Origin of the sequence: Herbaspirillum sp. BH-1 (genome assembly GCF_002870055.1) — a bacterium.
Classification (GTDB): domain Bacteria; phylum Pseudomonadota; class Gammaproteobacteria; order Burkholderiales; family Burkholderiaceae_D; genus Herbaspirillum; species Herbaspirillum frisingense.
In genome coordinates this window covers 1-57,671 of sequence record NZ_PKOI01000020.1, presented here as the reverse complement: position 1 = coordinate 57,671, position 57,671 = coordinate 1, and the positions used below count along the sequence as shown (strand labels likewise).

49 protein-coding genes and 1 tRNA gene (1 of these 50 running past the window's edge) are annotated in these 57,671 nt (G+C 63.0%); 25 read left to right on the top strand and 25 right to left on the bottom strand.

The window, feature by feature from the left end; genetic code table 11:
- From HBH1_RS20910 to HBH1_RS20895, 4 genes are all read right to left on the bottom strand, one after another.
- Positions 1 to 796: the 5' portion of an ABC transporter permease gene (locus HBH1_RS20910; RefSeq protein ID WP_039874955.1), read on the bottom strand. 59 nt of this gene lie to the left of the window's left edge; the window shows 796 of its 855 coding nt (coding positions 1–796); its start codon is at positions 794 to 796; the stop codon falls past the left edge of the window.
- 87 nt (positions 797 to 883) lie between these two features.
- Positions 884 to 1,711, bottom strand: a complete 828-nt coding sequence (locus tag HBH1_RS20905; protein WP_102664219.1) for an ABC transporter ATP-binding protein — start codon at positions 1,709 to 1,711, stop codon at positions 884 to 886.
- A 125-nt stretch (positions 1,712 to 1,836) separates the two neighbouring features.
- A complete protein-coding gene (locus HBH1_RS20900; RefSeq protein ID WP_102664218.1) occupies positions 1,837 to 2,850 on the bottom strand; it encodes an ABC transporter substrate-binding protein in 1,014 nt (337 codons plus the stop codon).
- 79 nt (positions 2,851 to 2,929) lie between these two features.
- Positions 2,930 to 3,985 (bottom strand): ABC transporter substrate-binding protein, encoded by a 1,056-nt coding sequence (locus tag HBH1_RS20895; protein WP_102664217.1) that lies wholly within the window; start codon positions 3,983 to 3,985, stop codon positions 2,930 to 2,932.
- Between the two features lie 166 nt (positions 3,986 to 4,151).
- Between HBH1_RS20895 and HBH1_RS20890 the strand changes: the two genes are divergently transcribed.
- From HBH1_RS20890 to HBH1_RS20845, 10 genes are all read left to right on the top strand, one after another.
- Complete coding sequence (locus tag HBH1_RS20890) at positions 4,152 to 4,823, top strand: response regulator (protein WP_006462850.1); 672 nt, start codon at positions 4,152 to 4,154, stop codon at positions 4,821 to 4,823.
- A complete protein-coding gene (locus tag HBH1_RS20885) occupies positions 4,816 to 6,210 on the top strand; it encodes a sensor histidine kinase (RefSeq protein ID WP_102664216.1) in 1,395 nt (464 codons plus the stop codon). Before HBH1_RS20890 ends, HBH1_RS20885 begins: the two co-directional genes overlap by 8 nt.
- A gap of 235 nt (positions 6,211 to 6,445) precedes the next feature.
- Positions 6,446 to 7,717, top strand: coding sequence for an ABC transporter substrate-binding protein (locus HBH1_RS20880; RefSeq protein WP_102664215.1), 1,272 nt, complete (start codon positions 6,446 to 6,448; stop codon positions 7,715 to 7,717).
- A gap of 82 nt (positions 7,718 to 7,799) precedes the next feature.
- Entirely contained in the window at positions 7,800 to 8,678 is an 879-nt protein-coding gene (locus HBH1_RS20875) for a carbohydrate ABC transporter permease (protein ID WP_102664214.1), read from the top strand.
- A complete protein-coding gene (locus tag HBH1_RS20870; RefSeq protein WP_006462854.1) occupies positions 8,666 to 9,478 on the top strand; it encodes a carbohydrate ABC transporter permease in 813 nt (270 codons plus the stop codon). Before HBH1_RS20875 ends, HBH1_RS20870 begins: the two co-directional genes overlap by 13 nt.
- A gap of 8 nt (positions 9,479 to 9,486) precedes the next feature.
- Positions 9,487 to 10,524, top strand: a complete 1,038-nt coding sequence (locus HBH1_RS20865) for an NAD(P)-dependent alcohol dehydrogenase (protein WP_102664213.1) — start codon at positions 9,487 to 9,489, stop codon at positions 10,522 to 10,524.
- A 2-nt stretch (positions 10,525 to 10,526) separates the two neighbouring features.
- The gene (locus HBH1_RS20860) at positions 10,527 to 11,747 is read left to right on the top strand and encodes an ABC transporter ATP-binding protein (RefSeq protein ID WP_102664212.1); all 1,221 of its coding nucleotides are present in this window, start codon (positions 10,527 to 10,529) and stop codon (positions 11,745 to 11,747) included.
- On the top strand, positions 11,683 to 12,564 hold the full coding sequence (locus tag HBH1_RS20855) for an AraC family transcriptional regulator (protein WP_102664211.1): 882 nt from the start codon (positions 11,683 to 11,685) through the stop codon (positions 12,562 to 12,564). The genes HBH1_RS20860 and HBH1_RS20855 overlap by 65 nt, the downstream gene beginning before the upstream one ends.
- Before the next feature lie 29 nt (positions 12,565 to 12,593).
- Positions 12,594 to 14,090 carry a xylulokinase gene (xylB, locus tag HBH1_RS20850; RefSeq protein WP_102664210.1) on the top strand — a complete coding sequence of 499 codons (1,497 nt, stop codon included), beginning with the start codon at positions 12,594 to 12,596 and terminating at the stop codon, positions 14,088 to 14,090.
- Between the two features lie 126 nt (positions 14,091 to 14,216).
- Positions 14,217 to 15,086, top strand: a complete 870-nt coding sequence (locus HBH1_RS20845; protein WP_102664209.1) for an AraC family transcriptional regulator — start codon at positions 14,217 to 14,219, stop codon at positions 15,084 to 15,086.
- 132 nt (positions 15,087 to 15,218) lie between these two features.
- Here HBH1_RS20845 and HBH1_RS20840 read toward each other — a convergent pair whose 3' ends face one another.
- From HBH1_RS20840 to HBH1_RS20830, 3 genes are all read right to left on the bottom strand, one after another.
- Positions 15,219 to 15,530, bottom strand: coding sequence for a hypothetical protein (locus tag HBH1_RS20840; RefSeq protein ID WP_102664208.1), 312 nt, complete (start codon positions 15,528 to 15,530; stop codon positions 15,219 to 15,221).
- Positions 15,511 to 16,242, bottom strand: a complete 732-nt coding sequence (locus tag HBH1_RS20835) for an AzlC family ABC transporter permease (protein ID WP_102664234.1) — start codon at positions 16,240 to 16,242, stop codon at positions 15,511 to 15,513. The genes HBH1_RS20840 and HBH1_RS20835 overlap by 20 nt, the downstream gene beginning before the upstream one ends.
- 560 nt (positions 16,243 to 16,802) lie before the next feature.
- Entirely contained in the window at positions 16,803 to 18,209 is a 1,407-nt protein-coding gene (locus tag HBH1_RS20830; protein ID WP_102664207.1) for a DUF2130 domain-containing protein, read from the bottom strand.
- Between the two features lie 413 nt (positions 18,210 to 18,622).
- On the opposite strand from HBH1_RS20830, the gene HBH1_RS20825 reads away from it, so the two are divergent.
- Complete coding sequence (locus tag HBH1_RS20825; RefSeq protein WP_158243314.1) at positions 18,623 to 19,144, top strand: DUF2059 domain-containing protein; 522 nt, start codon at positions 18,623 to 18,625, stop codon at positions 19,142 to 19,144.
- A 255-nt stretch (positions 19,145 to 19,399) separates the two neighbouring features.
- On the opposite strand, the gene HBH1_RS20820 is transcribed toward HBH1_RS20825, so the two are convergent.
- The 4 genes from HBH1_RS20820 to HBH1_RS20805 form a co-directional block, all read right to left on the bottom strand.
- Positions 19,400 to 19,474, bottom strand: a tRNA-Val gene (locus tag HBH1_RS20820).
- A gap of 157 nt (positions 19,475 to 19,631) precedes the next feature.
- A complete protein-coding gene (gene dnaQ, locus HBH1_RS20815) occupies positions 19,632 to 20,366 on the bottom strand; it encodes a DNA polymerase III subunit epsilon (RefSeq protein WP_102664205.1) in 735 nt (244 codons plus the stop codon).
- Between the two features lie 71 nt (positions 20,367 to 20,437).
- Positions 20,438 to 20,872, bottom strand: coding sequence for a ribonuclease HI (gene rnhA, locus HBH1_RS20810; RefSeq protein ID WP_077238367.1), 435 nt, complete (start codon positions 20,870 to 20,872; stop codon positions 20,438 to 20,440).
- Positions 20,873 to 20,948: 76 nt separating this feature from the next.
- Positions 20,949 to 21,743: a class I SAM-dependent methyltransferase gene (locus tag HBH1_RS20805; protein ID WP_102664204.1), complete on the bottom strand. Its 795-nt coding sequence runs from the start codon at positions 21,741 to 21,743 to the stop codon at positions 20,949 to 20,951.
- A gap of 62 nt (positions 21,744 to 21,805) precedes the next feature.
- Here HBH1_RS20805 and gloB point away from each other — a divergent pair, with 62 nt between their 5' ends.
- Positions 21,806 to 22,600 (top strand): hydroxyacylglutathione hydrolase, encoded by a 795-nt coding sequence (gene gloB, locus HBH1_RS20800; RefSeq protein WP_102664203.1) that lies wholly within the window; start codon positions 21,806 to 21,808, stop codon positions 22,598 to 22,600.
- Between the two features lie 342 nt (positions 22,601 to 22,942).
- A complete protein-coding gene (locus HBH1_RS20795) occupies positions 22,943 to 24,475 on the top strand; it encodes a transglycosylase SLT domain-containing protein (protein ID WP_102664202.1) in 1,533 nt (510 codons plus the stop codon).
- A gap of 155 nt (positions 24,476 to 24,630) precedes the next feature.
- On the opposite strand, the gene HBH1_RS20790 is transcribed toward HBH1_RS20795, so the two are convergent.
- Genes HBH1_RS20790 through HBH1_RS20775 form a run of 4 tightly spaced genes read right to left on the bottom strand, consistent with a single transcriptional unit; the run spans position 24,631 to position 30,215 of the window.
- Positions 24,631 to 26,220 carry an ABC transporter ATP-binding protein gene (locus HBH1_RS20790; RefSeq protein WP_102664201.1) on the bottom strand — a complete coding sequence of 530 codons (1,590 nt, stop codon included), beginning with the start codon at positions 26,218 to 26,220 and terminating at the stop codon, positions 24,631 to 24,633.
- Positions 26,217 to 27,263 (bottom strand): ABC transporter permease, encoded by a 1,047-nt coding sequence (locus HBH1_RS20785; RefSeq protein WP_039875999.1) that lies wholly within the window; start codon positions 27,261 to 27,263, stop codon positions 26,217 to 26,219. Before HBH1_RS20785 ends, HBH1_RS20790 begins: the two co-directional genes overlap by 4 nt.
- Positions 27,260 to 28,330, bottom strand: coding sequence for a microcin C ABC transporter permease YejB (locus HBH1_RS20780; protein ID WP_102664200.1), 1,071 nt, complete (start codon positions 28,328 to 28,330; stop codon positions 27,260 to 27,262). Before HBH1_RS20780 ends, HBH1_RS20785 begins: the two co-directional genes overlap by 4 nt.
- A 58-nt stretch (positions 28,331 to 28,388) precedes the next feature.
- Positions 28,389 to 30,215: an extracellular solute-binding protein gene (locus HBH1_RS20775; RefSeq protein WP_102664199.1), complete on the bottom strand. Its 1,827-nt coding sequence runs from the start codon at positions 30,213 to 30,215 to the stop codon at positions 28,389 to 28,391.
- Between the two features lie 325 nt (positions 30,216 to 30,540).
- On the opposite strand from HBH1_RS20775, the gene fabI reads away from it, so the two are divergent.
- A complete protein-coding gene (gene fabI, locus HBH1_RS20770; protein WP_102664198.1) occupies positions 30,541 to 31,323 on the top strand; it encodes an enoyl-ACP reductase FabI in 783 nt (260 codons plus the stop codon).
- Between the two features lie 389 nt (positions 31,324 to 31,712).
- Positions 31,713 to 33,257: a DEAD/DEAH box helicase gene (locus tag HBH1_RS20765; protein WP_102664197.1), complete on the top strand. Its 1,545-nt coding sequence runs from the start codon at positions 31,713 to 31,715 to the stop codon at positions 33,255 to 33,257.
- Between the two features lie 88 nt (positions 33,258 to 33,345).
- On the opposite strand, the gene HBH1_RS20760 is transcribed toward HBH1_RS20765, so the two are convergent.
- The 6 genes from HBH1_RS20760 to HBH1_RS20735 form a co-directional block, all read right to left on the bottom strand.
- Positions 33,346 to 33,600, bottom strand: coding sequence for a DUF2442 domain-containing protein (locus HBH1_RS20760; RefSeq protein ID WP_102664196.1), 255 nt, complete (start codon positions 33,598 to 33,600; stop codon positions 33,346 to 33,348).
- 4 nt (positions 33,601 to 33,604) lie between these two features.
- Positions 33,605 to 33,865: a DUF4160 domain-containing protein gene (locus HBH1_RS20755; RefSeq protein WP_102664195.1), complete on the bottom strand. Its 261-nt coding sequence runs from the start codon at positions 33,863 to 33,865 to the stop codon at positions 33,605 to 33,607.
- 156 nt (positions 33,866 to 34,021) lie between these two features.
- Complete coding sequence (locus HBH1_RS20750; RefSeq protein ID WP_102664194.1) at positions 34,022 to 34,660, bottom strand: PqiC family protein; 639 nt, start codon at positions 34,658 to 34,660, stop codon at positions 34,022 to 34,024.
- The gene (locus tag HBH1_RS20745) at positions 34,657 to 36,285 is read right to left on the bottom strand and encodes a PqiB family protein (protein WP_102664193.1); all 1,629 of its coding nucleotides are present in this window, start codon (positions 36,283 to 36,285) and stop codon (positions 34,657 to 34,659) included. The genes HBH1_RS20750 and HBH1_RS20745 overlap by 4 nt, the downstream gene beginning before the upstream one ends.
- The gene (locus HBH1_RS20740; protein ID WP_102664192.1) at positions 36,282 to 36,977 is read right to left on the bottom strand and encodes a paraquat-inducible protein A; all 696 of its coding nucleotides are present in this window, start codon (positions 36,975 to 36,977) and stop codon (positions 36,282 to 36,284) included. The genes HBH1_RS20745 and HBH1_RS20740 overlap by 4 nt, the downstream gene beginning before the upstream one ends.
- A complete protein-coding gene (locus HBH1_RS20735) occupies positions 36,974 to 37,615 on the bottom strand; it encodes a paraquat-inducible protein A (protein ID WP_102664191.1) in 642 nt (213 codons plus the stop codon). Before HBH1_RS20735 ends, HBH1_RS20740 begins: the two co-directional genes overlap by 4 nt.
- 722 nt (positions 37,616 to 38,337) lie before the next feature.
- Between HBH1_RS20735 and leuA the strand changes: the two genes are divergently transcribed.
- The 3 genes from leuA (at position 38,338) to HBH1_RS20720 (ending at position 43,484) form a co-directional block, all read left to right on the top strand.
- Positions 38,338 to 40,041: a 2-isopropylmalate synthase gene (gene leuA / locus HBH1_RS20730; RefSeq protein WP_102664190.1), complete on the top strand. Its 1,704-nt coding sequence runs from the start codon at positions 38,338 to 38,340 to the stop codon at positions 40,039 to 40,041.
- Positions 40,042 to 40,307: 266 nt separating this feature from the next.
- Positions 40,308 to 41,516: an NnrS family protein gene (locus HBH1_RS20725; RefSeq protein WP_102664189.1), complete on the top strand. Its 1,209-nt coding sequence runs from the start codon at positions 40,308 to 40,310 to the stop codon at positions 41,514 to 41,516.
- A gap of 222 nt (positions 41,517 to 41,738) precedes the next feature.
- The gene (locus tag HBH1_RS20720; protein WP_102664188.1) at positions 41,739 to 43,484 is read left to right on the top strand and encodes a methyl-accepting chemotaxis protein; all 1,746 of its coding nucleotides are present in this window, start codon (positions 41,739 to 41,741) and stop codon (positions 43,482 to 43,484) included.
- Between the two features lie 20 nt (positions 43,485 to 43,504).
- Here the strand turns inward: HBH1_RS20720 and egtB are convergent, their stop codons facing one another.
- Complete coding sequence (egtB, locus tag HBH1_RS20715; RefSeq protein ID WP_369878636.1) at positions 43,505 to 44,863, bottom strand: ergothioneine biosynthesis protein EgtB; 1,359 nt, start codon at positions 44,861 to 44,863, stop codon at positions 43,505 to 43,507.
- A 52-nt stretch (positions 44,864 to 44,915) separates the two neighbouring features.
- The gene (gene egtD / locus HBH1_RS20710) at positions 44,916 to 45,935 is read right to left on the bottom strand and encodes an L-histidine N(alpha)-methyltransferase (protein ID WP_102664186.1); all 1,020 of its coding nucleotides are present in this window, start codon (positions 45,933 to 45,935) and stop codon (positions 44,916 to 44,918) included.
- A gap of 340 nt (positions 45,936 to 46,275) precedes the next feature.
- On the opposite strand from egtD, the gene HBH1_RS20705 reads away from it, so the two are divergent.
- Positions 46,276 to 48,159: an ABC transporter transmembrane domain-containing protein gene (locus tag HBH1_RS20705; RefSeq protein WP_369878635.1), complete on the top strand. Its 1,884-nt coding sequence runs from the start codon at positions 46,276 to 46,278 to the stop codon at positions 48,157 to 48,159.
- 82 nt (positions 48,160 to 48,241) lie between these two features.
- A complete protein-coding gene (locus HBH1_RS20700) occupies positions 48,242 to 49,360 on the top strand; it encodes an NADH:flavin oxidoreductase/NADH oxidase (protein WP_102664184.1) in 1,119 nt (372 codons plus the stop codon).
- 96 nt (positions 49,361 to 49,456) lie between these two features.
- On the opposite strand, the gene HBH1_RS20695 is transcribed toward HBH1_RS20700, so the two are convergent.
- Entirely contained in the window at positions 49,457 to 50,098 is a 642-nt protein-coding gene (locus HBH1_RS20695) for a DedA family protein (RefSeq protein ID WP_039876006.1), read from the bottom strand.
- Positions 50,099 to 50,220: 122 nt separating this feature from the next.
- Complete coding sequence (locus HBH1_RS20690) at positions 50,221 to 50,925, bottom strand: GntR family transcriptional regulator (protein ID WP_102664183.1); 705 nt, start codon at positions 50,923 to 50,925, stop codon at positions 50,221 to 50,223.
- Positions 50,926 to 51,556: 631 nt separating this feature from the next.
- Here HBH1_RS20690 and HBH1_RS20685 point away from each other — a divergent pair.
- The 5 genes from HBH1_RS20685 to HBH1_RS20665 form a co-directional block, all read left to right on the top strand.
- Positions 51,557 to 52,888: an ABC transporter substrate-binding protein gene (locus HBH1_RS20685; RefSeq protein WP_102664182.1), complete on the top strand. Its 1,332-nt coding sequence runs from the start codon at positions 51,557 to 51,559 to the stop codon at positions 52,886 to 52,888.
- Between the two features lie 95 nt (positions 52,889 to 52,983).
- On the top strand, positions 52,984 to 53,859 hold the full coding sequence (locus tag HBH1_RS20680) for a branched-chain amino acid ABC transporter permease (RefSeq protein WP_102664181.1): 876 nt from the start codon (positions 52,984 to 52,986) through the stop codon (positions 53,857 to 53,859).
- A gap of 28 nt (positions 53,860 to 53,887) precedes the next feature.
- Positions 53,888 to 56,410: a branched-chain amino acid ABC transporter ATP-binding protein/permease gene (locus HBH1_RS20675; protein WP_102664180.1), complete on the top strand. Its 2,523-nt coding sequence runs from the start codon at positions 53,888 to 53,890 to the stop codon at positions 56,408 to 56,410.
- A gap of 37 nt (positions 56,411 to 56,447) precedes the next feature.
- Positions 56,448 to 57,233, top strand: a complete 786-nt coding sequence (locus HBH1_RS20670) for an SDR family oxidoreductase (protein ID WP_102664179.1) — start codon at positions 56,448 to 56,450, stop codon at positions 57,231 to 57,233.
- A gap of 9 nt (positions 57,234 to 57,242) precedes the next feature.
- The coding region (locus tag HBH1_RS20665; protein WP_158243313.1) for a 3-hydroxyacyl-CoA dehydrogenase NAD-binding domain-containing protein at positions 57,243 to 57,671 on the top strand (429 nt) is incomplete at its 3' end.

The window sequence follows — 57,671 nt, the reverse complement described above, 5'->3', positions numbered from 1 at the left end:
CCGCCGCCAGCGCCACTACCGCCAGCACGATCATGGCTGCGAACACGCCGCTGGCATTGAAGGCACCCTGGGCGGTGGAAATCAGCAGGCCGATACCCTGCTTGGAACCCAGGAACTCCCCCACCACCGCACCCACCAGCGCAAAGCCGAAGCTCACATGCAGGCTGGCCAGGATCCACGACAGCGCCGAGGGGATCACCACCGCCATGGTCACCTGACGGCGCGAGGCGCCCAGGATCTGGGCGTTGGCGATCATGTAGCGGTCCGCCTCGCGCACGCCCTGGAAGGCGTTGGCAAACACCACGAAGAACACCATCACCACCGCCAACGCCACCTTGGAGGCCATGCCCAGGCCGAAGGCGATGACGAAGATGGAACCCAGCACCACGCGCGGAATCGAGTTGGCGATCTGGATGTAGAGGCTGAACACATCCGAGAGCAGCTTGTTGCGACCGAGCACGATGCCGGCAATGACACCGGCCACCGAGCCGATCAGGAAGCCCAGCACGGTTTCTTCCAGCGTGACCAGCACCTGGGTCCAGAGCGAACCCTGGGACGTGCCTTCCACCATCCAGTCATAGATCTGGATCACGATCAGCGAAGGTTGGGAAAAGAAGAAGGGATCGATCCAGCCGATGCGGGCGCAGACTTCCCAGCCGCCCAGCACGATCACCAGGATGGCGATGCGCAGGCCGATGACCAGGTTGCGGCGGCCGCGAATCTTGCGCTGCGCCTCGGCTTCGACGGCGGCGATATCCATCGTCGCGGCGGAGTGGCTTGCTTGTGCTTGTGTCATGTTGCTCACCTGTTGTCGGATTTCGTTATTCAGATTCGTTGTCGGGAAAGGTCGCTGGTGGCTACCTGGTGCCAGATGCCTGATGCCTCAGGCGATATGGACTTCCTCGCGCAGATCGGCCCAGATGCGGCGCGAGATGTCGATGAAGCGCTGCTCGTAACGCACCTCTTCCATCACGCGCGGACGCGGCAGGTCGATGGGATAGACGCTCTTCAGGGTCGCCGGGCGGGCCGTCAGCACATAGACCTTGTCGGCCAGGGCGATGGCTTCCTCCAGGTCGTGGGTGACGAACACCACCGAGCCGGAATGGGCCGACCACAGGCGCAGCAATTCGTCCTGCATCAGGGTGCGGGTCTGCATGTCCAGGGCCGAGAAGGGTTCGTCCATCAGCAGGATTTCGGGGCTGTTGATGAAGGTCTGGGCCAGCGCCACGCGCTTGCGCATGCCGCCGGAGAGCTGGTGCGGATAGTGGTCGCCGAACTTGTCCAGGCCCACGCGACGTATCCATTCATCGGCCAGCGCATGCGCCTGGGCCTTGGACTGGCCACGGAACATGGGGCCGGCGGCGACGTTGTCGCGCACGCTGCGCCAGGGAAAGACGGCATCGTTCTGGAACACGAAGCCGATGCGCGGATCAATGCCGTTGACCGGCTGCCCCATCACGCGTACCTCGCCCATGGTGGGCTTCAGCAGACCCGTGATCAGCGACAGTGTGGTCGACTTGCCGCAGCCGGTAGGGCCGACCACGGCTACGAATTCACCACGGGCCACGCTCATGGAAAAGTCGCGCAGGGCCACGGTGGCCTTGCCGTCGGCAGTGATGAAGCGGCAGGTCACGTTGCGCAATTCGATGGCTGGCGTTTCCTTGGCGGCGTTGCCGGCGGGGGTGAAGGCGTGCTGGTTGATCGCATTCATCGGATGGCTCTTTCGGGGCTGGAGGTTGAGTACCGCCCTGACGCGATATTTCGCATCATGGCGTCAAGCATGGTTCGGAAAGCGGGACCGGCGACAACGCCGTCCCGGGGCTATCGGACGGGGTCCTATTTCACGGCGTCGACGAATTCATCCGTATAGGTCTTGGACAGGTCCACATGCTTGCCCTTGACGTTGGGATTGAATCCCGAGAGCACCGCCAGCACGGTTTCCGGCCCGCCCTTGGGCATCTTGCCGTCCTGCGAATACATGGGCAGCGAGTTGCTCAAGGCCTGCACGTACAGCGGCTTGTTGTTGCCGTAGTAGTCCTTGGGCATCTTGTCGGCGATCTGTTCGGCGCTGTGGGTGTTGATGAACTTGAGCGTCTTGACGAAGGCACGCGCCAGTTTCTGCGCATCGTCCTTGTGGCTGTTGAGCCAGCTGCGCTGCACATAGACGCTGGACGCCGGATACAGACCGCCCAGCGCCTTGACCGTGCCTTCCACGGTACGCATGTCGATCAGCACCTGGGCGTCACCCGTCTTCAGCAATTGCGAGGCGGTCGGCTCGGTGGTCATGCCGGCATCGATGCGGCCCTGCTTCATGGCGGCGATGAAGGTATTGTCCGCGCCCACCGGCAGCACCGAGAACTGCTTGGAAGTGATGCCATGGCGCGAGGCCAGGTACTGGGTCAGGAAGTTGGTGGAGGAGCCCAGCCCGGTCACGCCCAGGGTCTTGCCCTTGGCATCGGCCATGCTCTGGAAGTGCGGCGCGGCCTTGGTGGAGACCAGCTCCACCTCACCTGGCACCTGGCCCAGGATGGTGATGGCGGTGATTTCCTTGCCCTTGGTCTGCAGGTCGATGGAGTGGTCGTAGAAACCGACCACGGCCTGCACGGCACCGGCCAGCAATTCGTTCTCGGCGTCCACCCCGGCCGGCTGCGACTGCAGCTCGACGTCCAGGCCCTCGTCCTTGAAGTAGCCCAGTTGCTCGGCCAGCTTGGCCGGCAGATAGACCATCTTGTTGATGCCGCCCACCATGATGGTGATCTTGGCGGCAGCCGAGGCCTGGCCGGGGAAAGCGGCCAGGCTTGCGCCGGCCACGGCCAGCGACAGCAAGGTTTGGCGAATGTTCTTGTTCACGATGTCTCCTGTTGGTCGAATCGGGATGCTGCGGATGCAGCGGATTCTAGGGGGTTCGGCGCGTGCGTGCAGGGAGGCCTTACTTCACCTGATCGACGAACTCGTTGGTATAGGTCTTGGACAGGTCGATGTTCTTGCCCTTGATGTTGGGGTTGAAGCCGGCCATCACCTTCAACACCTGCTCGGGGCCACCGGCGGGCATCTTGCCGTCGGGTGAGTACATGGGCAGCGACGCCTTCAGGGCCTGCACGTAGATGGCCTTGTTGCCGCCGTAGTAATCCTTGGGCATCTTGTCGGCGATCTCTTCGGCCGAGTGGGTCTGGATGTACTTGAGGGTCTTGACGAAGGCGGTGGCCAGCTTCTGCGACTCGGCCTTGTGGCTGTTCATCCAGGAGCGATGCACGTAGACGCTGGAGGCCGGATAGAGCCCGCCCAGTGCGGCGCGGGTGCCATCGACGCTGCTCATGTCCACCAGCACCTTGGCCGCGCCCGTGGACAGCAGGATGGAGGTGGTCGGCTCGGTGGTCCAGGCCACGTCCACGCGCTTTTGCTTCATGGCGGCGATGAGCGTGTTGCCGGCGCCGACCGGCAGCATCGAGTAGTCACCCGACTTCAGGCCGGCGCGGCTGGCCAGGTACTGGGCCAGGAAGCTGGAAGACGAGCCCAGCCCGGTCACGCCCAGGGTCTTGCCCTTGAGGTCGGCCATGCTGCGTACGCTGTCGGCCAGGTCGGCGCGCACCATTTCCATGCCGCCCGGTACCAGCAGCAGCTGGGTGATGGAGGTGACTTCCTTGCCCTTGCTTTGCAGGTCGATGGAGTGGTCGTAGTAGCCGACCACGGCCTGCACGGCGCCGGCCAGCAGCTCGTTCTCGGCATCGACCCCGGCCGGCTGCGACTGCAGTTCCACGTCCAGGCCGGCTTCCTTGAAGTAACCCAGGCTTTCGGCCAGCTTGGGCGGCAGGTAGATGAGCTTGTTGATGCCGCCGACCATGATGATGATCTTGTCGGCGGCATGGGCCTGTGGCGCGGCCAATGCCAGGGCGCAGGCGGTGATGGCGGTGGCGCCGGCGGCGATGAGGGTACGGCGTAAAGGGGTGGCGCGGGCTGACGAAAACACACGAACGGCGTGACGCATTATGATTGCCTCCTGATTATGGGTGGGATGGTCTGTCGCCATCTTCACTTTTTATTGATCTGCGGGCCTATTCTAAGAAGCCGAAACCTTCATCCAGCTTTCCAAAAAACGGCTTTTTTATTTGCAGCGCAACAAAAAAGATGCCAAAGAAACACGAGACTACCGCATGAAATTGCTCCTGATCGAAGACAATCCCCAGCTTGCCCACTGGCTGGAGCAGATTCTCAAGGAACACAAGTTCAAGGTCGATATCGCCGCCGATGGCGAGATCGCCGACCAGGTGCTGCGCGACGAGAACTACGATGTCGTGCTGCTGGACCTGATGCTGCCCAAGATGCATGGCAAGAATGTGCTGCGCCGCCTGCGCGAGCGTCACAACGGCGTGCCGGTGATGATCCTCACCGCCAGCGGCTCCATCGACGAAAAGGTGGAATGCCTGGGCGCCGGCGCCGACGACTATCTGGTCAAACCCTTCGAGATCCGTGAACTGGTGGCCCGCATCAAGGTGCTGGTGCGCCGCCAGACCCCCGACAAGGCCGCCGAAATCCACTGTGGCGACCTGGTCTACGACAGCAACACGCGCCAGTTCGCGGTGGCCGGCACCACCCTGGCACTGCCGGCGCGCGAGCACGACGTGCTGGAAGTGCTGATGCTCAAGCAGGGCAAGACGGTCTCCAAGACGGCCCTGATGAAGGGCGTCTTCAGCCTCTCCGAAGAACCCAGCGCGGATGCCATCGAAATCTACATCTCGCGCCTGCGCAAGAAGCTGGAACATTCCTCGGCCGCCATCATGACCCTGCGCGGGCTGGGCTACCTGTTGCGCCAGAAAGATGATTGACAGCCTGCGCCTGCGGCTTCTGTGGTGGCTGCTGATCCCGATGGCGGTCTATGTGGGCCTGTCCACCAGCGACGCCTACGACAACGCCGTCTCCAGCGCTACCCTGGTGCAGGATCGCGCCCTGCTGGCCTCGGCCCGCATGATGGCCGGCCAGGTCGGCTGGAACGACGGCGCGCCGGTGGTCTCGGTGCCACCGGCGGCGCTGGAACTGTTCGCCTCGCCAGCCCAGGATGCCGTCTATTACCAGGTGCTGATGGATGACGACACGCTCCTGGCCGGCCGCCCCGACTTCCCCGCCCAGCCCGACTTTGCGGCGCTCTACCCGGTCTATACGACCACCAGCTTCGAAGGCCGGCCGCTGCGCGTGGTGAGCTATATCCGCGCCCTGTTCGACGAAGGGACGCTGCGCATGGTGGCGGTCTCGGTGGGCCAGACCATGCAGGGGCGCCAGCAGATGATCGACGACCAGTGGCACGCCTCGCTGCGACGCCAGATCGTATTGCTGCTGTTGGCCATCAGCCTGGTGGTGTTGGGCCTGACCATGGAATTGCGGCCCATCCTGGCGCTCAAGGACGCGCTGGCCACGCGCCAGCCCGATTCGCTCACGCCCCTGCAGGCCGGCGGCCTGCAGCAGGAACTGCGGCCCATCGTGGAGGCGATCAACCAGTACATCTTCCGCCTCAATGCCCAGGTCACGGTGCAGAAGCGCTTTGTGGCCGATGCCGCGCACCAGTTGCGTACGCCCCTGGCGGTGATCGACTCGCAGATCCAGTTCGCCCGCCAGCTCGACGATCCGCAGCGGGTGGCCCAGGTGCTGGCCTCGCTGCAGGAGGGCAGCCGCAGCATGACCGACCTGACCAACAAGCTGCTGTTGCTGTCCCAGGCAGAAGCCTCCAACGGCAGCGCCTTCCCGCGCGGCCCGGTGGACCTGCTCTCGGTGGCGGCAATGGTGCTGGAAGAGCTGGCCGGGCTGGCGCTGAAAAAGAACATCGACCTCGGCCTGGAGACCACCCTGGAGCGTGCCATGGTCACCGCCAACGAAGCCCAGCTGGGCGGCATGCTGATGAATCTGATCGACAATGCCCTGCGCTACACCCCGGAGGGCGGCAAGGTCACCGTAGGGCTGGAGCACAGGCGCAAGGAGGTCATCGTCACGGTGACCGACAATGGTCCGGGCATCCCGGCTGAAGTACGCGAGCGCGTGTTCGAACGCTTCTATCGCAATGCCCGCCCGGACCAGCCGGGCTCCGGCCTGGGCCTGGCCATCGTGCGCGAGATCGTGCAGGCCTCGCAGGGCGCGATACGGCTGGAAGTACCGGCCACCGGCACCGGTCTGGTGGTGGTAGTCAGCCTGCCGGCCATGGCTGCACCGCCCACTGCGTCCTAGGCGCGCCAGCGGCAATACAAAATCCTGCAGCGCACATAAAACCTGAGCAAAAAGTATCACCGCCCCTCACGCTTTTGGCGTGGAGCGCCGCGCCATGGGCTCGTACTCTTGGCCTGGCCGTCAGACAGGCTGTGTTCGCACTCCGCTATGTTCCCCCGAAGCGGTTGCGCGCAATACGTGACACTTCAACGTGACACGTGACAGGTGATCGATAAAAAATATCAGGAGACAAATCGTGAACAGGTTCTACTTGGGCGCTGCGTGCGCCGTCCTGGGTGCTGCGTTGCCGCTGTCGGTATCGGCGCAGTCCTGCAACGTCCCCGTGCTGAAGGTGCTGGCCCAGAAAAGCCTGGGCCTGACCGTGATGGAAAAATCGCTGGCCGATTACCAGAAGCGCAGCGGTACCCGCGTCGAGATCAGCTACTTCGGCGAGAACGACCGTCGCGCGAAGTCGCGCCTGGATGCCTCCACCAAGGCCGGCTCGTATCAGGTCTACTACGTCGATGAGGCCAACGTGGCCGAATTCGCCTCGGCCGGGTGGATCGTGCCGTTGCTGAAGTATTTCCCCAAGGAAGCCGACTATGACGACTTCCTGCCCGGCCGCCGTGCCGTGGCCAGCTACAAGGATGTAGCCTACTTCGCGCCGCTGATCGGCGGCTCGGACTTCCTCTTCTATCGCCGCGATCTGCTGGAGAAGGCTGGCCTGCCGGTACCGCGCACGCTGGACGAACTGGTGGCCGACATCAAGAAGCTGCATTCCCCGCCCAATATCTATGGCTGGGTGGCACGCGGCCAGCGCGGCTCGGGCATGAACGTGTGGCGCTGGGCACCATTCATGCTGGCCCAGGGCGGTAGCTGGACCGACAAGAACAACCAGCCGGCCTTCAATTCGCCGGCGGCAGTGAAGGCCACACAGCTCTATGCCGAACTCTTCAAGTACGCGCCGCCGGGAGCTGCGACCTACGACTGGAGCAACGCGCTGGAAGCCTTCCGCTCCGGCAAGGTGGCCTTCATGATCGAGTCCACGCCCTTTGCCGACTGGATGGAAGACAGCAGCAAGTCCAGCGTGGCCGACAAGGTCGGCTATGCCCGTCCGCCTGCTCCCCTGCCCTCGGCCGCCTATGGCCACGGCCTGGCCATCTCGGCCGTCGGCGCCAAGGATGAATGCACGCGCCAGGCAGCCGGCAAGTTCATCGCCTTCGCCACCGGCAAGGAACAGGAACAGGCCCGTCTGCGCGAAAAGGTCTTCAGCGACTACAACCGCAACAGCACCGTCCAGAGCGACTACTTCCAGAAGAACGTCAAGCCGCAGATCCTGGCCGGCCTGAAGGACACCACTCCGGTCTCCAAGCTGACCATCTGGCCCAGCCCGCAATGGCCGGACATCGGCGACAACCTGGGCGTGGCGCTGGAGGAAGTGTTCACCGGCACGCAGAAGGACATTCCTCGGGCGCTCAACGATGCTGCGCAATATGCGCAGGATGCGATGGAACACGCACGCAAGTAAGCCGGCCCCACAGCGGCTTCACAACGACCTTTGACGATGTCGCCGCCGTGGCCTTGCGCTGCGGCGGCTTCCGGAGTCCTGCATGTTCAATCGTGGAAAGAACTCGCTACCCTACCTGTTCCTGGGGCCCTCGCTGCTAGTGATGCTGGTGCTGGGCCTGGTGCCGACGGTGGCGGCCATCAACCTGGCCCTGAAGAACCGCGTACTGCGCTATCCCGACAGCGACTATGTCTGGCTGCGCAACGTGGAAAGACTGCTGTCGGACCGGCGCTTCCTCAACGCCATCGAAGTCTCGGCGATCTGGGAAGTGGTGACCGTGCTCGGCGCCGTGGTGGCGGGCATCCTCATCGCCATCTATCTCTTCGAAAACGTCCACGGCAAGTGGCGGCACGCCATGTGCGTGCTGCTGATCACGCCGGTACTGCTGCCCCGGGTGTCGGCCGCCTTTATCTGGAAGTTCATGTATTCGCCGCTGACCGGCATCCTGGGCTGGCTGCTGGGGCTGGTGGGCATCCATGACACGGCCTTCCTGTCCGACCCGGTGATGGCGCTGTACGCCGTGGCGCTGGTCGATATCTGGCAATGGGGCCTGTTCTTCGCCGTGATCGTGTTGAAGCTGCTGGAAACGCTCCCCCCAGAACCACTGGAAGCGGCCAGGTTGGACTATGCCCGCACCTGGCAGGTGTATGCCTACATTGCCCTGCCGATGCTGAAGGCCCCACTGATGAGCCTGGTCTTCATCAAGATGGTGGAGTCGCTGCGTTCCTTCGACCTGATCTACGTGATGACCAAGGGCGGCCCCGGCGTCACCACCGAGACGCTGGACATGTATGCCTATGCGCAAGGGATTGGACTGTCCGGCAAGGTCTCGTATGCCTCCACCATGGCGGTACTGATGATGGTGGCGACCACGCTGATCTTTACCCTGATCTGGAAGCGGGTGAGCAAATGGGAAGACTGATCGCACGCTGCGCCGTCTGGGGCGTGGGTATCCTGCTGGTGCTGGTGGCGCTGTTCCCGCTGCTGTGGGCGCTGCTCAATTCGCTCAAGACGCTGCTGGACATCGTCACGCCCACGCCGCGCTTCTTCTTTACGCCCACGCTGGAGAATTACCGGCAGGTCATCGGCAGCCCGGAAGTGTTGACCGGTCTCACCAACAGCGCCGTCATCGTCGGCAGCGCGGTGCTGCTGGGCACGCTCATGGGCGTACCGGCAGCCTATGTGATTGCCCGCTATCACGTCCCGGGCAAGCGCGATATCCAGTTCTTCCTGCTGTCGCTGCGCTTCCTGCCGCCAGTGGCGGTGGCCATCCCGCTCATTGCGATCTGGGTCGACCTGGGCCTGTACGACACGCGCTTCTCGATGGTCGTGACCTATCTGCTGACCACGCTCTCGACCATCACCTGGCTATCGATCCCGGTGTTCCAGCGCATGCCGCGCGAGATCGAGGAAGCCGCCACCCTCGACGGCTACGGCCCCTATGCGGTGTTCTGGAAGATCGCCCTGCCCAACTGCGCCGGCACCCTGCTGGGCGGAATCATCTTCAGTTTCGTGCTGGTCTGGAACGAGCTGATGATCGCCCTGGCGCTGACCTCGTCGGCCAGCGCCACCTTGCCGGTGGTGGCCTCGGCCTTTACCTCGATGGGCCAGGAAGTGCCGTGGGGCGTGATCAATGCCTCCACCGTGCTGCTGGCGCTACCGCCCCTGATCTTCGTCGGCGTATTGAGCCGGCTGTTGAATTCCATGCTCAAAGCAAAATAGGAGACCCCATGCAAGCCCTCGTACTCGAAGCCACCCGCGAACTGAAGCTGCGCGAGATCGACCTGCCGCAACAGGTGGGACCGCAGGATGTACGCATCCGCATCCATACCGTGGGCATCTGCGGCAGCGACCTGCATTACTACACCCACGGCAGCATCGGCCCCTTCAAGGTGGAAGCGCCGATGGTGCTGGGCCATGAAGCCTCCGGCACGGTGGCCGAGGTCGGGGCCGAGGTCACCCATTTGAAGGTGGGCGACCGCGTCTGCATGGAACCGGGCATCCCGCGCCTGGATTCGCCGGCCACGCTGCGCGGCCTGTACAACCTCGACCCGTCGGTGCGCTTCTGGGCCACGCCGCCGATCCACGGCTGCCTGACCGGCAGCGTGGTGCATCCGGCGGCCTTCACCTATCGCCTGCCGGACAATGTCAGTTTTGCCGAAGGTGCCATCGTCGAGCCGCTGTCCATCGGCCTGCAGGCCGCCACCAAGGCGCGCATGAAACCGGGCGACACGGCCGTGGTGATCGGCGCCGGCACCATCGGTGCGATGACGGCCCTGGCCGCCCTGGCCGGTGGCGCGGCACGGGTCATCCTGGCCGATGTGGTGGCGGAGAAACTGGCGCACTTCGCCGGCAACCGCGCCGTCACCACGGTCGATGTGTCGCAGCATTCGCTGGTGGACGTAGTGCGCCAGCTTACCGGCGACTGGGGCGCCGATGTGGTGTTCGAAGCCTCCGGCCATGGCGGCGTCTATCAGAGCCTGATGGACCTGGTCTGCCCGGGCGGCTGCGCGGTGCTGGTGGGCATGCCGCCGGAACCGGTGGCGCTGGACGTGGTGGCCATGCAGACCAAGGAAGTGCGGCTGGAATCGGTCTTCCGCTATGCCAATATCTTCCCCAGGGCGCTGGCATTGATCAGCTCGGGCATGATCGATGTGAAGCCTTTCATTTCACGCAAATTCCCCTTCTCGCAAAGCATCCGCGCCTTCGAGGAAGCCGCCAGCGGACGTCCGCAGGACGTCAAGATCCAGATCGAGATGGAAGGCTGACCATGGCTGACATCCACTGCCAGGGACTGGCCAAGCACTATGCCGGTGGCCCGCCGGTGCTACATCCACTGGACCTGCACATCGGCGACGGTGAATTCGTGGTCCTGCTGGGCCCTTCCGGCTGCGGCAAATCCACCATGCTGCGCATGATCGCCGGCCTGGAAGACATCTCCGGCGGCACCCTCGCCATCGGCGGCCAGGTGGTCAACGCGCTGCCGGCGCGGGATCGCAACGTGGCCATGGTGTTCCAGAACTATGCGCTCTACCCGCACATGAATGTCTATGACAACATCGCCTTCGGCCTGCGGCGGCTCAAGCGACCGGCCGCCGAGATCGACCGCCGGGTGCGCGAGGTGGCCGCCATGCTGAACCTGGACACCCTGCTGGAGCGCAAGCCGCGCGCCATGTCCGGCGGCCAGCAGCAACGCGCCGCGATTGCCCGCGCCATCATCAAGACGCCCTCGGTGTTCCTGTTCGACGAGCCGCTCTCCAACCTGGACGCCAAGCTGCGTGCCCAGTTGCGCGGCGACATCAAGCGCCTGCACCAGCGCCTGCGCACCACTACCGTCTACGTCACCCACGACCAGCTGGAGGCGATGACCCTGGCCGATCGCGTGGTCCTGATGCAGGATGGCCGCATCGTCCAGGCCGGCAGCCCGACCGAGCTCTACCGCTACCCGTGCAACCTGTTTGCGGCCGGCTTCATCGGCACTCCGGCCATGAATTTCCTCTCGGGCGTGGTGCAGCGGCAAGAACAGGACGTGGTCATCGACACGGCCCGTCAGCGCTGGACACTCAAAGGTGAAAGGTTTTCACGCCTGCGCCATGGAATGGCGGTAAAGTTGGCGATACGTCCCGACTACGTCCGCATTGCCGGCCAGCGGGACACAGCCGCCAGCCTGACCTGCCCGGTCAGCGTGGAACTGGTCGAGATTCTCGGTGCCGACGCACTGCTGACCACGCGCTGCGGCGAAGAGACGCTGACCGCACTGGTCCCTGCCGAGCGCCTGCCGCAAACGGGCGCGCCGCTGACACTGGCCTTCGATCAGCATGACCTGCATGTGTTCGATGTAGCAAGCGGAGAGAACCTGTCGCTGCCCGAGGGCGCCTTGCCGGCCCCCTGGCATGACGACGGCCCGCATGGCAAGGAGACCAAGCATGAGTCCGGATCTGGAACTGGTGCATACCCGCCAGGACGAATCGTTCAGGGCCTGGGTGCATGACTACCCGCACACGGTGGCCAAATGGCACTTCCATCCCGAATATGAAGTCCACGTCATCACCGCCTCCAGCGGCAAGTTCTTCGTGGGTGACTGCATCGACGATTTCGGCCCCGGCAACCTGGTGCTGACCGGCCCCAACCTGCCGCACAACTGGGTCAGCAACCTGGGGCAGGATCAGCACCTGGCCGGGCGCGACCTGGTACTGCAGTTCTCGCGCCCCTTCGTGGAGCGCATGGTGGGCGCCATTCCCGAACTGGCCCCCTTGCAGGAACTGCTGGATGGCGCGGCGCGTGGTCTGCAGTTTCCCGATGCATTGGGGACATCGATCACGCCGCTGATGCAGGAACTGGCGCAGGCCGGTGGTGCGCGGCGCGTGGTGCTGATGATGTCGGTGCTGGAACAACTGGCGTCCTGCCCCGAGCGCAGGCCGCTTGCCGGTCCGGGTTACGACCTCAACGCGCAGCGCCACATGTCGTCCACCATCAACCAGGTGTTGTCCTATATCCGCCAGAACCTGGGCGGCAACCTGCGCGAGACCGACGTGGCCGAACTGGCCGGCATGAGCGTGAGCAGTTTTACCCGCTTCTTCAAGCGCCATACCGGCTGCACCTTCATCCAGTACCAGAACGGCCTGCGCCTGAACGAAGCCTGCGAACTGCTGATGTGTACCGAACTGAGCGTGACCGAGGTGTGCTACCGGGTGGGCTTCAACAATCTTTCCAATTTCAACCGCCAGTTCCTGGCCGGCAAGGGCATGCCGCCCTCGCGTTTCCGCTCGCTGCACCGGCTCAATGACGACGTCCGGGCAGTGGCCTGACCCCTACTCCGTAAGCAAAGGAAATTGATTTGAGCTATCTGGGCATCGACCTCGGCACTTCCGAAGTGAAGCTCGTCCTCACCGACGACGACTCCCGCGTCATCGCCACCACCGGTGCCAGGCTGCGCGTGGACAACCCGCATCCGCTGTGGTCCGAACAGGCGCCGCAATCGTGGTGGAACGCCACGCAGGACGCCATCGCCGCGCTGCGCGCCGAGGCTCCGCGAGCGTTCTCGGCGCTGCGCGGCATCGGCATCTCGGGCCAGATGCATGGCGCCACCCTGCTGGACCGCAACGGCAACGTCCTGCGCCCGGCCATCCTGTGGAACGACATGCGCGCCCACGCCGAGTGCGTGGAGCTGGAAGCACTGGTGCCGGACGCCGCCCTCATCACCGGCAATCGCGCCATGCCCGGCTTTACCGCGCCCAAGCTGCTGTGGCTGTCGAAGTACGAACCGGCGGTCTACCGTGCCATCGACAAGGTCTTGCTGCCCAAGGATTACCTGGGCTGGAAGCTGACCGGCGAATTCGTCTCCGAGATGTCGGACGCGGCCGGCACGCTCTGGCTGGACGTGGCGCGACGCGACTGGTCCGAGCGCATGCTCGCGGCGACCGGACTGGACCGCAGCCACATGCCGCGCCTGGTGGAAGGCAGCGCCGTGGCCGGCCCGCTACGCGAGGAATTGCGCCGCGAATGGGGCATCGACGGCCCGGTGGTGGTGGCCGGCGGCGCCGGTGACAATGCCGCCAGCGCCGTGGGCATCGGCGTGATCCAGGCGGGCGACGCCTTCCTCTCGCTGGGTAGTTCGGGTGTCCTGTTTGCCGCCACCGCACGGCACGCCCCCAACCCGCAACAGGGCGTGCATGCCTTCTGCCACTGCCTGCCCGGGCAATGGCATCAGATGAGCGTGATCCTGTCAGCCGCTGCCAGCCTGCATTGGCTGTCCGGCATGGTCGGTCGCGAGGTGGCCGAACTGGTGGCCGGTGCCGAACACCTGAGCGCGACGCAACAGGCACAGGCGCCGATCTTCCTGCCCTATCTGAACGGCGAACGCACCCCGCACAACGATGCCAGCGCCAAGGGAGTGCTGTTCGGCATGACACCGGCGCACGACGCCGCCCACCTGGCCTATGCCGTGATGGAAGGTGTGGCCTTTGCCATGGCGGATGGATATGCAGCGCTGCAGTCGGCGGGTACCGTGCTGCAGAGTGCTGCCCTCGTCGGCGGCGGATCGCGCAGTGCATTCTGGGGTGAGTTGTGTGCCACGGCGCTGGGGATTCCCTTGCGGCGACATGCGGGGGCGGAAGTCGGCGCAGCGCTGGGGGCAGCGCGCTTGGGGCGCCTGGCTAGCACCGGCGAATGTGCAGGACAAGTCTGCGTTGCGCCACCGGTGCTAGAAAGCTTTGTACCACAGGCGGTTTATGCCGAACGCATCATGCAGAGAAAGCACCAATATCGGCGTCTATATTCGGCACTGGCTCCTGAATTTTCGGCATTCACCACGTTACACGTCACAAGGGGCTGAAATGAATTTATGTCCGCCAGAAATCGACAAAACTTAGGAAGAATGCTATTCACAGCACTGAAGGGATAAAGAAAGATAGGGGTTCGAAGTTGGATTGGGCTTGCCCGTCTTAACGGTCACAATAAAATGTCCTCTCTTTTTTCAAAAAAACAACAAATAAAGAATGGCGGTTGCGTTGGCAACTTCCCCACTCAAGACCGTATCGTTCGTTCAGGTGAAATTGGTGCCCTGGAACGAATAGAGGCATTCTTTCATGGCTGTGCTTATGGACCACATCGCCACGATATGTATGCAATTGGCATCACATTATCCGGAGTTCAAACATTCAACTATCGGAAGGAGACCCGGTTCAGCCTACCTGGCAAAACCATGGTGATCCATCCAGATGAATTGCACGACGGCGAGGCAGGCACTTCGGATGGTTTTCACTACCGCATAGCCTATATCGCTCCAGCCCTTTTTCAATCAGTGATCGAGAATGCGGCATTGCCATTTATAAAAGATGGCGTGAGCAGTGATCCATGCCTCTTCCGTGCGGTACAACGGCTACTATTTGATATCTCGCTGCCGCATTCCGCATTGGAGTCTGATGGTCATCTTTTGGAGTTGGCCGAAGCGCTTCAGCCCCTCGCTGGTATTGTGCGAAATCCGCATCGTGGCGACTTTCGAGCCGCTCAGATTGCTCGAGAGTATATTCACGACAATCTCACCGGTGTCATCACGCTGGATGAGCTCGCCAACATAAGTGGCAGAGACCGCTGGAATTTGTCTCGGGACTTTCGATTCTTCTTCGCAACGAGTCCCTACCGGTATCTGACGATGAGACGTCTTGATCTCGTCAGACGGCTGACTTTGGCAGGCGTTCCCCTTGCGAAAAGTGCAGCCCACGCGGGCTTCTCAGATCAAAGCCATATGACGCGACAATTCGTGAAAACCTATGGAATATCGCCTGCCAAATGGTTAAGAATTGAATCCTTTGGCAACAAACCGAGCTAGTATTGACCTAAAGCGTTGGGTACAAACACGATGGAAAGTCGCTACGCTGCTAGACGGGTTTGTTTTATTGTTGAGAAAATGATCAGTACCATTTGATAATCGGATCGAACTCAGCTCTCGTCGACTTTGCAGCTAAAGAAGGTGCAGAAAAAAAACATAGAGCACAGTTGATCCAGCTGCGATCAAAATTAATCCAAGGTGAGTAGCCAGCGAGAAGACAGCCGCAGTTGTGATCGCAGCTATTGCTGGAATCGGTTCGACTTGAATTTCGGTCCACGCGATATACATGGAAAAGTTAATGAACACAGCAAGTGGTAATTCCCGTTGCAGCATGTCATGAGCGGTCTTATTGAGGCGATTCGGTAGCAAGGCCGGAAGCACCCGCACCAGTACGCTCGCCATTGACAAGGCAAGGATCGCGATTTCATGAGACGTGAAATTCATCGGCCAGCTCCTTCATTCTCCATGTGCAAAATGCGATGCCCGGCAACCAAAACCAGATTTTTCCCAGCAGCGCGAGTAGACATATCGCTACCAATACGCACAACGTAATTTCGACGAAGCACCGCCTACCCCAAATCGAAACTTGAGGTAAGCGCGACTTGATCTGCCTGAGAGAAAGTACAAACAAGACCAATCCTGCCGGAAAACTGAGATTGATCCCTGCATCCATCCATTCTGACGGAATGAAACCAAACAGCAGGGCACCTGAAACACTGGCGAGCACCCAAACAACATAGATCGTTAGCCGAATCACCATGACTGATAGCATGGTGTCATTTTCTTTTTCTACCACGTAGGCTTCATCGCCCAAAATATGGGCCATAAGCGCTCGGGAAATTTTCCCCGACGGCAAGCGATGCGCGGTAGCAAACGCGATCGGAATATAGCGACTGTTAATCGACGCAGCCATCAACAGCATCGTAAGAAAGCCAATTCCCTGCTCAGCCAATGGCAGCAATGCAAGCTGGCCACTTCCCGAGAAACCGAAAGCACTGAAGAGGAGCGTATCTATCAAGCCCCAGCCAGACTGGGATGCGAGTACGCCACAGAGCATGGCAATCGGAACAACTGTTAAAGCTGTCGGTAATGTACGTAGAAGGGACCGCAAAACAACTCTTCGCATCTCTTCCGAAAGATACGTGCCGAGCTTCATGACAACACCTGACATTGGACTTCACGATCAACGTCTAGTGCTTTCAGTATTGATCGCATAAGTGATGTTGAATCACATTGCTGGCGTTCACAACGCCGCGCTCCCCAGCCGACCACCGCATCCACCGTACCGGCGACAATTCCACTTGTAGCTGCTTTACTTGCATTGGTAGGCATGAACTTCCCTCCTCACGAGATCGTCTTCAAGGGGATACACCCCGTCACTCAGACGGTAGAAGTCTGTAACGAAAAAAAAGGAGAGTCTTGAACGATTGTGCAAGTATCTGCCCAAGTACACGGGGCAATTTGCCTTACAGCCCGGCAACAGGACCCGCAAGCAGCCCCCCCGTATCACGGTGACGCGACTGCGTGTGGCGCGATGTTGATTTCCTCACGTCAGACCAGCGGTGGCGAACAAGACCGAAGCATGGACAGTGACACCTCGTCATACCGCGACGCGCCAGGGATTTCCGTCATCGCGGATAAGCCTGCTTACATCGATGCCCGAAGAATAAATCAGCTTTTTTTGATCTTGTCACAAGGTCCTCAATGTCGCCCACATCACTGCCCGTCAGGCGTCTCTTTCTTGAGATCGGCAAACTTCCCCGCCATGGTCGGATTGCCACGCGTGAGTCGCTTGATCGTGACATCCTGCGCCTTGTCGTTGGCCAGGCGCAGGTTGCGATCGGTGCCGAGCAGGGCTTCCTTGGTCTTCTGCAGGTGGTCGATGGACTTGTCGATTTCCTCTATCGCGGTCTGGAAGCGACGCGACGCCAGGTCGTAGTTCTTGGCGAAGGCGGCCTTGAAGGTATCGAGTTCGGATTCGAAGTTGGTAATGTCGATGTTCTGTGCCTTCACCAGCGCCAGCTCGGTCTTATACTTCAAGGAATTGAGTGCAGCATTCCTGAGCAGGGTGATGATGGGAATGAAGAACTGCGGACGGACCACGTACATCTTCGGGTAGCGGTGGAAGACATCGACGATGCCGGTGTTGTACAGCTCGCTCTCGGGTTCCAGCAGAGAGACCAGGACAGCGTATTCGCAGCCTTTTTCCTGGCGGTCCTTGTCCAGTTCCTTGAGGAAGTCCTCGTTGCGGTTCTTGGTGGCGGTACGATCGCTCTCGTTCTTCATCTCGAACATGATGGAGACGATCTCGGTACCCGCCTCGTCCGTATCGCGGAAGATGTAGTCGCCCTTGCTGCCGCTGCGGGCATCGTTGTCCTTCTCGAAGTAGGCGCGCGGGAAGGCAGTGGCACGGATACGATTGAACTCGGTCTCGCAGTGCTGCTCCAGGGTTTCACCGACCATCTTGGTGGAGAGCCGCGCCTTCATGTCGCGCAGGCGCTCGATCATGTCTTCGCGGTCCTTGATCTGGGTTTCGTACTTGTCCTTCAATGATTTCTCGGCCAGCTGCTTTTCCAGTTCGGCGCGCACCAGGCTGCTCTTGAGTTCATCACGCTCTTTTTCCACCACGCCGACCGCTTCGTTGACGGCCAGTTTCTGGGTGATGGCAATGGATTCCATCCTGGCTTTGAGCGCCTGGATCTCGGCATCCTTTTCGCTGACGGTCTGCTGCAGTTGCTGGGCCAGGCGGGCCTCGGCCAGTTGCAGGTCGGACAGCTTTTCCTTTTTCGCCTGCTCCAGGTCATGGGCCAGCCGGTCACGTTCCTTTTCCACATTGGCCATGGCCTCGGCCACGGCCATCTTCTGGGCGAGTTCACCAGCCTCCAGGCGGGCCTTCAATTCCTGGATTTCGGCATCACGGACGGCGGCGGCCTTCTGCAGCTCGCCCTCGGCGCGGGCGCTGGCCAGTTCGATGGCGTTGCGCTTGTCCTGCTCGGCCAGTTCCAGCCGTTCATGCAATTGCTGCTCGAAGGCGCTGTCACGGACCTGCTTGAGGATGTCGGCATAGCCGGCTTCGTCGATCTTGAAGGCTTTGCCGCAGTGGGGGCAGATGATGTCGTGCATGAGGGTTCGTTTCCTTGTGCTTTCCGAATGCCCGCTAGCTTAACGTATTGGGAAATGGAGGCGATAAATCGGTAATGAAAATCGGCAATGGAAATCGGAAGGGAGAAAACGGACAGACCGTGCGAGGCACGCTGCTCTGAAATTAGCGAAAAGTGCAAGTCGCCCTTCTGATCTCGCTGATGTCACTCTGAGCGAGTGAAAGGCCTTCGCCCCTTAATGCACTGGCCCCACGGCAATCCAGGAGGCATGTCTCGGATTGTTTCGGAATTTTGGTTCTAATTTGATCTGATCATTCATAGGCGCTACTACGCCACCACCCATGCCCTAGAATGTGCGCCTTTCTATCGCGCCTCGCTTGCTCAATGCCTGCAGAGAACCACGATTCGCTCACAATTCATTCAAAGGAAAATGTCGTGAAAAATATCCTGCTCATCCTATTCATACTCTCGACATCCCTGAGTCCTGCGTTGGCCCAGCGCGCACAGCCCAGCGATGCATCCATTGCAGAACTGATGAAGATAACTAACGCTTCGTCAATGATGGATACGACCATGCAAAACCTGCATGCGTTGATGCGTACCAACTTCGCGCAGATGACCAAGGGTCAATCAATGACATCGCAACAGAAGCAAATTCTGGACGACATGCAGTCACAGATAGCGGCCATGCTCTCCAGCGAACTGCGTTGGGAAAAGCTGGAGCCTTCCATTATCGGCACCTATCGTCGGACGTTCACGCAAAAGGAAATCGATGACATGCTGGTCTTCTACAAGAGCGAGACAGGACGCGCTGTGATCCAGAAAATGCCTGTGGTGATACAGGCATCGACACAATCGATGGAGGGTGTGATGGCCAATCTAATGCCCAGGTTTGAAAAAATTCAAAAGGAAGCACTGGATAGATTGCACGCGACGCGCAACTCTTCTTCCAGATAAAGACTGCGGCGGTAGTATCGTTCGCGCACGATACATCTCCGGCATGAGCCGCCTCTTCAGAAAATCCTGAACAAAGGATCTACGCGTGAAAGAGAAAACCACACAATGGCAGACTCCACACCATCACCGTACTGATATCCGAAAACAGGTCATGGGTTCCGAACGGTGTCTTTTCGGCCTCCGTTCGATCAAAGAAATTCATTTTTATGCCGGAGAAATGCGAAAAGCCCGCACAAGGCGGGCTTTTCTGAATTTTGGTGGAAAGTGCAAGGTTTGAACTTGCGACCCCTGCAGTGTGAATGCAGTGCTCTACCACTGAGCTAACCTTCCGTACCTGACCGGCTTTTTACTGCAGCACCAATCGAGAGACAAGATTATGCCAATCTTTTTCACGATGCGCAAGCGCTTCGTAAATAATTCTTCATTTTTATCGCCATGCAAAATCCTGCAGGCAGTCCGGCCACATTCTGTGAGCAGCTTCGCCTGCTCAGGCGGCTTCAGCGGCAGCCTCGGGTGGTGGCGGTTCGAAGCGCCAGACACAACTGCCGCGGACTTCCTTGTCCAGCTGATTGAGCACATCTTCGTGCAGGGCCAGTTCGTCTTCGCTGGCGGCCAGCACGATCACCTCGGACAGCGGGGCCAGTTCCAGCTTTCCGTCACCGGCGCTGACTTCTTCCTCCGTGCCCAGGTCCATGGTCAGCGAGTTCTGGCCTCGCGTCATGGAGAGGTAGACCTCGGCCAGCAATTCCGCATCCAGCAAGGCGCCGTGCAGGACGCGGTGGGCGTTGGAAATGCCATAGCGGTCGCACAGCGCATCGAGCGAATTGCGACGACCGGGGTGCAGCTCCTTGGCCATCTGCAGCGAGTCCACCACGTCGGCGATGTGCTCCTTGAAGGGCGGCAAGCCCAGCAGCGCCAGTTCGGCATCGAGGAAGCCGACGTCGAAGGGGGCGTTGTGGATGATGATCTGGGCGCCGCGCACGTAGTCCAGGAACTCGGCGGCGATCTGCTTGAAGGTCGGCTTGTCGGCCAGGAATTCGGTGGTCAGGCCGTGGACGGCCAGCGCACCTTCTTCGGAGTCACGCTCGGGGTTGATGTAGAAGTGCAGGTTCTTGCCCGACAACTGACGGTTGAGCACTTCCACGCAACCGATTTCCAGGATGCGGTTGCCGTTGCGCGGCGAAAGGCCCGTGGTTTCGGTATCGAGAATGATCTGACGCATGCTTGCTCCTGCTGGTGTTGATGCTGCTATTGACGCTGATACGAATGAACTGCAAATCGAAGGAGGGCCGTCTACCGGATGCTGTCCACACCGCGGTTGGCCAGTTGGTCAGCGCGCTCATTGCCGGCGTGGCCGTTGTGGCCGCGTACCCAGCGCCATTCCACCTGGTGCTGCTGCTGGGCGGCATCCAGGGCCTGCCACAGGTCGGCGTTCTTGACCGGTTCCTTGCTGGCGGTCTTCCAGCCGCGTGCCTTCCAGCCGTGGATCCACTCGCTGATGCCCTTCTGCACGTACTGGCTGTCGGTATGCACCACGACTTCGCAGGGGCGCTTCAGGGCATTGAGCGCCTGGATCACTGCCATCAGCTCCATGCGGTTATTGGTGGTATTGGGCTCGCCACCAAAGATTTCCTTCTCCTGTCCACCAGCCACCAGCAACGCGCCCCAGCCGCCACGACCAGGATTGCCCTTGCAGGCGCCATCGGAATAAATCTCTACTTTGTCCATGCTCTTCCATCTATTTGCTCGGGTGGGCGGGCCGCGATGATACCTGATCGCGCAGCGCCGGCCGGTTTTGTCGGTGTCAGTCAGTCTTGTGGATGCGGTTGGTCACCGGCACGCCACGCGGCGCCTTCAGTTTCTGCCGCTGCAGGGCCGGGCCGATCAGGCGCATGCCGGGGACGCGCTTGATCGCCTGCACGATATAGACCGCACCGAAGTAGGGCCACCAGCGGTCGCCCGCCTTTTCCATGAAGCCGAAGCGCTCCAGCCACTGGCTGGTCTCGCAGGGCGGGGCGTAACAGCCGAAGTGGCCGCGATTGACTTCCATGTTCAGCAGCTTGAGCCAGTCCTTCAGGCGCGGCAGGCGGATGAATTCGCCGTCCTGCGGCAGGAAGTGCGCGCCGGTCAGGCGCCCCGCTGCCTGGCGCATGCCCCACAGGCTGCTGGGGTTGAAGCCGCAGATGATGACCTGCCCTTCCGGAATCAGCACGCGCTCCACCTCGCGCAATACCTGGTGCGGCTCGGCGGCGAACTCCAGTACGTGCGGCAGCACCACCAGGTCCAGGCTCTGGGTGGCGAAGGGCAGTTCGCCGAAGTCGGGGGTGACGACCTGCGGCACTTCCAGCTCGGATTGACCTTCCACCGGCATGTGCTTGTCGGCCAGCCAGCGATACGGCATGCGGTTGGCCTGCAGGGCGTGGATCTGGGGAGAGCCGATCTGCACCGCGTTGAAACCGAAGATGTCGGCCGTCAAGGCATTGAGATGGTGCTGCTCCCACTGGCGCAGGTAATTGCCGATGGGCGTCTGCAACCAGGTGGCCAGGTCTATAATTTCGGGATTGCCAGCATTGTGGGCATGTTCAGCCTTGTCAGCCATCTCTTCTTTCGCGCCTCATGACCCAGCCAGCCAAGCCAGCTCAAGCAGATCAGAAAACTTCATTGGACGTCCTGGCCGTACCGGCGTTCGACGACAACTACCTGTGGATCATCCACGACGGGCGCTACGCCGCCGTGGTCGATCCCGGCGATGCCACGCCCGTACTGGCCGCATTGCAGGCCGAAGGCCTGACGTTGGCCGCTATTCTACTGACTCATCATCATGCTGACCATGTCGGCGGCGTGGTCGAGCTGGCAAGGCAGGCGGTCAGCGACGACTTCCCTGTCGTTCCGGTCTATGGTCCAGCACGTGAACAATCCCGCATCAAGGGGATCACCGTCCCGCTGCACGGGAACGAACAGGTCAACATCGCCGCACTGGGCTTGCAACTGGAGGTCATCGAGGTGCCGGGTCATACCCTGGGTCACATCGCCTATTACACTGCCCAGCAGCAGATGCTCTTCTGCGGCGATACGCTCTTTGCCGGCGGATGCGGCCGGCTGTTCGAGGGCAGTCCGCAGCAGATGCTGGATTCCCTCGGGAAACTGGCCGACCTGCCCGCCACCACCCAGGTCTACTGCGCCCACGAGTACACCCTGTCGAACCTGAAGTTCGCCGCCGAGGTGGAACCGGGCAATGCCGAGCTGGCGGCGCGCATCGTGCGCGAGCGCGCCCGCCGTGAGCAAGGTCTGCCAACCGTGCCCAGCACCATCGGGCTGGAGCGCGAGACCAATCCCTTCCTGCGGGCGAGCTCGCCGGAAATCCAGCAATCCTTGCAGAAGGCCGGCCGTTTGACGCAGTTGGACGAAGTTAGTAGCTTTGCGGCGCTGCGCGAATGGAAAAATACCTACAGATAGACCGACGTTGGGGGAAAATTAGGGCGCAATTCCCTTCAAATCAAGGACTTGGCTTTGTAACAGGCACCAATTTTTACTTGACTGCGAAAAAGGGTCTTCCGTACACTCCTCCAATTCCCCAATGTGGGCACCAGCGTTTTTACGATTTTTTACGAACCGGTGTCCTCCCTGCACCACGCCGGGGAAACTCGCAGCTTCCGACCTTGCATTACCGTCAACCTGCACGCGACCGTGATCGGACTGATCCGGATCCCGCCGGCAGGAGGTGTCGAGCTTCAATCACAGCTCTGCAACGGAAGCGCCGCACGCAAACTTTTGCCTCTGGCACAGGATATCGCCCACATGCAGCGTACTTTGAAACAACTTGCCATTGCCGCCCTGTTCTGCGCTGGCACCCCGCTGCTCTCCTACGCCAACGATATCTCGATCTACCCCGCTCCCTTCAATGCGATCAATCCCGAACTGGCCGGCAATGCCCTGCCGGGGATGAACGACATCGACATCTGGACACGCATTCGCAAGGGCTTCGGGATTCCTGATCTGGACAATGCGCTGGTGGAGAGCCAGACCCAGTGGTACAGCTCCCGTCCCGACTACATCCAGCGCACCACGGTGCGCGCTTCACGCTATCTGTTCCATGTGGTGCAGGAACTGGAAAAGCGCGGCATGCCGACCGAACTGGCGCTGCTGCCCTTCATCGAATCGGCCTTCAATCCGGAGGCCCTGTCTACCGCCAAGGCAGCCGGCATGTGGCAGTTCATCCCCTCCACCGGGCGCGACTACAACCTCAAGCAGAACATGTTCACCGACGAGCGCCGCGACGTGCTGGCCTCGACCGATGCGGCGCTGACCTACCTGCAGAAGCTCTACGGCATGTTCGGCGACTGGCAACTGGCACTGGCCGCCTATAACTGGGGCGAAGGCTCGGTGCAGCGTGCCGTGAACCGCAACCTGGCCGCCGGCCTGCCGATCGACTTCAACACCCTGTCGGCGCAGATGCCCAACGAGACCCGCAACTACGTACCCAAGCTGCAGGCGGTCAAGAACATCATCGCCAACCCGGCCAGCTTCGATATCGCCCTGCCCAAGGTCGATAACCAGCCCTACTTCGTGACCATCGGCAAGACCCGCAACATCGACGTGAAGGTCGCCGCCCAACTGGCCGAACTGTCGCTGGATGAATTCAAGGCGCTCAATCCGCAGTTCAACCGCCCGGTCATCATCGGCGGCGAAGACACCAAGATCCTCCTGCCGGAAAGCAACGCCGAGAAGTTCAAGGCCAACATGTCCAAGTGGACGCAGGCCTTCTCGACCTGGACCGCGCACACCGTCTCCAGCGCCCGCGAGCGCATCGAGACCATCGCCAGCAAGTTCGGCACGACCCCTGAAGTGATCCGCAGCGTCAACCAGATTCCGCCGCGCATGGTTCTCAAGGCCGGCTCCACCATCCTCGTGCCCAAGACCGAGGAAACCGCTGCGCTCGATACCGACCTGACCCCGGAAATCGCCGACAACGCCCGCCTGGCCATTGCCCCGGATGCGCCGGAAACCCGCCGCATCTACGTCAAGGCCGGCAAGCGCGACACCCTGGCCGGCATCGCCGGCCGCTATCGTGTGAGCGTGGCACAGATCAAGGAATGGAATGGCTTGAAGCGCGACACCCTGGCCGCCGGCCAGAGCCTGCAGTTGCAGGTCCCCAATGTGGCCGCGCATGCCGCGCCCACACGGGTCGCCGCCAATCATCGTGCCGCACCGGTACGCCGCCAGGTCGCTGCCGCCAAGGCACCGGTACGCAAGGCCGCGCCGGCGCCGGCCCGCAAGGTGGCCGGCAAGCCGCTCACCCTAGCCTCGGGCAACGGCGCACGCAAGCAATGATCCGGAGGATGCCGGAGGAGACCCGGGCGGCTTGACCGCCCATAACAAAAACGCGCCTCAAGCACGAGAAAAGAAAAACAACGGTAGTCCGTATGAACCCGAAGCCCCGGAGCTGATCCGGACTTCGGGTTTTCTTTTTGGGGAGTGATCGCGCGTCAGCCCGCCGCTTCGGCGTAGGTGGCGGCCGCCACCAGGCGGCGCGTGTATTCCTGCTTCGGTCGTTGCAGCACCTCGGCGGTATCACCGCTCTCGACCACCTTGCCGTCCTTCATCACGATCACCTGATGCGCCATGGCCTGTACCACTGCCAGGTCGTGGGTGATGAAGAGATAGGCCAGGCCATGTCGGCGCTGCAGGTCGGCCAGTAGTTGCAGTACCTGCTGCTGCACGGTCACATCCAGCGCCGAGGTCGGCTCATCCAGCAGCAGCAGTTCCGGCTGCAGCACCAGCGCGCGGGCAATGGCGATGCGCTGGCGTTGGCCGCCGGAGAATTCGTGGGGATAACGTTCCAGCACGGCCGCCGTCAGGCCCACCTCTTCCAGCGCGGCGACGATCGCCTGGCGCTGCTGTTCGAGGCTCTGGCCGGGATGATGCAGGGCCAGACCTTCTCCGACGATCTGCTCCACGGTACGGCGTGGCGAGAGCGAGGCGAACGGGTCCTGGAATACCACCTGCATGCGCGCGCGCAAGGGCCGCAGGTCGCGACTGCTGCGTTCGGAGATGGGCACGCCGTCAAAACGGATGCTGCCCGCCACGCTGGCTGCCGACAGCCGCAGCAGGGCCATGCCCAGCGTGGACTTGCCGGAACCGGATTCACCGACGATGCCGATGGTCTCGCCGCGCCGCAATTGCAGGTCGATGCCATCGACCGCATGGAAGGCGCGCTTGGCGAACCAGCCCTGCTTGATCTGGTAGGTGCAGCGCAATTTCTCGGCCTGCAACACGACAGGTGCGTCGGCGGCGACATCGGCGGCGTTGCGCTGAGGCCGGCTTTGCAACAGCTTGCGCGTGTACGGTTGCTGGGGGTTGGCGAACAGTTCGGCCACGCTGGCGCTTTCCACCAGTTTGCCTTTCTCCATCACGCCGACGCGGTCGGCGAAATGGCGCACCAGGTTCAAGTCGTGCGAAATGATCAGCACGGCCATGTTTTCCTCGCGCTGCAACTGGTTCAGCAGGGCCAGGATCTGCACCTGGATGGTCACATCCAGTGCCGTGGTCGGTTCATCGGCAATGAGCAGCTTGGGCTTGCAGGCCAGGGCCATGGCGATCATGGCGCGCTGGCGCTGGCCGCCCGAGAGTTCGTGCGGATAGGACAGCGCCCGGCGCGCCGGTTCCGGGATGCCGGTCTTTTCCAGCAGGGCCACGGCGCGCCGGGCGGCCTCGCGGGCGTCGATGGCTTCGTGGTGCATCAACACCTCGGCGATCTGGTTGCCGATGGTGAAGAGCGGGTTCACGGCCGTCATCGGCTCCTGGAAGATCATCGCCACGTCGTTGCCGCGCACCCGTTGCATCTGGCGCTCGCTCTTTTGCAGCACGTCCTGACCGTCGAGCAGGATGCTGCCTTCATAGCGCGCATCCTGGTTCAGTTGCAGCACCGCCAGCGAGGAGACGGTCTTGCCGGAACCCGACTCCCCCACCAGCGCGAACTTCTCGCCAGGGGCAATGAAAAAACTGACGCGGTCCACCACCACGGCGTCGCCGAAGCGCACCGTCAGGTCCTTCACTTCCAGCAGGGGCGCGCTCATGCCTTCCTCCGCACATCCAGGGCATTGCGCAGGGCATTGCCGATATTGGTCAGCAGCAGCAGGGTCACGGTCAGCACCACGAAGGTGGACAGCGCGATCCACCACGCATCGAGATTGTTCTTTCCCTGCGCCAGCAGCTCGCCCAGGCTGGGTGTGGAAGGTGGCACGCCCAGGCCGAGGAAGTCCAGGCTGGTCAGTGCCAGGATGGCCGCACTCATGCGGAAGGGCAGGAAGGTCACCACCGTGGTCATGCTATTGGGCAGGACGTGACGCCAGATGATCAGGCGGTCCGGCAAGCCCAGGGCGCGGGCGGCCTGCACGTATTCGAGATTGCGGTTGCGCAGGAAATCGGCGCGCACGTAATCCGACAGGCTCATCCAGCCGAACAGCGACAGCAACACCAGCAGCAGCCCCAGGCTGGGCTGGAAGATCGAGGAAAAGATGATCAGCAGGTAGAGCTCCGGCATGGAGCCCCAGATTTCCAGCAGGCGCTGCGTGATCAGGTCGGTGCGGCCGGCGAAATAACCCTGCACGGCACCTGCGGCCACACCCAGCACCACGCCGATGAAGGTCAGCGCCATGCCGAACAGTACCGACACCCGGAAGCCGTAGAGCAGCCGGGCAAACACATCGCGTCCGCGATCATCGGTACCCAGCCAGTTCTCGCCGGAGGGTTCGGCCGGGTTGGGCTGCTTTGCGAAGTAGTTCAGCGTGTTGTAGCTGTAGCGATTGGGCGGGTAGATGACCCAGTTGCCATCCTTGTGGAATTGCTGCTCGATGAAGGGATCGAGATAGTCGGCCGGCGAATCGAAATCGCCACCGAAGCTCTTGTCCGAATAATCCTGCAGCATCGGGAACATCAGCTTGCCCTGGTAGCTGGCCACCAGCGGCTTGTCGTTGGAGATCAGTTCCGCGCCCAGGCTCAGCACGAACAGGATGGAAAACAGCACCAGGCTCCAGTAACCGGTACGGTCGGCGCAAAAGCGCAGCCAGATGCGGCGGCTGGGCGAGATGGACGGGGCCAAGGAAGGGGTCATGCTCATTTCGCCAGGCTTTCGAATTGAACGCGCGGGTCGGCCCACACATAGCAGAGGTCGCCCAGCAGCTTGACCACCAGGCCGATGAGCGTGAACAGATAGAGCGTGCCCATCACCACCGGATAGTCTCGCCGGATCGCCGATTCATAGGCCAGCAGACCCATGCCGTCCAGCGAGAACAAGGTCTCGATCAAGAGGCTGCCGGCAAAGAAGGAAGCGATGAAGGCCGAGGGGAAACCGGTCACCAGCGGAATCAGGGCGTTGCGGAAAACGTGCTTGTAGAGCACCTTGCGCTCGGACAATCCCTTGGCGCGCGCGGTCAACACATACTGCTTGCGGATTTCTTCGAGGAAGGTATTGCGGGTCAGCATGGTGATGACCGCAAAGGCGCCGATCACCGAGGCCGCCACCGGCAGCGTGATATGCCAGAGATAGTCGGTGACCTTGCCCACCAGCGACAGGCTGGCCCAGTTGTCCGAGGTCAGCCCCCGCAGCGGGAACCACTGCACGAAACTGCCACCGGCGAACACCACCAGCAGGAACACCCCCAGCACGAAACCGGGAATGGAATAGCCGACCAGCACCAGGCCGGTGGTGGCGACATCGAAACGGCTGCCCTCGCGCACCGCCTTGGCGATACCCAGCGGCACCGAGATCAGGTAACTCAGGAAGAAGGTCCACAGGCCGATGCTGATGGAGACCGGCAGCTTGGATTTGACCAGGGTCCAGACATCGCCATGGTGGTAGAAGCTCTTGCCCAGGTCGAAGGTGAGGAAGCCCTTGAGCATGCTCCAGAAGCGCTCTACCGGGGGCTTGTCGAAACCGTAGAGTTTCTTGATTTCCTCGATGCGTTGTTCGTCGATGCCCTGCCGGCCGCGATAGGCCGAGGCCCCGCTGGCGGCGCCAGCGCCGGAGGCTTCACCGCCGCCGCCACGCCCTTTCATCTCCAGCATGGCCTGTTCCACCGGGCCACCCGGAACGAACTGGATCACGGCAAAGGTGATGGCAACCACGCCGAAGAGCGTGGGGATCATCAACAGCACCCGCTTCAAAATGTAGGACCAGATATTCATGACTGCAGGCATCCTCGTTCAAGACCGGCCTGGCCGGACATCATTGCGTGCTTCATCTTCAACGCCCCTTCTCTTCCCACCAGGTGCTGATCACATAGGGATCGGCCTGGTAATACAGCGGCGCCACCTGCGGGATGCCGAAGCGGTTCTGGTAGGCGATGCGATGGGTGGACGAATACCAGTGCGGCACCACGATGTACTTGTGCAGCAGCACCCGGTCCAGCGCCCGCGCCGCGGCAGTCAGCCGGACCCGGGTATCGGCCGCCACTACGGCCTGCACCAGTTGGTCCACCAGCGGGTCCTTCAGGCCCCAGGCATTGTTGGAGCCCTTTTCATCAGCCGCCTTGGAACCGAACATGTCGAACAGTTCATTGCCCGGACTGCTGGTGTCGGGGAAGCGGATGCTGGTCATGTCGAAGTCGAAGTCTTCCATGCGCTTGGCCACCAGCGCGTAGTCGGCGCTGCGCTGGACCACATCGATGCCCAGCGTGCGCAGGTTGCGCGCAAACACGCTGATGACGCGCGACATGGAGCTCTGGTCATCCAGGATCTCGAAGGACAGCGCCACGCCCTGGGCATTGCGTACCGCGCCATCGCGATAGACCCAGCCGGCCTGGGCCAGCAGTTCGCGGGCCTGGCGCAGGTTGACGCGCAGCGAGGCGGGCGGATTGGTCGAGGGCGGGACGGGTGCCGGGCCGAACACCGCCGGATCGATCTTCAGGCCCTTGGCCTGCAGCGACTTCAGCAAGGCCAGCTCGTCACCCTGCGGCTCTCCGGTGGCAGCCAGCTGACTGTTGTTGAAGAAGGAGTAGATGCGGGTGTACTGGCCGTAGAACAGCTGGCGGTTCATCCATTCATAGTCCAGCGCCAGCCCGATGGCCTGGCGCACACGCACATCCTTGAACTGGTCGCGCCGCAGGTTCATCACGAAACCCTGCATGCCGGCACCATTGGAGTGCTTGAATTCCTTCTTGATGATGCGGCCGTCGCGGAACTGCGGGCCGGTATAGCTGCGCGCCCAGTTCTTGGCGCTGTACTCCACCACCACGTCGAACTCGCCGGCCTTGAAGGCCTCCAGCCGCGCCAGGTCATCCTTGTAGAAACGGTAGACGATGCGCTCGAAGTTGAACATGCCGCGCCGTGCCGGCACCTCCTTGCCCCAGTAGTCGGGATTGCGGCGGTAGGTGATGCTGCGGCCGGTGTCGTAGCTCTCGATCACGTAGGGGCCGGTGCTGATGGGCGGGGTCAGCTGGATCTGGTCGAAGGGGGTGCCCTGCGCCCATTTCTTGGAGAACACCGGCACGCTGCCTACGATCAGCGGCAGTTCATGGTTGCTGCTGGCGAAGTCGAAGCGCACCGTCGCCGCATCGACCACTACGCAATCCTTCACATCGGCAAAGACCGATTTGAATTGCGGCGCACCCTTGGCCAGGATAGTGTCGTAGGAATACTTCACATCCTCGGCCGTGACCTTGTCGCCATTGTTGAAGCGCGCCTTGGGATTCAAGTGGAAGGTCATGGACATGCGATCCGGCGCCAACTTCATGTCGTCGGCCAGCAAGCCATAGACGGTCGCAACCTCGTCGGCGGAAGAGACGGCCAGGGTCTCGAACATCAGCTGGTCCAGCCCGGCGGCGGCCACGCCCTTCAAGGACAAGGGATTGAACTTGTCGAAGCTGGTGCGGCGGTCGGGGTTGGCCAGATAGAGCGTGCCGCGACGTGGCGCATCTACATTGACGTAGTCGAAATGGCTGAAGCCGGCCGGATACTTGGGCGTGTCGTACAGCGAAAAGGCATGCTCGGCGTGGGCCGGAGCAGCGTAAGCCAGCGTGGCGGCCAGCAGGGAGGAAAGGAAAATCCGGGATGTCTTCAGGGGCTTGACCATGCGGTTGTCTGTCTGCGCTGTCGCGGGCGTTGATGTCTGGGGGCAGGCAAGTCCCGTGCCCACCGGCCTGGAAACGATTTTGTTCCGGGGCATTGTAAATAGAGGAACGATTACAGGGAAGCAATTAAAGCAACTAAGTTCATAGCATGGCTGCGCAATGCGAACGCCCGGCAAAGGTTGCCGCGCCTGCCGCAAGCCCCTACAATCCGGGTCTGTTCCAGCGCGGTGGCCGCACGATGCGACCGTCGCCATCACCATCGGCCGCCCCGCGCGCCCGCCTGCCAGGCGGCCCTACGCAGGACGCGGCGGACCATACGGAGTCATCATGGCATTTCTGCAAGGCAAAAAAATTCTGATCACCGGCTTGCTGTCCAACCGTTCCATCGCCTACGGCATCGCCCAGGCGTGCAAGCGCGAAGGCGCCGAACTGGCCTTCACCTACGTCGGTGAGCGCTTCAAGGACCGCATCACCAAGTTCGCCGAAGAGTTCGACAGCAAGCTGATCTTCGACTGCGACGTCGGCAGCGATGAGCAGATCAATGCCTTGTTCGCCGACCTGGGCAAGTCCTGGAGCCAGCTGGACGGCCTGGTCCACGCCATCGGCTTCGCCCCGGCCGACGCCATCGCCGGCGACTTCCTGGAAGGCTTCTCGCGCGAAGGCTTCAAGATCGCCCACGACATCTCGGCCTACAGCTTCCCGGCCATGGCCAAGGCCGCCCTGCCGCTGCTGTCGCCCAACGCCGCCCTGCTGACCCTGACCTATCTGGGCTCGGAGCGCGTGGTCCCCAACTACAACACCATGGGCCTGGCCAAGGCCTCGCTGGAGGCGTCGGTGCGCTACCTGGCCGAATCGCTCGGCCCCAAGGGCGTGCGCGTCAACGGCGTCTCCGCCGGTCCGATCAAGACCCTGGCCGCCAGCGGCATCAAGGGCTTCGGCAAGATCCTGGGTGCCGTGGCTGCCACTGCCCCGCTGCGCCGCAATGTGACCATCGAAGACGTCGGCAATGCCTCGGCCTTCCTGCTCTCCGATCTGGCCTCGGGCATTACCGGTGAAATCACCTACGTGGACGGCGGCTTTTCGCGCGTAGTTGGCGGAATGGCGGAATAAGCAAGCCTCATCCACAAATAAAAGACAGTTATCGAAAACCTTTGGTGCTAATTTCGATGTTTTACTGTATGATTCGCCTTGTGCATTGCAATAACCGATGCACAGGCGAATCGGATGTGAACCCTGGCCTCCAGGATTTCCAGCCAGATTCGCCCAAGCAGCTTCGCAAGCCTTACCTGTCATAACGACAAGTTCCCCGTAAAAGCCCCCCGCCCCTGGCATCCCTTGATGATGCCGTCCCGGCGCAAAGCTTTTGTGCCGAAATTTCTTTGTATTTTTCATAGTCATTTCGTCGGTTGGCGTTGCTTTTTTTCGTTCAGACACTCGATGTCCGGCGCGCTTGCGTGCGCCCGTCTCGTGCCTGGCGTATCACATTCACGAAAGAGATTATGACTTTTGAAGCACTCGGCCTGAACCCTTCGATCATCAAAGCCCTGACCGAAGCAGGCTATACCTCCCCGACCCCGGTCCAGGAAAAAGCCATCCCCGCCGCCATCAGCGGCCAGGATCTGCTGGTGTCCTCGCAGACCGGTTCGGGCAAGACCGCCGCTTTCATGCTGCCCTCGCTGCACCAGCTGGCAGACCTGCCGCAAGCGCCGCAGGCAGCCCGTACGCCCAACCAGGAACGTCAGGCCACCCGTGCCCGTGGCGAGCGTCCGCGTTACCAGCCGGCACAGCCGAAGATGCTGGTGCTGACCCCGACCCGCGAACTGGCCCTGCAAGTGACCACCGCCACCGACAAGTACGGCTCCTACATGCGCCGTGTGCGCGTGGTGTCGATCCTGGGCGGCATGCCCTACCCGAAGCAGATGCAACTGCTGTCGCGCAATCCTGAAATCCTGGTGGCCACCCCGGGTCGTCTGATCGACCACATGGAATCGGGCAAGATCGATTTCTCGCAGCTGCAGATCCTGGTGCTGGACGAAGCTGACCGTATGCTGGACATGGGTTTCATCGACGACATCGAAAAGATCGTCGCCGCTACCCCGACCACCCGCCAGACCATGCTGTTCTCGGCCACGCTGGACGGCGTCGTCGGCAACATGGCCAAGCGCATCACCAACAACCCGCTGACCATCCAGATCGCCAGCTCGTCGACCCGTCATGAAAACATCATGCAGCGCGTGCACTTCGTGGATGACCTGTCGCACAAGAATCGCCTGCTGGATCACCTGCTGCGCGACACCAGCATCGACCAGGCCGTGATCTTCACCGCCACCAAGCGTGACGCCGACACCATTGCCGATCGCCTGAACATCGCCGGTTTCGCTGCCGCCGCACTGCATGGCGACATGCACCAGGGCGCCCGTAACCGTACCCTGAACAGCCTGCGCCGCGGTCAGGTGCGCATGCTGGTGGCCACCGACGTGGCCGCCCGCGGCATCGACGTGCCGGGCATCACCCACGTGTTCAACTACGATCTGCCCAAGTTCGCCGAAGACTACGTGCACCGTATCGGTCGTACCGGTCGTGCCGGCCGCAATGGCGTGGCCATCTCGCTGGTCAATCACGCTGAAGGCATGCAGGTCAAGCGCATCGAGCGCTTCACCAAGCAGACCATCCCGGTCGATGTGGTGGAAGGTTTCGAACCGAAGAAGTCGGCTGCACCGCGCAGCCCGCGCAAGCCGGGTGGCTGGCGTCCGGGCGACGGCCGCAGCAACAACGGCCCGCGCTACGGCGCCGGCAACCGTGAAGGCGGCGGTCATCGCGAAGGTGGTTTCGGCGGTCACCGCGAAGGCGGCAACCGTGAAGGTGGCTTCGGTGGCAATCGCGAAGGCGGCGGCTACAGCGGCAACCGCGAAGGTCGCAGCTTCGGCGGCGCCAAGCCGGCCGGTGGTCCGCGTCGCGAAGGCGGTGCTGGCGGTGGCTACAAGGGTAACAACGGTGGCGGCTTCCGCGCCGACGGCCCGCGTCGCTCCTACGGTGATCGTTGATCGCTACTGATCGCTGACCGGTCTTGAGATGTTGAAAAGCCGCTTCCGAGGAAGCGGCTTTTTCTTGGGTGACAGAATCGTCACCGTTTCAGGCAAGCAGCCATTGGCCATGGCGCCTGATTTCCTCATGCATGGCATCCGGCGCCAGATCGAGATCACCCGGCCAGGTCACGACGCCATCGACGACCTGGACCCGCCGGAACTGTTCCTGATCTCGCAGCGGCGCGAAGACGCCCCGGAAGAAACTGGGGAGGAATCTGACCCCGCCTGCCACTCCATCGCTGAAGCGAACCTGTAACGCATATTCGCCGGAAATACTGACTTCAATCACGTCCCATTCCATGTCATCACTCCAATGGCGCAATCGGCTTGGGTGCCTTCAAGTCCTGGCAAAGCATCCAGTCTTCCATCAGTTCTATCTGATGCAATTCTGCCCAATCCAGCACAAGCTGCAGCGCTCTCCGGGGTAACTCCCCTTCAATAAGCAGCAATTTTTTGAGGTCGATCACCGCCTTGTACTCGGCATAGCGCACATGAAAATGCGGAGGCGAATGATCTCGGTAAAACATCTGAATCACAAGTCCATAAAACGTACTGATCGTCGGCACGGGATCACCTTCAGCTACATCGGTGTGTCCCGACTTGATGAATTCCCTCCGACCCTGATTCTACACAAGCACCGCAGCGGGGTGAGCTATTCCGGCCATTGTCAGAGATGCTAGGGCCTGTTCACACCAAATCTGCGAGATTTATGTGAACAGGCCCTAACTCGAACACTGCCCACCCTGCCCCGTCTGCAAAGCACGTACGCCATCGGCAATCGCCTGCGCTGCCTGCGTGACGGCCTTCTGGGTGGCGGCGACCACGTCGGCATTGGCGCCACCGCTGACCGGCTCCACGACCGTCAGGCGACAGGCGCCGCTGCGGCGGTCGTCGGATCGGGTGATGGTCCAGCCGAAGGCGGCCTGGACGCGTCCACCGCGGGCCGCATCGAAGTCGCGTAGCTCGACATTGATCCGATAGCTGGCCTGGTCAGCCGGGCGACCGCCCCGCGAGACGTCGATGGCGCCCAGGCGCGCGGCCACGCCGGCGGCCAGGGCATCGCGCAACTCATTGTTGAAGGGCGAGGACCAGCGGTCCTGTTCCAGCACCTCCAGTCGGGTGGCATCGCTGCGCACCACCAGTTGCGGACGGGCCAGGCGGTCGGGCACCGCCACCGGCATCACCTCGATGAAGGTCTGCGGCCCCTGGCTGGCGGTGCGTACCGCCGGCGCGCTGTCGGCCGGGCTGGCCAGGGTATAGAACGTCGCGGGCGGCGAACTGCCGCAAGCGGCCAGCAGTGACGCCACCAGGGCGGCCGCGGCCAGGGTCTTGGGAGAGAGGCTGTTCCTGTTGTGCATCATGGCTCCTGTTTGCCCCGGATCAGCGATTCCGGATGCTGTTGCAGGTAATCGGTCAAGACGCGGATCGAGGCCGCGGCCTTGGACAGTTCCTGCATGGTCTGGCGAATGTCCTGCTGCAGGGGCGCGTCGTCGGACAAGGTGCGCTCGGCCGCATTGAGGGTCTTGCGGGCGTCCTTCATGGCGGCCTGCATCTCGGGCGCGATGTCGTTATTGATGCGCGCAGCGGTCTGCTCGGCGGTCGACAAGGTCTTGTTCAAGGTCTTCAGGGTGGTCTGCAGATCGCGACCGATCTCGTCGAACGGTACCTTGGAGAGCTTGCCGGCGATATCCGAGAGCTGCTGCTGCAATGCGTCCAGGCTGCCCGGGATGGTCGGCAACTCCAGCGGCACTTTTTCAGGATCGATCTGCGCCGGTTTGGCCTTGGGGAAGAAGTCGATCGCCACGTACAACTGGCCGGTCAGGAGGTTGCCGTTGCGCAGCTGGGCGCGCAGGCCGCGCTTGACCAGCAGGCGCAGCAGTTGCGCATTGGAGCGGCGCTCCTCGCCGGTCTCTTCGTGGAAGCGGCGGCCGAGGCGGTCCGGATAGATCTGCACCAGTACCGGCATGCGGAATTCGCGGCGCTCGCGGTCGTACTCGACGCCGATGCTCTTGACCTCGCCCAGCACCACGCCACGGAAATCGACGGTGGCGCCCGGCTGCAGGCCACGCAGGGACTGGTCGAAATACAGCAAGGCCGTCTGCGGCACGCCATCGGGCTCCTTCATGGCAGCGCTTTCGTCTTCGACCAACGGATATTCAGAACCTTCCTTGGCCGGTGCACTGACGCGATCTTCATCGCGGTCACGGAAGGCGATGCCCCCCAGCACCACCGTCGACAGCGCCTGGGTATGCAGCTTGAAGCCGCTGGCATTGAGTTCCATGTTGAAGCCGCTGGCATGCCAGAAGCGCGAAGCCTGGGTGACGAACTTGTCGTAGGGGGCATTGACGAAGATGCGCAGGGTCACGCCACGTCCATCCGAATCGAGATCATAGGCCACCACCTGACCCACCTTGATACGCCGGTAGAAGATGGGGGAACCGATATCGAGCGAGCCCAGGTCGTCCGTATGCAGCACGAACTGGCGACCCGAGGCATCCCGCGTGACGATGGGCGGCTGCTCCAGGCCGACGAATTCCTTCTTGGTCTCTTCCGAGACACCGGCATCGGCACCGATATAGGCGCCCGAGAGCAAGGTACCCAGCCCCGAGATGCCGGAGGCGGCGATGCGCGGGCGCACCACCCAGAAACGCGTGTCTTCGGCGTTGAAGGCGGAGGCCTCCTGGTTGAGCTGGATGCCCACCAGCACGTGCGAGCGGTCGGCGGCCAGCTTCAGGGTCTGTACCTGGCCGATTTCCACATCCTTGTACTTGACCTTGGTCTTGCCGGCTTCCAGGCCCTCGGCCGAGCGGAAGCTGACCGTGACCACCGGGCCACGCTCGACCAGGATCTTGGCCACCAGCGTCAGCCCGACGATGGCCGCGATGATGGGAATGAGCCAGACCAGCGAGGGCAGCCAGTTGCGCTGGCGCGTGCGCCGGGGCTGCAGCAGCGCCGGTTTGTCCTGCGGGGTGTCAGGTGGGGTCATGCGGGTTCCTGTTTCTTGTTGACAGTTGAAATCGGGGTGGCATCGTCCCAGATCAGGCGTGGATCAAAGGAGAGCGAGGCCAGCATGGTCAGCACCACCACCGCACCGAAGGCGGCAATGCCGATGCCGGCGTGGACGTTGGCGAAACCGTGGATCTTGACCAGCCCGGTCAGCACCGAGACCACGAACACGTCCAGCATGGACCAACGCCCGATGGCTTCGACCAGGCGATACAGCTTGGCCCGTTGCAGGCGCTGCCAGCGGCTGCGGCGGCGCGCCGAGATGACCAGGATGCCCAGCGCCACCAGCTTGAACAGCGGCACCAGGAAACTGGCCACGAAGACCACCAGCGCCAGTCCCCATTCGCCCGAGGTCCAGAAATAGATGACGCCGGAGAGGATGGTGTCGCGCTGTTCATCCAGCAGCGTACTGGTGACCATCACCGGCATCATGTTGGCCGGGATGTACATGATGCAGGCCGCAATCAGCAGCGCCCAGGTGCGGGTGAGACTGTCGATCTTGCGCACGTGCAGCGGCGCGTGGCAGACGCCGCAGTGTTCGTGCTCGGTGGCGCCTTGCCAGACCGTGCCGCAGTGGTGGCAGCCGATGACGCCCTGCGAGGCGGCGTCCGCCACCGGCAGGTCTTCATCTTCGGCCAGGGTGGCGCTGGCAGGCTCATGGACGCGGCTCATGCGCCTGCTCCCTGGTCACCGAACTGCTCGGCCTGCTGCTGCTCCCACAGATGCCACAGATAGCGCGGATTGAACGACACCACCACCGTCAGCAGCACCGTCAGGCCACCGAAGGACCACAGCGCCGGGCCGGGAATCACCTCGGCCATGTTGGACAGCTTGATCAGCGCCACCAGGATGCCCAGCATGAAGACTTCGATCATGCCCCACGGCCGCGCTGCCTGCATCAGTCGCAGCAGCAGCACGAAACCGGGCGGCCGGGTCGCACGCGCCGCCGGCAGCAACAGGTAAAGCAGCACGCCCAGCTGGATCAGCGGGAACAGCAGGGTCGTGGCCAGCACCAGCAGCGCCACTTCCGACATGCCATCACGGGTGAGCGCGATCACCGCGCCGATCAGGGTGGTCTGGCTGGACAGGCCCTGCAGTTCGATGGTCACGATGGGGAAGACATTGGCGATCACGAACAGGATCAGCGCGCCCACCGTCAGCGGCAGCAGGTGCTGCAGGCGCTTGCCGGTATCGCGCTCAAGCTCGCCCCCGCAGCGCAGGCAACGGGCGATCTCGCGCTCCCCGAGCGGCATGCGCTGGTAGACGGCGTCGCATTCTTCGCAAACGATCAGGTCCGGGCGTTTCTGCATGGATGAGGATGGTCCCGCGGGCGGGTGCTGTTGTTATGGTTTCTGCAAGGGCAGCTGACGGGCATGGTGGCGCCATTGCAGGGCTTGCGTTGGAGCGCAATCAGGCAGCGGCGTTCCATCCGCACCACCGTTTGCGGCCCGCCGCATGAATATAAATGACCTTCGGGTCATTTATCAGACGATTGTAGCAACAAATTTATTTCACTCCGGCAGGGATTTACCTGGCTTTTCCTCTGCTCTGGCAGATAGCGCTTGACAAGCTTGCGGCCAATCTTCTACATTGCTCAGATGACTTCCGCAGCAAACTTCTCCCTACGCCACAACAGCGCCAGCGCCCTGCTAGCGTTGCTATCGGTGTCGCTACTACTAGCCTCGCGCTAAAATCCGCAGTTCCTGCCGTTCCCGCTGATGTCACGCGATCCGGCAAACCCAATCAAATCCAGCAATACCGGCAGTAAAACCAGGCAGTGACGCGCAAGCTGTACCAAGCCGACGTCGCAGCCGCATCAGGCGAAGCGATCATGCATTCGAACACCAGGACCATCCACACTCCGCGCCGGCAAGCATGCCAGCCGACCTGCGCGCGGCAGGAGATGCCGCCTCTGGCTCTATGACGGGTTGTCTGGCCACGCGCCCGTGGCAGCCAGGCAACCCGATCCGCCACATCTGACGCATTGAAGCATTTCCGCATTCCCCGCATTCTTCAGACTTAGAGGTCCATCATGATGTTGAACAACCCCGCCGCCAAATACCGTCCCTTCCCCGCCATCGACCTGCCGGATCGCACCTGGCCCAGCAAGGTGATCGACACCCCGCCGATCTGGATGAGCACCGACCTGCGCGATGGCAATCAGGCCCTGATCGAACCGATGAACGCCGAGCGCAAGCTGCGTTTCTTCGAACTGCTGTTGAAGACCGGCCTGAAGGAAATCGAAGTGGGCTTCCCCTCGGCCTCGCAGACCGACTTCGACTTCGTTCGCAAGCTCATCGTCGAAAACCGCATCCCCGACGACGTCACCATCATCGTGCTGACCCAGTCGCGTGAAGAACTGATCCGCCGCACCGTGGAATCGCTGGAAGGCGCCAAGAAGGCCATCGTCCACCTGTACAACTCGGTGGCGCCGGCCTTCCGCAAGATCGTCTTCAACATGTCGCGCGACGAGATCAAGAACATCGCCGTCACCGGCACCAGGCTGGTCAAGGAACTGACCGATGCGCGTCCCGGCACCGAGTGGCGCTTCGAGTATTCGCCGGAATCCTTCAGCACCACCGAACTGGACTTCTCCAAGGACATCTGCGACGCCGTCTGCGAAACCTGGGGTGCCACGCCCAATCGCAAGATCATCCTGAACCTGCCCTCCACCGTCGAGTGCGCCACCCCCAACGTCTACGCCGACCAGATCGAGTGGATGTGCCGCAACCTGAAGCACCGCGACAGCGCCATCATCTCGGTGCACCCGCACAATGATCGCGGCACCGCCGTGGCCTCGGCCGAACTGGCCGTGATGGCCGGCGCCGACCGCGTCGAAGGCTGCCTGTTCGGCAACGGCGAACGCACCGGCAACGTCGACCTGGTCACGCTGGCCCTGAACCTGTACACCCAGGGCGTGAACCCGGGTCTGGACTTCTCCGACATCGACGTGGTGCGCCAGGTGGTGGAAGAGTGCAACCAGATCCCGGTGCACCCGCGTCACCCGTATGTGGGCGACCTGGTCTTCACCGCCTTCTCCGGCTCGCACCAGGACGCCATCAAGAAGGGCTTCGCCAAGCAGCAGCCCGACGCCATCTGGGAAGTCCCCTACCTGCCGATCGACCCGGCCGACCTGGGCCGCAGCTACGATGCGGTCATCCGCGTCAACAGCCAGTCCGGCAAGGGCGGCATGGCCTACCTGCTGGAACAGGAATACGGCCTGGCCCTGCCGCGCCGCCTGCAGATCGAATTCTCGCGCGCCATCCAGCGCGAGGCCGATGCCACCGGCAAGGAAATCGCTGCCTCCGACATCCACGCCATCTTCCAGCGTGAATACCTGGAGCGCAGCGAGCCCTATGTCTACCGCGCCCACCGCATGTCGGAAGACACGGCCAAGGCCGAGTCGATCAACATCGAAGTCGACATCGTGCGCAATGGCCAGCCGGTCACCGTGCGCGGCAGCGGCAACGGCCCCATCGATGCCTTCGTGCATGCCCTGGGCCTGGACATCAAGCTGATGGACTTCCATGAACACGCCATCGGTGCCGGCGCCGACGCCAAGGCCGCCAGCTACATCGAACTGCGCCTGAACGAAGCCCCGACCGGTTTCGGCGTGGGCATCGACGCCAACATCGTCACCGCTTCCTTCAAGGCCGTGCTGTCTGCCGTGAACCGCCAGATCGCCATCAACGAGAGCGCCAACCAGGCCGGCTCCTCGCAAGCCAAGGCTGCCTGAAAACGGAGCAGCGCCGGCGATCCCGGCCTGTCCCCGTGAGCGTAAGCTTCCAACGCCGACCTACAGGTCGGCGTTGTTTCGTGCGGTCTCCCTTTTCAGTCTTCTCTCTCCCCATCCCACCCGCGTTCTCTCCGCGCACGGCACATTGCCGTGGCAAAGCATCCCCCTTTGTTTCATCGCAAAGGCAAGTCCCGGCTGCCGACCTAGAATGCCCCGCTCAGGCCGCCGCACTCCCATGCCGTCGGCCGCCAACCTCGGGACATCCCATGATCCAGATCAGCGTCCGCTCGTCAGCCCCCACATCGTCCAAGCCGGGTCCTGCAAACACCCCTCCGGCCCTGTTCTCGCTGGGATTTCGGCCCTTCTTCCTGGCCGGCAGCCTGTGGGCGGCCCTGTGCATGGTGCTGTGGATCGGCATCCTGCACGGTCACGTGGTCTTGCCCACCCATTTCGATGCCCTGAGCTGGCACATCCACGAAATGCTGTTTGGCTGGATCATGGCCGCCATCGCCGGCTTCCTGCTCACTGCCATCCCCAACTGGACCGGCCGCACTCCGGTATGTGGCACCCTGCTCGCGGTATTGGCCGGCCTGTGGCTGCTGGGCCGCGTGGTCGGCACCGTTTCCGCGCTGCTGCCACTGTGGCTGGCAGCGCTGGCTGAACTGCTGTTTCCGCTGGCCCTGTGCACCGTGGCCTGGCGCGACATCATCGCCGCCCGCAACCGCCGCAACCTGCCCATGCCACTCCCCGTGGCCCTGCTGGGCGTGGCCGACCTGCTGATGTACCTGCGCGTCGGCGGCGTGGATCTGCCCACGGGCCTGGACTGGCGCCTGGCACTGGTGGCGGTCTGCATCCTGATGTCAGTGATCGGTGCGCGCATCATCCCGGCCTTCACGCGCAACTGGCTCACGGCCTACCGCAGCCCGCTTCAAGTCACCAGCCGTCGCTGGCTCGGCATGGCCGCCACCGCCAGCCTGCACGCCACGCTACTGGCCTGGGCCTGCCTGCCCCGCGCCACTGCCGTAGGTGCCCTGCTGTTACTGGCGGCGGCGCTGAACCTGGCCAGGCTGCTGGGCTGGCGCGGCCATGCCACCCTGGCCGAACCGCTGCTGGCCGTGCTGCACCTGGCCTATCTGTGGCTGATCGCCGGCGTGGCCATGCTGGGCCTGAGCCTGGTGGCGCTGCCGACGCTGGAAATCGGCGCCATCCACGCGCTCACAGCCGGTGCCATGGGCAGCATGGTGCTGGGGGTGATGACGCGGGTATCGCTGGGGCATACCGGCCGTGCCCTGCGCGCCGACCGCAGCACCGTCGCCATCTATGCAGCCATCAGTGCGGCGGCGAGCTGTCGCATTGCAGCAACGTTCATCTCGGGCAACTTCCTCCTGACGATATCTGCTGCCTGCTGGTCACTGGCCTTCCTGCTGTTCGTGCTACGCTACGCCGCTGTCCTGAGTCAGCCACGCGCTGCCTGAGGTCAGCGGCACCGATCGCCGCAAGACCGCGTCCCCCCGCACGGCCTTGCAGCTTGAATTGCCGGCCGGCTGATGTTGCAGCGAGGACAGATGTTCCGTCATGAATTTACGTGACGAGAAGGTTCTCGTTTCACGTAACTGGCTTATGATCAATGACTGGTCATCACACCAGTTCTCAGTATTTAAAGACAAGTCGCAATCACATTTTTCGGGGGGAAAATAATGCGCTTCAGTAACCTCAGCATTGCCACACGCCTGGCCTTCGCCTTTTCGGTCCTGATCCTCGTGATCGCCGCCATCGTCACCCTGGGCCTGATCCGGCTGGGTGACATCAACAAGGCACTCGATCTGGTGGTCAACGACCGCTACAAGAAGATCGCCCTCATCAACACCATCTCCGGCAAGATCGACGACGTCGCCATCGCCGTACGCAACCAGTTGCTGACCAATAGTCCCGAGCAGGCGACGCGGGAACAGGCGGTCGTGAACGATCTCTCGCTGCAGGTCACGGCGCACCTGAAGGACCTCGACGGGATGCTGGTCAATCCTGCGGCCCGCGCGCAACTGGCCAAGGTCATGAAGGCGCGGGACGAATATGCCGCCCAGCGCAGGGAGGTCGAGGCACTCAATGCCAAGGGCCAGCGCGATGCCGCCATCGAACTGCTCATCAGCAAGGTCGGCGCGTTGCAGAAAGCCTACTTCGGTGAACTGGACAACCTGGCCGACACCCAGCAAAAGATGATGGACAAGTCGGTCACCGACGCCGAAGCCGCCTACAACACCACGCGCCTGATCATGCTGGTCTCCGGTCTGGCCTCGGCCCTGTTCGCCGCCTTCATCGCCTGGACCATCTCACGCAGCATCACCCGGCCGCTCAGCCGTGCCGTCGAAGTGGCCGAGACCGTCGCCGCCGGCGACCTGACCGCCGTGATCGACGCCCACTCCACCGACGAGACCGGCCGCCTGCTGCACGCACTGGCGGCGATGAACCAGAAGCTCAAGGCCATCGTCCTCGAAGTGCGACGCGGCACCGACTCCATGGTCACCGCCTCGACCCAGATCGCCACTGGCAACCTCGACCTCTCTTCGCGCACCGAGGAACAGGCCAGCGCCCTGGAAGAGACGGCCTCTTCGCTGGAACAACTGACCTCCAGCGTCAAGCAGAACGCCGACCACACCCGCAAATCCAGCGAGCTCGCCGGCACCGCCACGCAAGTGGCCAACCAGGGCGGCCAGGCCGTCAAGCAGGTGGTGCAGACCATGGGTGCCATCAACGACTCCTCGCGCAAGATCGTCGACATCATCTCAGTCATCGACGGCATTGCCTTCCAGACCAACATCCTGGCGCTCAATGCCGCCGTGGAAGCGGCGCGCGCCGGCGAACAGGGCCGTGGCTTTGCCGTGGTGGCCTCCGAAGTGCGCGGACTGGCGCAGCGTTCAGCCACCGCCGCCAAGGAAATCAAGGCGCTGATCAACGACTCGGTCAGCCAGGTCTCCTCCGGGACCGAGCTGGTGGCACAGGCCGGCAGCACCATGGATGAGGTGGTCCACAGCATCGAGCAGGTCAGCCACATCGTCGGCGAGATTTCGGCCGCCACGCGGGAGCAGAGCGACGGCATCGAACAGGTCAACCAGGCCATCATGCAGATGGACAACACCACGCAGCAGAACGCCGCCCTGGTGGAAGAAGCCGCCGCAGCGGCCCAGGCGCTGCAGGATCAGGCCCAGCGTCTGCTGGAACTGGTCAGCGTGTTCCGTCTGGATGAGCTGGGCGCAGCGCCGGAAATGCGCAGTGCCCCGCGCAGTATCCCGGCCACTGCCGCGTGCAAGGCGCCGCCGGTGGCAGCCGCAGCAAGCCCGACCAAGGCCCTGCCGGCCCGTCCCGCGACATCAACGGCGTCCACCGCCCGGCCGGCCCTGCCCGCCAGCCACAAGGAAGAAAAGTCGGACGAGTGGGAGACCTTCTAAATCCGCCGCCGAGCGCGGTATCAGGCCTGGCGTGCCAGCCTGATGCCGCTGACCTGCCAGCGCGCCGTGGCGGGAAAGAAGTTGCGGTAGGTCAGCCGGGCATGATTGAGCGGCGTGGCCGATGACGATCCCCGCAGTACGTACTGGTTGACCATGAACTTGCCGTTGTACTCGCCCACCGCGCCCGGTGCCGCAGCAAAGCCGGGATACGGCGCATAGCTGCTGCTGGTCCACTGCCAGGCCACCCCGAAGAACTCGCGCCCCTGGCCCTGCAGACGGGCCGCCGCGTGCTCCCACTCGGCTTCGGTCAGCAAACGCGCCCCGGCCCAGCGGGCATAGGCGTCGGCTTCGTAATACGACAGGTGCACGACGGCACGATGCGGTTGCAGCGGCTGCAGACCATACTCGGTGAACTCACGCCATCGCCCGTTTCCGGCGGGACGCCAATAGAGCGGATGGTTCAGGTCCTGCTGCTTCTTCCACTCCCATCCCTCGGACAGCCACAAGCTGGCGTCCTCATAGCCGCCGGCCTCGACAAAGGCCAGGTATTCGGCATTGTTGACCAGCCGCGACGCGCACTGATAAGCCTCGACGAACTGGCGATGGCGCGGCGTCTCGTTATCGAAGCAGAAGCCGCTGCCGGCATGACCGATCTCCACCACGCCGGCGTCGATGCGGTGCCATTGCAATTCCAGCTCAACCGGATCGTTCAACTGCATGCTGGCCGGCAGTGGCTGGTAGGCCGGCTGCAGCGGATTGATCGACAACAGCACCTTGATGTCGGTCAGCATCAGCTCCTGGTGCTGCTGCTCATGCTGCATGCCCAGCTCCAGCAGGGCCAGGAAATCCTTCAGCTGGGCCTGCTGCGACCCCGTGTCCGGATCAGCGCCATCGGCCTCCAGCGCATCGATCAGCAACAGCATGCGTTCGTCCACCTGGGCCCGATAGGCCATCACTTCCTCCAGCGCCGGCCGGGTCAACAGTCCACGCTGCGGGCGCGGGAATTTTGCGCCCACGCCCTCGTAGTAGGAATTGAAGAGCATGCGGAACTGCGGATGGAATGGCGCAAAACCGGACTGGAAACGCTCCAGCAAAAAGGTCTCGAAGAACCACGTGGTATGCGCCAGATGCCACTTGATCGGACTGGCGTCGGGCATGGCCTGCACGCAACAATCCTCGGCCGACAGAGGCTCGGCGATCAGCTGCGACTGACGGCGCAGGCGACGGTAGCGGTCGCCCAGCCTTTCGCGCGGGCGATGGTTGAGTTGCTGGACGGCAGCGTCGATCACGGCATCGATGGTGGCGGCGGTGGCCGCCGCCGCGGATTCCGGGGCAAGCTGCCGCATGGACGGGTCCAGGGTAGTAAGGACTGAGGGCATCCGCTCTCCTGCAAAAAACCTGAAATTCAAGGGATGGGGCTCAACGCGCTCTTCAGCGCGCCTGGGCGTAACACACCGCAAACCAGCGCCGCGCATCGAACCACATCCGGCAGCCGCCGAAACCGGCCTGCTCCAGCAGGCCCAGGATGTCCTGCTCGCTGAACTTGTGGCTGTACTCGGTATGGATGCGCTCGCCCTGACGGAAGGTACGGCGCGCGCCGGGCCAGCGGACGATGAGGTCGCGCCTGGCCTCCAGGTGCATTTCGATGCGCTGGAAGCGGGCATTGTAGAAAGCCACATGGCGCCAGTCCCGTGCATTGAAATCGGCACCGATGAGCTCGTTGACGTGCTTGAGTACGTTCAGGTTGAATGCCGCCGTTACGCCCAGGGCGTCGTCATAGGCGGCTTCCAGCACGTGCGTGTCCTTGACCAGGTCCAGCCCGATCAGGATGCCACCCTCTTCGCTCGGCAGCGCCGACCGTACACGACGCAGGAAGGCCAGCGCCTGCTGTGGATCGAAATTACCCAACGACGAACCGGGATAGAAGAACAGCCGCTGTTGCGCATTCACTTCCGGCGGCAGTGTCAGCGTCGAGGAAAAATCCATCGCCAGCGGCTGCATCGGGATATCCGGGAAACGACGCTGCAAGCCCTGCACCGACTGGTGCAGGAAGTCGGTGGAAATATCCACCGGCACGTACTGCCGTGGCTGCAACGCCCCGAACAGCGACGCCGCCTTGGCGCAGTTGCCGGCGCCCAGGTCGATCAGGGTACAGCCGGTACCGACTGCTGCCGCCATGGCGTCCTGATGGGAGGCATAGATGGCCGCCTCGGTGCGGGTCGGATAATACTCCGGCAGATCGCAGATGGCTTCGAACAGCTTGCTGCCCAGGGCATCGTAGAAATACTTCGGCGAGATGTACGCTTCACGGGCGCTGAGCCCGGCCACCAGTTCGGCGCCGGGCTGGCTACAGTGCCCGCTACTGGCTTCTGCACGGGGCTGCCGGTGGTCGGCACAAATATCGGAATCGGAGCTATCCCAGCATGTGGGGATCAGTGCGGGTTGGGCCAAGCGTATCTCCTTGCCAATGACGGTGGGTGGATGCTGCTTCTCTGCGGATGGGCGCTACCGGCTTGGGTACTGTAACAGGCCGGGGCGGTCAGGCAATGGCTGACGGACAACTTTGCGATACACTTTGTCAGATCGTCCGGGGCTGCCGGGGCTATCCTCGGGGCTGTCCCGGGACTGTCTATACTGATGCCTGTTCCGACTAGGGCGCAGCGCGGTGGTTCAACGCGGCAATGAGATTTTCGCCCGCCCACCGAGGTAGCCCGATGGCAACAGGATCGTTGCCCACGGTCCCAAGTGTTATCCCTCCAGCGCGCTGGCCCCTAACCCCTGATCCCTGTCCATGTCTTCCACGCCGCCGCCTTCGCTTACCCATTCCGCACACCCGACCCAGTCCGCCGACACCGATCCAGACACCCGCCAGGCCAGCGCCACGGCGCGCAAGTCGGCGCTGGCGGCGCTGCGCGGCCTGCTGCCTTTTCTCGCGCCCTACAAGAAACAGTTCCTGCTGGCCGGCCTGGCCTTGCTGGTGGCCGCTGCGGCGACCCTGGCGGTGCCCTACGCCTTCAAGCAGATGATCGATCTGGGTTTCGGTGCGGCCGGCCCAGGTGCGGCCGGCACAGGCGCGGCCGGTAGCGCCGCCCACATCAATCTCTATTTCCTGGCCCTGTTCGGCGTGGCCTGCGTGCTGGGCGTGGCCACCGCGCTGCGCTTCTACATGGTGTCGTGGCTGGGTGAACGCGTTACGGCCGACCTGCGCAGCGCCGTCTATGCCCACGTTGTCACGCAGAGCCCGGAGTTCTTCGAAACCACCAAGACCGGTGAAGTGCTCTCGCGCCTGACCACCGACACCACCCTCATCCAGACCCTGGTCGGCACCAGCATCTCGATGGCCCTGCGCAATATCCTGCTGTTCCTGGGTGGCATGAGCATGCTCTTCATCACCAGCGCCCGGCTGACCTCGATCATCATCGTCATGCTGGCTGCCGTGGTCCTGCCCATCGTGTTCTACGGCCGGCGCGTGCGCAAGCTCTCGCGCGCTTCGCAGGACCGCGTGGCCGATGCCTCGGCCATGGCCGGCGAAATCCTCAACGCCATGCCGACGGTACAGGCCTTCACCCATGAGGAAATCGAAGCGCGCCGCTTCGGCCAGTCGGTGGAGCGCGCCTTCGAAACCGCCATGGAACGCATCCGCGCCCGCTCGCTGCTGACGGTGGTGGCCATCCTGCTGGTGTTCGGCGCCATCGTCTTCGTGCTATGGCTGGGCGCGCACGCGGTCATGCGCGGCAGCATGAGCGGCGGCGAACTCGGCCAGTTCATCCTCTATGCCTCGCTGGTGGCGGGCTCCCTCGGCGCGCTCTCGGAAGTGATGGGCGACACCCAGCGCGCTGCCGGCGCCACCGAGCGCCTGCTCGACCTGCTGGCCGCCCACTCACCGGTGCAGTCTGTGCTGCTGCCGGAAAAACTGCCACCGCGCACCGCCAACGGCGCGGCCCTGCACATCGCCGAGCTCGACTTCCACTATCCGTCGCGCCCGGAGCATGCCTCGCTGGCAGGGTTCTCGCTCGATGTGCGGCCAGGTGAAACAGTCGCCGTGGTCGGCCCTTCCGGCGCAGGCAAGACCACGCTGTTCCAGTTGCTGTTGCGCTTCTACGATCCGCAGCAGGGCAGCATCCACCTCGATGGCGTGGACATCCGCTACCTCACCCTGCAGGACCTGCGCAACGCCATCGGCATCGTGCCGCAGGACACCGTCATCTTCTCGGCCAATGCCATGGAAAACATCCGCTTCGGCCGGCCCGGTGCCAGCGATGCGGAAGTGATTGCCGCCGCCCAGATGGCCGCCGCCCACGAATTCATCGAACGTCTGCCTCAGGGCTATCAGTGCTTCCTGGGAGAACGCGGCGTGCGCCTGTCCGGCGGCCAGCGCCAGCGCATCGCCATCGCCCGCGCACTGTTGAAGAACCCGCCGCTGCTGTTGCTGGACGAGGCCACCAGCGCCCTCGACGCCGAATCCGAACGGCTGGTGCAAAGCGCACTGGAAGCCGCCATGGTGGGACGCACCACCCTGGTCATCGCGCACCGCCTGGCCACGGTGCAGCGCGCTGACCGCATCATCGTGCTGGAGCACGGCCGTATCGTCGAGACCGGCACCCATGCCGAACTGGTGGCCCGCGACGGTCTCTACGCCAGCCTGGCGGCCCTGCAGTTCGAGACCCAGAAGTAGCCAGTGGGCGGTGGCCGACGCGAAATCCTGAAATCCCCTAGACTGCGCATTTCGTTCGCCATCGACATGACAGGAGTTCCGCATGAGTAGCCAATTGTTTTCGCCGCTGAGCCTGCGCGGCATCACCTTGCCCAATCGCATCGCGGTGTCGCCGATGTGCCAGTATTCGGCCGAGGATGGCTTCGTCAACGACTGGCACCTGGTGCACCTGGGCAGCCGCGCCGTGGGCGGCGCCGGCCTGGTCATCATGGAGGCCACGGCGGTGGTCCCCGAAGGCCGCATCACCGCGGCCGACCTCGGTATCTGGAAGGACGAGCACATCGCCCCTCTGCGCCGCATCACCCGCTTCATCGAACAGCAAGGCGCGGTGCCGGGCGTGCAACTGGCGCACGCCGGCCGCAAGGCCAGCTCCCTGCGACCCTGGGACGGCCCGGCCGGCAGTGTCGCCGTGGCCGAGGGCGGCTGGCTGCCGCAGGCCCCGTCCGCACTGGCTTTCGACACCAGCTACACCGAACCGCAGGCACTCAGTGTCGAGGACATCGCCGCCCTGGTGCAGGCCTTCGCCGATGCCGCCCGACGCGCCCATGCGGCCGGCTTCAAGCTGATCGAACTGCACGGCGCCCATGGCTACCTGGGCCACCAGTTCCTGTCCCCGCTGAGCAATCGTCGCAGCGATCACTATGGCGGCTCCTTCGAGAACCGCATCCGCTTCCTGCTGGAAACCGTGCGCGCCACCCGTGCCGTCTGGCCGGACGAGCTGCCGCTGCTGGTGCGCCTGTCGGCCACCGACTGGGCCGAAGGCGGCTGGACGCCGGACGACACCGTGGCCCTCGCCGCCCGCCTGCGCGAGCTGGGTGTGGACCTGGTGGACGTCTCCAGTGGCGGCAACCTGCCGTCGGCGCCGATTCCGGTCGGCCCCGGTTACCAGACCGGCTTTGCCGCCCGCGTCAAGGCCGAGGCCGGTATCGCCACCGGTACCGTGGGCATGATCACCGACGCCATCCAGGCCGAACACGTGCTGCGCACCGGCCAGGCCGACCTGGTGCTGCTGGCGCGCGAACTCTTGCGCGCCCCCTACTGGCCCATGCAGGCAGCACAGCAATTGCGTGAAGACATCGCCTGGCCGCCGCAATACGTGCGCGCTGCCTCCAGCAAGACACCGCTGCGACCGGATGTGCAGTACGGGCGCAACGCCGACTGAAATTTCCTGTGGATAAAAAGAAAAATGCTGCCCGGTCGGATATCGACCGGGCAGCATTTTTTGTGAGACGCCGAAGCTGGATCTGCGTACCGCAGATCAGCCCGGACGACGCTTGTGACGGATGTATTCAATGATCCCCGGCAGGATGGACAGGATCACGATCACCACGATCAACAGGCTCAGGTTCTGCTTCACGATGGGCAGGTTGCCGAAGAAGTAGCCGGCATAGCCGAAGCTGGCCACCCAGGCGATGCCGCCGATGACGTTGTAGAGGAAGAAGCGCGGATAGGTCATCGCGCCCACGCCGGCCACGAAGGGCGCGAAGGTGCGCACGATGGGTGCGAAGCGGGCAATGATGATGGCCTTGCCGCCGTGCTTTTCGAAGAAGGCATGGGTCTTGTCCAGGTATTCCTTCTTGAAGATGCGCGAATTGGGCTTGTCGAACACCTTGATGCCCAGCATCTTGCCGATCTGGTAGTTGGTGCTGTCTCCCAGGATGGCGGCCACGATCAGGGTCAGTAGCATCAGATGGATATCGTAGGCACCGGTGGCAGCCAGCGCGCCGGTGACGAACAGCAGTGAATCGCCGGGCAGGATGGGGGTGACCACCAGGCCGGTTTCACAGAAGATGATCAGGAACAGGATCAGGAACAACCAGGGTCCGTAGGAAGCGGCCAGCTCGGCCAGGTGACGGTCGATGTGGACGATGAAATCGACCAGGAACAAGAGAATATCCATAAGGCCTGCAAGGGAAGTGGCGGAAAGTGGGCATTGTACCAACAGCCTGAGCCACCCCCGCCAAATTTGACGCAGCGCCGCATGCGCTGGCTTCCTCCGTTCAACGTCCCCGGCGCGGCGCTTCAGTCCGGCAGGCCATCGCCGGCCAGGATCATCTCGGCTGCGCTCAGCAGGTCACCCTGCAGCCCCTTGCGCGCCTTTTGCGGCGAGGCCTCGCGCAGGCCTTCCAGCAGGATCGCATGATGCTTCAGGGCCGGCGCTTCGGCCAGGCGGCGCGAACCGGCGCGCAGGTCGAGGTTGATCACCGGTCCCACCTGCAGCCACAGGCCGGCGATCAGGTCCACCAGGGTCGACATGCCCGAACCCTGGTAGGCGGCGAAATGCAGTTCCTTGTTCAAGCGGATGATCACATCGACATTGGGCTTCTTGCGCTGCATTTCCACCGACAGGGTTTCGTGCAGACGGGCGACTTCATCGAGCTCGTCCGGGCGGATGTGGCTGGCCGCGTGTTCCACCGCCAGCCCCTCCAGCGCCAGCCGTATCTTGAGCAGTTCGCTGAACTTGCCCTTGGTCATCAGCGGCACGCGCATGGCGCGGTTGGGGAGGATTTCCAGCGCCCCCTCGGCGGCCAGTTGACGCACTGCCTCGCGTACCGGCATGGGGCTGGTCCCCAGTGCATCGGCCAGACCCTTGAGCGTGAGCTTCTGGCCGGGCCGCACCTGGCCGGCCTGGATCAGTTCGCACAGGTCCTGATAGACCCGCTCGGACAGCGTGGCGTGCTGGATCTTGCGCACGGTGGAGAGGTCGGCAATCAGTGTCTGGTCCATGGCGATAGATGAAAATTTTTTGCGGATTATAGCGGAGCACTTCCGGCGAGCACTGTCCAGGAGCACTCCGGCACAAGCCGCGGACGCGCCTCACATTGCTGACCGATGCTGCTCAAGGCAGGCCGCATGCAGCCTTAAAGGGGCGACTGGCGAGAGGACGACAGCTATCCGTTCCTGATCCCGTCACCCATTTCGCTGCCTGCATGATCGGTTGACGCTACCGATTCTATCGAATACATTTGATCACATGTCAAATAAATGACATCGGCAGAACAAAAAATCGGATCAGCGCGGCGCCACCCCACAGCCAACAGTCTTGCGGCGGTGGCCGGCCCGCAGCGGTGACGGCCACCAGGAGACAGTTGCACCGGATGCATGCACAGCGCGGACAACAGCGCCTGCGTCATCTATCCCCCTCGTGAGGACAGGCTTGCCTGCCCTGCCCGCTCGCCGTTGCACACCTCGCCCATCTCCGGTTCTCTGCGCTGGCCCACCCGGCCGCTGCGCATGTTGCTGCGAACACGACCGACGGCCGCCATCCCAGTCCACTGCCCCGGTCACCCTGCTCGATACAAAGAACGCAGTTCCCAGGAGACACCGGCGCCCGCCGGATATTTAGGAGGATCGCACCATGGAGCAAGACCAGAGCACGTCCGGCAACAACGGCATCAACGACAACAGCGACAACAACGACAGCACCACCAGCAGCACTGCGAGTCCCGCCTCCCCGCGCCGCCGCCGCATCCTGCAAGCCGGCGCTGCCGCCATCGCGGGCGCCACGACCATGGGCTTTCCGGCCATCGTGCGCGCCCAGTCCGACAAGATCATCATCGGCCACCTGACGCCGCGCACGGGCTTTCTCGGTCCCATGGGCGAATACGCGGTCATGAGCATCAACCTGGCCGTGGAAGAACAGAACAAGGCCGGCGGCCTGCTGGGGCGCCAACTGACGCTGCTGTCGGAAGACTCGGTCAATCCGCCCACCGCCTCCTCCAAAGCACAGCGCCTGCTGGAGCGTGATGGTGCGGCGCTGCTGATCGGCGAGATTTCCTCGGCCTCGGCCTTGGGCATCGCCCAGGTCGCCCAGCGCAACAAGAAGCTCTTCATGAACACCGGCTGCAACTCCGACGAGCTGCGCGGCAAGAGCTGCAACAAGTTCATGTTCCACATCGAGGCCGCCAACTCCACCTACGTCAAGGCCTGTGGCCAGCAACTGCTGCAGAACGGCCTGATCAAGGGCAAGAAGCTGTATGCCCTGACCGCCGACTATGCCTTCGGCCATGACCTGCTGCGCACCGCCAAGGCATTCGTCGGCGCCAATGGCGGCACGATTGCCAACGACGAACTGGTACCCACCGATGCCACCGACTTCAGCCCCTACCTGCTCAAGATCCACCAGGCCAAGCCGGACCTGGTGATCTCCAACCTGGCCGGCAACCAGATCACCAACTTCATCAAGCAGTATTCCGAATTCGGCCTGCCCTTCCCCATCGCCGGCTTCGGCTTCGATACCGTGGCAGCCTGGGGTGCTGGCGCGGACAACTTCGCCGGAACCTGGCCCACCACCTGGCACCACGATGTCGACAGTCCTTCCTCCAAGGCCTTCGTGGCGGCCTTCATCAAGAAGTACGGCAAGCCGCCCGAGAACCAGGCCTGGGGCGAATACGTGGGCTTCCGCTCGGTCGCCCAGGCGATCGCCGAGACCAAGTCGCTGGACACCATGAAACTGATCGACTACTTCGAGAAGGGTGCCCAGATCGACATCCTCAAGGGCCGCAAGGGCGTCTATCGCGACTGGGACCACCAGCTGATGCAGGAGATGTACACCCTCTCGCCCAAACCCAAGGGGCGCGCCAAGGATCAGTGGGACTTCCTGCAACTGGGCGCGGCCGTGCCGGGACCGAACGCACCGCTGGATTCGATCGCCCCGACCATGCAGGAAAACGCCTGCAAGTTCAGCTGAACTTGCCCCGGACCACACCGCCACGCGGCCATGCCTGAGACCCGGGCGTGGCCGCCAGTCGCCTCACTTTCGCAAGGCCTCGGGCCGGAGTTGCAATGCAAATCGTTTTCCTGCTGGAACAAATCCTCAACGGATTGCTGGTCGGCGGCTACTACCTGCTGATCGCGCTGGGGCTGTCGCTGATCTTCAGCCTGGGCGGTATCGTCAACCTGGCGCACGGCGCCTTCTATGCCATCGGCGCCTATCTCGCCGTGGAGATCACCAAGTATCTGGGGTTCACCGGCGCGGTCTTCATCTCGCCGCTGCTGGTGGCGCTGCTGGGCATCCTGTTCGAACGCTTCCTGCTGCGCCGTTTCTATTCGGCCGATCCCATCCTGGGACTCTTGCTGACCTTCGGCCTGTCGATGGTGGCGGAACAGCTGATCCGCATCCTGTGGGGCGCATCGCCACTCCCGGCTTCGATCCCGGCGGCCTTCAAGGGCCAGATCATGGTGGGTGACTTCATGTACTCGCGCTATCGCCTGCTGATGCTGGCCATCGTGATCGTGGCGCTGACGCTGATCTGGCTGCTGCTCAACAAGACCTCCTTCGGCCGCGTGGTGCGTGCCGGCGTGCAGAAGCCCGACATGGTGGCGGTACTGGGCATCCGCCTGCAGCCCTACATGACGGCCATCGTCATGCTGGGCGTCGGCCTGGCCGCGCTGGCCGGGGTGCTGTTCGCGCCGATCTCGGGGGTGCAGCCGGCCATGGGGGCCGAGATCATGACGGCCGCCTTCGTGGTGGTGGTCATCGGCGGCCTGGGCAGCTTCTGGGGCGTGGTGCTGGCCGCCGTGCTGGTGGGCGTGGTACGCGGCATCACCATCCAGTTCTACGCCCCGGCCGGCGAGGCCTCGATGTACCTGCTGATGCTGCTGGTATTGATCTTCCGTCCGCGCGGCCTGTTGGGCGAGCGCATCGAACGCTTCGAATGAGACCGCGGCCATGAACCCTATGCTCTCCATGAATCCGAAACACCAATCCCTGTGGATCGGCGCCGCCGCGCTGGTCATCACGCCCCTGCTGCTGCCACTGCTGGGCCTGACCACCACCTCGGCCACCGACGTGGTCATCTACGCCATTGCCGCCATGGGCTTGAACCTGCTGGTGGGCTATACCGGCCTGACCTCGTTCGGTCACGGGGCGTGGTTCGGGGTGGGCGCCTATGCCGCCGCGCTGTCGCAGAAATACTGGTTCCCCGGCCAGATCGTGCTGCCGCTGCTGTTCACCATCGCTTTCATCGCCGTTTGCGCGGCACTGGTGGGCTTTTTGATCCTGCGCCGGCGCGGCGTGTATTTCTCGCTGCTCACGCTGGCGCTGTCGGCGCTGACCTTCGCGGTGGCCTTCCGCTGGACCGACTTCACCGGCGGCGAATCGGGGCTGGGCGGGATCGTGCGACCAGTGGTCGTCGGTATCGACCTGAACCAGTCGCTGGCCTACCTGGTCTTCGTCAGCCTGATCGCCTTCGCCGTGCTCTACTGTCTGCACCGGCTGATCCGCTCGCCGTTCGGCCACACCATCGTTGCCATCCGCGAGAACGAGCAGCGGGCGCGCTTCCAGGGCTACGCCACCATCGTCTACAAGCTGCAGATGTTCATCATCTCGGCCACCGTCACCGGCCTGGCCGGTGCTCTGCTGGCCTTCCACCACCGCTTCGCCTCGGCCGAGCCGACCTCGGTGGCCTTCTCCGGCGAACTGCTGGCGATGGTGGTGATCGGTGGCATGCGCAGCTTCCTCGGGCCGGCGCTGGGTGCGCTGTTCTACATCCTGTTCCGCGAATGCCTGTCGATCTGGACCGAGAACTGGCTGCTCTGGTTCGGCCTGGCCTTCGTCGGTTTCATCCTGTTCTCGCCCACCGGACTGGTCGGCATCTGGCGCCAGCTGCTGCGCCGCCTCAAGCCGCCGGCCGAAGTGGGCGCCGCGATGAGCGCGCGCCAGATCGTCGATGGCCTGCCGCTGCCGGACTTCCTGCAACCGCCGCCCCGGCAGGGCGTGGTCCTGGAAGCCCGCGACATCGAAATCCGCTTCGGCGGCATCCAGGCCGTCAAGAATGCGCAGATCGCATTGCATGCAGGTGAAATCCACGCCCTGATCGGCCCCAACGGCGCCGGCAAGACCACCACCTTCAACCTGATCTCCGGCATGTTCGCCCCGCATGGCGGCAGCGTGCTGCTCAACGGCCAGCCCATCCACGGCCTGCCGCCCAGCGAGATTTGCCAGCGCGGCCTGGCGCGCTCGTTCCAGATCACCAATCTCTTCAAGGGCCTGTCGATCTACGAAAACCTGCGGCTCTCTCTGCAGGCGCGGCATGCGGCGCGCTACAACATGTGGCGCGATATCGACAGCTATCCCGAGATCCATGCCGAGACCGCCGAACTGATGCGCTTTCTCGGGCTCAAGGGCATCGACGACATCGAAGGCGGCGCCCTCTCCTACGGCGGGCAACGGCTGGTGGACCTGGGCATCGCCCTGGGCTCCAAGCCCCAGGTGCTGCTGATGGACGAACCCCTGGCCGGCCTGGCCGCTGCCGAACGTGAACGGGTCTCGCGGCTGGTGCAGATCATCGCCGCCAACATCCCGGTGCTGATCGTGGAACACGACATCGACCGCGTGCTGGGTTTCTCGCAGCAGGTCACCGTGATGAACCAGGGCAGCGTGCTGATGGCTGGCACACCCGAACAGGCCCGCGCCGACCAGCGCGTGCAGGAAATCTACACCGGTCACGGCACCCCGCCGGTCACCGGCCGCAGCAGCGGCGATGCGCAGGAGCGGGCGCAGTTGCTGGCCTTCGAGGGCGTCAATGCCTACTACGGCAAGAGCCACATCCTCAATGACGCCAGCCTGGAGGTGCGGCAGGGCGAGATCGTCGCCCTGCTGGGCCGCAACGGCGCCGGCAAGTCCACCCTGCTCAAGACCCTCACCGGCCTGCTGCGCCCGGCCTCCGGCACCATCCGCTATGACGGTCGCGACATCGCCGGACTGTCCGCCCCCGACATCGCCCGCCTGGGCATCGGCTACGTACCGCAGGGGCGCGGCCTGTTCGCCGGCATGACCGTGGCCGAGAACCTGGCGCTGGGCCGACTGGCGCGCAAGAACGACAGCAGCAACGGCGTGGCCTGGAGTGAAGAAAAGATCTTGCAATACTTCCCGCGCCTGAAGGAACGTCTGCACACCCATGCCGATTTCCTCTCCGGTGGTGAGCAGCAGATGGTCGCGGTAGCCCGGGCGCTGTCGGGCAACGTCAAGCTGCTGTTGCTGGACGAACCCTTCGAAGGCCTGGCCCCGGCCGTGGTGCAGGAACTGTTCACCGTCTTCGACCAGTTGCGGCGCGAGGTTTCCATCGTCATCGTCGAACACAACCTGGACCTGGTGCTGGCCCTGGCCGACCGCGTCTTCGCCCTGGAGCGCGGCGCCGTCTTCCACACCGGACCGGCCGAACCGCTGCTCAACGATCTCACCTATCGCAAGAAAATCCTCTGGCTCTGAGCCAGCACTCTCCCTCCCGCAACAAGGACACTGCACCATGGACCTGAATCTGAAAGACCAGAAAGTCATCGTCACCGCCGGCGCCCAGGGCATCGGCCTGGCCATCACCGCCGCCTTCGTCGAGGCTGGCGCCCACGTCCACATCTGTGACGTCAGCGAAGACTTCCTCGCCAGCGCCCGCCGCCAGTTCGCCGGCGCCCCCGTAAGCTACAGCCTGACCGACGTCACCAGCGAGACCCAGGTCGATGCGATGTTCGCCGACCTCAGCCAGCGCTGGGGCGGTGTACTGGATGTCCTGGTCAACAACGCCGGCATCGCCGGCCCCACCCTGCCGGTGGAAGACGTCGAACTGTCTGGCTGGGACCAGACCATCGCCGTCAACCTCACCGGCCCCTTCCTCTGCACCCGGCGCGCCGTACCGATGCTGAAGAAGAACGGCGGCGGCTCCATCGTCAACATCTCCTCGGTGGCCGGCCGCCTGGGCTTTGCCCTGCGCACGCCCTACTCGGCCTCCAAGTACGGCGTCATCGGCCTGACCGAAACCTGGGCCATCGAACTGGGGCCGTCCAACATCCGCGTCAATGCCGTGCTGCCGGGCGTGGTCGAAGGAGCCCGCCAGGAGCGCATCGTCGCCGCCAAGGCAGAGGCCTATGGCATCGAACATGAAGAAATGCGCCAGCGCCTGCTCTCCAAGGTCTCTCTGCGCAAGATGGTCACGGCGCAAGACATCGCCAACCAGATCATCTTCATCTGCTCCCCGGCCGGCGCCTCCATCAGCGGACGCAGCCTGTCGGTGTGCGGCAATGTCGAAGTATTGAGCTGAGGAGCCGTCATGAGTGAAAAGATCGCCGTCATCGGTGCCGGCCTGATCGGCCGTGCCTGGGCCATCGTCTTCGCCCGCGCCGGCTACCGGGTGGACCTGTGGGATGCCGTCCCGCAAGCCCTGCAGGGTTGCCGGCAACTGCTGCAGGACAACCTGGCCGACCTCGCCAGCCATGGCCTGATCGACGAAACACCGCAGACCGTGCTGTCCCGCATCCACACGGCAGACAGCCTCGCCGCCGCCCTGCAGGACGCCATCCTGGTCCAGGAAAACGTCAAGGAAACGGTAGACGTCAAACGCGCCATCTTCGCCGAGATGGACAGCCTGGCCGCCCCGCAGACCATCCTCACCAGCTCCACCTCGTGGATCCCCACCTCCGCCTTCTCGGAGCACCTGCCCGGACGCGACCGCATCCTGGTCGCCCACCCTGTCAACCCG

Coding starts and splice junctions, on each gene's coding strand:
- HBH1_RS20875 (WP_102664214.1), top strand. CDS start 7,800: ATGTTCAATCGTGGAAAGAACTCGCTACCCTACCTGTTCCTGGGGCCC.
- HBH1_RS20865 (WP_102664213.1), top strand. CDS start 9,487: ATGCAAGCCCTCGTACTCGAAGCCACCCGCGAACTGAAGCTGCGCGAG.
- leuA (WP_102664190.1), top strand. CDS start 38,338: ATGATGTTGAACAACCCCGCCGCCAAATACCGTCCCTTCCCCGCCATC.
- HBH1_RS20690 (WP_102664183.1), bottom strand. CDS start 50,925: ATGGACCAGACACTGATTGCCGACCTCTCCACCGTGCGCAAGATCCAG.
- HBH1_RS20670 (WP_102664179.1), top strand. CDS start 56,448: ATGGACCTGAATCTGAAAGACCAGAAAGTCATCGTCACCGCCGGCGCC.
- HBH1_RS20845 (WP_102664209.1), top strand. CDS start 14,217: ATGTCCTCTCTTTTTTCAAAAAAACAACAAATAAAGAATGGCGGTTGC.
- egtB (WP_369878636.1), bottom strand. CDS start 44,863: ATGCCCTCAGTCCTTACTACCCTGGACCCGTCCATGCGGCAGCTTGCC.
- HBH1_RS20835 (WP_102664234.1), bottom strand. CDS start 16,242: ATGAAGCTCGGCACGTATCTTTCGGAAGAGATGCGAAGAGTTGTTTTG.
- HBH1_RS20720 (WP_102664188.1), top strand. CDS start 41,739: ATGCGCTTCAGTAACCTCAGCATTGCCACACGCCTGGCCTTCGCCTTT.
- HBH1_RS20760 (WP_102664196.1), bottom strand. CDS start 33,600: ATGGAATGGGACGTGATTGAAGTCAGTATTTCCGGCGAATATGCGTTA.
- HBH1_RS20905 (WP_102664219.1), bottom strand. CDS start 1,711: ATGAATGCGATCAACCAGCACGCCTTCACCCCCGCCGGCAACGCCGCC.
- HBH1_RS20805 (WP_102664204.1), bottom strand. CDS start 21,743: ATGGCTGACAAGGCTGAACATGCCCACAATGCTGGCAATCCCGAAATT.
- HBH1_RS20830 (WP_102664207.1), bottom strand. CDS start 18,209: ATGCACGACATCATCTGCCCCCACTGCGGCAAAGCCTTCAAGATCGAC.
- HBH1_RS20885 (WP_102664216.1), top strand. CDS start 4,816: ATGATTGACAGCCTGCGCCTGCGGCTTCTGTGGTGGCTGCTGATCCCG.
- HBH1_RS20725 (WP_102664189.1), top strand. CDS start 40,308: ATGATCCAGATCAGCGTCCGCTCGTCAGCCCCCACATCGTCCAAGCCG.
- HBH1_RS20740 (WP_102664192.1), bottom strand. CDS start 36,977: ATGAGCCGCGTCCATGAGCCTGCCAGCGCCACCCTGGCCGAAGATGAA.
- HBH1_RS20870 (WP_006462854.1), top strand. CDS start 8,666: ATGGGAAGACTGATCGCACGCTGCGCCGTCTGGGGCGTGGGTATCCTG.
- HBH1_RS20890 (WP_006462850.1), top strand. CDS start 4,152: ATGAAATTGCTCCTGATCGAAGACAATCCCCAGCTTGCCCACTGGCTG.
- fabI (WP_102664198.1), top strand. CDS start 30,541: ATGGCATTTCTGCAAGGCAAAAAAATTCTGATCACCGGCTTGCTGTCC.
- HBH1_RS20685 (WP_102664182.1), top strand. CDS start 51,557: ATGGAGCAAGACCAGAGCACGTCCGGCAACAACGGCATCAACGACAAC.
- HBH1_RS20695 (WP_039876006.1), bottom strand. CDS start 50,098: ATGGATATTCTCTTGTTCCTGGTCGATTTCATCGTCCACATCGACCGT.
- HBH1_RS20860 (WP_102664212.1), top strand. CDS start 10,527: ATGGCTGACATCCACTGCCAGGGACTGGCCAAGCACTATGCCGGTGGC.
- HBH1_RS20795 (WP_102664202.1), top strand. CDS start 22,943: ATGCAGCGTACTTTGAAACAACTTGCCATTGCCGCCCTGTTCTGCGCT.
- HBH1_RS20750 (WP_102664194.1), bottom strand. CDS start 34,660: ATGATGCACAACAGGAACAGCCTCTCTCCCAAGACCCTGGCCGCGGCC.
- HBH1_RS20785 (WP_039875999.1), bottom strand. CDS start 27,263: ATGAGCATGACCCCTTCCTTGGCCCCGTCCATCTCGCCCAGCCGCCGC.
- HBH1_RS20675 (WP_102664180.1), top strand. CDS start 53,888: ATGAATCCGAAACACCAATCCCTGTGGATCGGCGCCGCCGCGCTGGTC.
- HBH1_RS20765 (WP_102664197.1), top strand. CDS start 31,713: ATGACTTTTGAAGCACTCGGCCTGAACCCTTCGATCATCAAAGCCCTG.
- dnaQ (WP_102664205.1), bottom strand. CDS start 20,366: ATGCGTCAGATCATTCTCGATACCGAAACCACGGGCCTTTCGCCGCGC.
- HBH1_RS20840 (WP_102664208.1), bottom strand. CDS start 15,530: ATGAATTTCACGTCTCATGAAATCGCGATCCTTGCCTTGTCAATGGCG.
- HBH1_RS20680 (WP_102664181.1), top strand. CDS start 52,984: ATGCAAATCGTTTTCCTGCTGGAACAAATCCTCAACGGATTGCTGGTC.
- HBH1_RS20700 (WP_102664184.1), top strand. CDS start 48,242: ATGAGTAGCCAATTGTTTTCGCCGCTGAGCCTGCGCGGCATCACCTTG.
- rnhA (WP_077238367.1), bottom strand. CDS start 20,872: ATGGACAAAGTAGAGATTTATTCCGATGGCGCCTGCAAGGGCAATCCT.
- HBH1_RS20735 (WP_102664191.1), bottom strand. CDS start 37,615: ATGCAGAAACGCCCGGACCTGATCGTTTGCGAAGAATGCGACGCCGTC.
- HBH1_RS20780 (WP_102664200.1), bottom strand. CDS start 28,330: ATGAATATCTGGTCCTACATTTTGAAGCGGGTGCTGTTGATGATCCCC.
- HBH1_RS20775 (WP_102664199.1), bottom strand. CDS start 30,215: ATGGTCAAGCCCCTGAAGACATCCCGGATTTTCCTTTCCTCCCTGCTG.
- HBH1_RS20745 (WP_102664193.1), bottom strand. CDS start 36,285: ATGACCCCACCTGACACCCCGCAGGACAAACCGGCGCTGCTGCAGCCC.
- HBH1_RS20705 (WP_369878635.1), top strand. CDS start 46,276: ATGTCTTCCACGCCGCCGCCTTCGCTTACCCATTCCGCACACCCGACC.
- HBH1_RS20855 (WP_102664211.1), top strand. CDS start 11,683: ATGAGTCCGGATCTGGAACTGGTGCATACCCGCCAGGACGAATCGTTC.
- HBH1_RS20895 (WP_102664217.1), bottom strand. CDS start 3,985: ATGCGTCACGCCGTTCGTGTGTTTTCGTCAGCCCGCGCCACCCCTTTA.
- HBH1_RS20790 (WP_102664201.1), bottom strand. CDS start 26,220: ATGAGCGCGCCCCTGCTGGAAGTGAAGGACCTGACGGTGCGCTTCGGC.